Below are 45,372 nucleotides of genomic sequence, written 5' to 3' on the forward strand. Positions count from 1 at the left end.
ACCAAACACAGCGCCAAATCCTGCAGCGATGCCTGCAATCAGCATGATCCGGGTATCCTGTTCGTTTAATTTAAACCAGTTGCCAAACATACCGGCAATACTGCCGCCAATTTGCACGGCTGTACCTTCACGTCCTGCAGATCCCCCGAACAAATGGGTGATCACAGTGGTAACTAAGATAATAGGGGCCATTCTTGTAGGAATACCGCCACCCGGCTGGTGAATTTCTTCGATCACGAGGTTATTTCCTTTCTCAGAATTTTTCCCTACAGACTGGTAGATAAGGTAGATCAATACTCCTGCGGCAGGCAGGAGAAAAAGAAGCCAGCTATGCAGAAAACGAAAGTGTATGGCTGAACTTAGTAACCATAAAAAGAGGGCAACGGCACTGCCTGTGGTAATAGCAATAGGGAATACAAGGGAAGTCCAGCGTAACAGATGTTTAAATATGGAATAATTCGCCAGAGATGCGTATCTTTTTTTCATGATGTTGTTTATGAAAAGGCTGTAGCCATTGGAAAGCTGATTGTTAGTCGATTTGTTTTTCACCTGCAATACATTAGGCACAATTTAATTGTGCGGAGTTAGCAGGCGTCATCAGCAAATGCGGTTTTTAAAAGGAAGACACCATTTCCCTCTCAAAAATAGTTATTTTTTTAAAAAACAAGTAACAGAAACTAATAAAAATTTATTCTTTGGCTAAACCTGTTAAATTATTGAAGCGTATTCAGGAAATCAATTTAGCATATTGGTAAATTACAAAATAATCTCTTGTGAGTGAGAAAAACCGAGTTTTTACACCTTTAAATGCTATATTTGTTTTCACAGTTTCGATTCATGCATCTCAAATCAAGGCTTAAAAGAATTCAGTTAAAACTCATAGGGAGAGCATCTGAATTTTCATTGGAAGCAAGAATCTATCATTCTATATGTATTGTAGCTTTTTTTGCGCTGGCCTATAATGTTCCTTTTAATTATTTTGTAGGATTGCCAAAAGCTGCCCTAATCTGTTTGATCGCACTTTCAGGATTTGCCTGGTTATATTATGTTTCCAGGGTAAAAAAGAAATTCACCTACAGCGTTTTAGGTCTTGGCTTATTTGGGAATGTGTTTTTTACCGCGATTTACTTTATTAATTCAGGAGTTAACGGGCCTACCCTGATCTTATTTGCACTTTTCTTTTATCTGTTATCCGCAACTGCACCTAAGCATCAGCAGTGGATATGGTTACTGGTTAATATTGTCGTTGTGACATCTTTATGTGTGATACAATATATAATTCCTTCGTGGGTACCCAGTAGTTATGAAAATGAACTCAGCCGTTATACCGATACAATTTCGGCTTATATGGTGGTCATCATATCTATATTTTATTCACTGAGATATATCCGTATAAATTACGAAACAGAAAAGAAATCTGCTATTGACAAGGCTCTGGATATAGAATTAAAGAACATTCAGCTGGAGCTGGTTAACGGGGAGAAAAACAAATTATTTTCTATCGTGGCGCATGATCTGAGGAGCCCGCTGGCCTCTATACAAAGTTACCTCGAGCTCTTAACAGCGTTTCCTTTAAAAGAAGAAGAGAAGAAGGAGATAGAGCTTAAACTGCTTTCACTTACAAAAAACACGTCTAACATGATGGCCAATTTGTTATCGTGGTCAAAATCACAGCTGGAAGGTGTTCAGGTTAATACGCAGACCCTAAACCTGATGAAAACCCTAAGGGACATGCTTAAAGTGGAAACCAGTATTGCCCATGAGAAGGAGATCATTTTAACATATCATATAGACGAAAATATTTATGTTCAGGCAGATGCTAATATGCTAATGCTGGTTATCCGTAATTTAATCAACAATGCGATTAAATTTACCCCGGAGGGTGGGAATATTCAGATTATGGTTGTGGTAGATGATGATTGCAGGATTACAGTAACTGACTCTGGTAAGGGAATCGCCGAATCGGATCAAAAACATGTATTTTCTTTAAAAGCTAAATCGACTTTCGGAACGAATAACGAAAAGGGTGTTGGACTGGGACTCATTTTGTGTAAGGAATTTATTGAATTGCAAAAAGGGTCAATAGAATTTAGGAGTACACAGGGCAGAGGAACTAGTTTCACGGTTTCTATACCAGTAACTAAACTCAATATAGATTCTTCCTCCCAGCAGAGCGAATGGAGTGATATCATGGAATAGCTTTTTGATACTAATTCGTAAGGTTTGAGGTAGTTGTCTGAATAGTAAGTATTTGTATTTGTTTCTTTTGTTTAATTCTGAAATATTAATATCTTTGGGTAGTCCTCATGACTACATTAACTCTATACGATTAATGCATGAGCCGGGTAGACTGAACAATGCCCGGCTTTTTTTCCACATTTCATCAGCTATTATTTTTTACTAGTGTATAACCTATAAATTTTAGATCTCTAAGAGTGAAAAATAACTAAATGGCTTTAACGAATTGATTTCGCATATTTTCATTTTGATATCTGTGTATTAAATACACTTACATGATTAAAATAAATTTTAATTGTTAACATTCGGGGCTTTAAACGCAGTATTGTTAAGAAAAAAAACGGTACATCACATGATTAATTAGCTATATTAGACTTATAAAATAATAAGTCGAGTATAATTAAATGATAATTTATAAATCATGGAAAACAAAACGGCAGAAAACACCGAAAGACCTTTAACAACTGATCCTTTTTTGGTTAATACAATTGTAGAAATCTTAACCAGCGAAATTGAAGGGATTAACAAATTTCTAAACCAGGCTACGCTACTGGAAAACGATTAATTAAAATCCTGCGCCAGGCAGGATTTATACCAGCTTAATCAGGGATAGTTTGATAACCTATCCTTGATGCTAATCTTTAAGCTGCGATCAGGGGGGACAGCCCATCACCAAAACATTTGGTTGCGGAAGGCATCTGGTTAGTGCATTTAAGATATTCGTCCGTAAAGTTACAGCAAGGGGAGCCGTTGGCGTTGCCCCGCCGGCAGGAGCAAATATAGCGCATATACAACACCCAACCGGAGGACAGCTCGGCATACCGGCAGCCAGTGAATAACTTGAGGCTAACGTCGGATCACCTGATACATAGTTATACCAGAAATTTGCCATAATCACTGATGGTTTTATAGATCAAAAGCCAATCAAAAAACTTTAATGAATACTCCTTATTTTCAGCTTCGGCTCTTATACAACTACTAATTGTAGCTTATAAGGCTAAGTTAAATTAAAATATTTTGATCTTTCAGGGTAAAATGTCACCAAATATTTCATAACTCAGATCGTAAAAAATGATCTATCAGCCTCGAAAATTTAGATTATTTATAGAAAATATAAAATAATTAATATTTTTTTTCAATCGGCATAGGACATTTGCCCTTTTTTTGCAACTACCTATTTAAGAACCCTAAACTTAATCAGGATGTTAAAATTAATTATTCGTTTAAAAGAGTCTGTTAAAGAACCACCAGACTAGAAATTCAGGTAGGCAGCAGGCCATTTAGTTTTAGGTTGGTTAATACTTTGGACCTGCTGCACCTACCTTAAAAGATTTATTTTTTAGTGAAGCGTGATCTGTTTATCTATTTTTTGCAAAATATCATTCAGATCGAAGGGTTTACTAATAAAATCATTTGCACATTGCTGCATATTAATACTTTCCGGGCGGGCATGTGCAGACATCACTATGATAGGCACATTTTTAATCTCTTTCATCGCCCTGATTTCTTTACATAGTTCCAGTCCGTTCCCATCAGGCAACATCACATCCAGTAAAAACAAATCCGGAATGTTATCATTCATGGCAGCGTGAAAAGTGCTCACATTGGGAAATAATTTTACACCATAACCTTCTTCTTCCAGGATAAATTCTATGATCTGTCTGATGTCCTGATCATCTTCTACTACGTGTATTTGTTTCATTATTTTAAGCGTTTTAACAGCTATACATCTGTCAGCTATAAACTATTAATTTCCTGACCGGAGCATAGGTGTTATTGGTATATAGTTTACAAACCTTATACCAATAATGTTGTTTTCTAAATAAAACTGCAAATTATTGATAATTGGAAGAGATCTTACGCAGAAGATTATTGGTTTGAAAAATGTAAAATTTCTTTATATCCGGTTTATTGTGCGCTATTCTTCTAAGCTTTGTGATCTAACAAAAATTTATGAAATACTTCAAATTATTATTATGTCTGTTCGTATTCCTTTTTACCATTGGAGCGGCTTCGGCACAAACAGATGGTACCATTAAAATCGGTGACAAAGTCCCTTTATTCGTTTTAAAAGATCAGGATGGCAAAACATTCGATATTAAGAATTATATCGGCAAGCAAAAACTGGTGATTTATTTTTATCCAAAAGATGAGAGTTCAGTATGTACAAAAGAGGCATGTGCCTTCCGCGATAGTTTTAGCCAGTATAAAGATGCTAAAGCGATGGTAATCGGTATCAATTCGGGAACTGTAGAAAGTCATAAGAGTTTTCAAAAGAATCATAACCTGCCATTTACTTTACTAAGCGACCCGAACAACGAAGTATTGAAAATGTTCGGTGTTAAAAGTGTAATGACCTTTACCGGAAGAGAAACCTTTGTGATAGACCTGTCTGGAAAAGTAGTTTTTACCTATACGGGATTTTTAAAAGGCGATGCCCATTCAGAAAAAGTATTGGCGTACTTGGCCAAACCCTAATTTTTACTCATGACACGGAAGATGAAACTATGCTTCTGCCTTTTAGTAGCTACATTTAGTCTGCTAAAGGCATCAGCACAAACCGCCCCAGACTTATCTGATTACCCTTTACACGTACAATTTAAGCGGTCATCCAAGCCGGTATTAGTTTATTTAACAGGGGATGGAGGCTGGAACAGCTTTTCTGAAGGACTGGTTAATGAATTGGGGAAAAGTGGATATGCTACTATTGCGCTCGATACCCGTAAATATTTCTGGACAGGGAAAACCCCTGATGAATTTGCCAGAGATATGAAAATGATCTTATCTGCTTATCTTAAAGCCTGGAATAAGGAATCATTCTCCATTATCGGTTATTCCTTTGGGGCAGATGTAGGTGCCTTTTTACCGGCACATTTGCCAGAACAGCTATCAGCAAAAATTAATTCGCTGGTATTGCTTTCGCCAGGCCTTACTACCGCATATGTAGTGAAACTTAAAAATATGCTCAATTTTGGGGCTTCTACAGCAAACGAAAAATATAAAGTATATCCTGAATTGCTTAAATCTGCGGTGCCGGTGTGGTGCATTTTTGGAAAAGACGAAGAAAGTGACTTTTACGGTGTGCTAAAGGAAACCGATAAAATTCATAAATTGAATGTCCCTGGTAACCATCATTACAATGATGATACTCCTGCTGTTGCCAGGGCTGTTTTAAAGGGGCTTTGAGATTAAAAAAAAGAAGCGGGGATACATCCTCCGACGTATCCCCGCTATCTAAATTAACGCTCTCATATATACAGACGCTTAGAATTTCACTTTATTGTATCAACCTTAAATTATTTTAATAATTATCTTGTTACCGATAAGGTAAGTGCTTTTTTTGACGGACATGATGTGATTTGACCTTAAAAACCAGGTCGGCTGACTGTTTTATAGCAAAGATCATTTGATCATCGTTATTTAAATCCCTTCCTCTTTTCTGAGATCTTTTTTTCTTTCTTCCAGCTCCTTTGCAGAATCTATAGAATGCGAATGGTGTATATCGTCATCATCCTGGGTTACATCAGAAAGTTTTTGATAGTATTTATGCAATACATCTAATTCTGACTCTGTCAGATCTTCGATATCAACCATACGGTTACTCGCATGCCTGCTTGCAGCGATCAGCTCATTCAATTTAAGCTGGATAGCTTTACCATCCTTATTCTGCGATTTCTGAATTAAGAAAACCATCAGAAAAGTAATGATCGTAGTACCCGTATTGATCACCAATTGCCAGGTGTCTGAATACTTAAAGATTGGTCCGGTTACCCCCCAAATGATGATTACCGCCAGTGCAATACCAAATGCTGAGGAACTACCTGTCCAGCAGGTGATTTTAGTTGACATTGTCTCAAAAAATGAGTCTTTCTTTTTTTCCATGATAGCTATAAAATAGATTTTGGTCGTTATAACACTGCCGTGGGAATTCTGTTTTGTCTCTTTATCATTATTTATTTGAGATTTAAAGTAAAAGGGTTTATGTTTATACCAATTAATGTCTGATAATGAATAAACAGCAAAGAAATATCTATGTACTGATCATAGTCATAGCGAATATGATATTCGATCAGTTCTCTAAATATGAGGCCAGGCTGAATATTGCATACGATCAAACTATAAATGTGATAGGTAAACATTTTATCCTAACTAAAATAGAGAACTCCGGTGCGTTTTTAAGTACAGGTGATTCGCTTGAAGGTTCAGTGAAATTCATTTTCTTATCCTTACTTCCCTTAATTGCACTTTCTTACGGCATCTATTACCTGCTCAGACATCCTTATCTGCCCCGTTTACTGGCATTTGGAATTAGCTTTGTAATTGGCGGGGGGCTAGGGAATCTATATGACAGGATCGTCTACGGATCGGTAACTGATTTTATGCATGTAGACTTCCTTCTTTTTAAAACAGGTATATTTAATCTGGCCGATGTTTCTATTATGGTCGGCATGGTGATGATCATAATCAATTTATATGTAAAACGTCCTGTTCCTGAATTGTTGGAAGATTAATGTTATGAAAAAACTATTTATACTTGTTTCCCTGATATCTCTTTCAGTATCACTTGCTAAAGCACAAACCTGGTTTGTGCAACTGTCAACTCCTAAAGGCAGCATGATCCTGATGTTATATGATGAAACGCCAAAACACAGGGATAACTTCCTCAAAGGAATTAAAAGTGGTTTATTCAAAGATGCTGAGTTTAACCGCGTAATTAAAGATTTTGTAAGCCAGGGCGGGGAACTGGACGAAACCATATTGGACAGGGAAAAATTACATCCTGGAGTACCGCTGCAACGTGTTGATGCGGAGATTAAACCTAATCTTTTTCATAAAAAGGGAGCTTTGGGCCAGGGTAGAAATGACAATCCCGAAAAAAGCTCTTACCTGGATCAGATTTATCTGGTGCAGGGAAAAGTACGCACCGATGCAGAACTGGATATCATCGCCTCAAAATCCGGGCATCAGTTTACTCCTGCACAAAGAGAAGTGTATAAAACAATAGGAGGTACGCCGAAACTGGATGGCGATTATACTATTTTTGGAGAAGTGGTGCAGGGAATGGATGTGGCAGAAGCTATCAATGCCGTACAAACCAATAAACACGATCTTCCTGTTACGCCGATAAAATTTACCCTGCGCATTCTCGATAAAAAAGAGGCTAAAAAAATACTTAAACGGTAAGTCCTAATAACATTTCAAGCTCTGCCTTTTCTTCTGCTTCCAGGTCTATGATGCTTTCCAGTATGGACATTACCTGTAACCGGTTATTGGAAGAGAGAAGTGAATCCAGCAGTGCAACCAGTGTTTTCTTCTGGTCTATACTTAAATTGCTGAATAACCTGGGTTGAATCTCATACAATACCTTTAATACATTCATCAGGTCTGTTCGGTGTTCCATATCAGCTTCCTGGTATAATGGTAATATATTTTCTTTCTCATAGCGCTCCAGTAGCCTGGAAGAATATTCCTTCAGGAAGATCTTCCTTTTCGCCTTTAAAAGCTCATTGATCTTCTTGCTGAGATATTTATATTCAGGGGAAGATTTAGACCTGCTATACAACTTCACCTGTGTGTCAAACTCAGAGCTGTTAAAATCAAAACCTGTAAAGAACTCGCTTTCTATATATACACTATGAAAATACTCGTCGGCTTTTTTATTAAGCGTGGTGTATTCCTTATACATTTCTTCAGCTCTTTCATTGATAAAGTAAGCCTTTGATAACTCTTTGTTCAAAGAGCTTTTCCATTGTATAAATTTAACCTTAAACAGGGTATTGCTGTCTTCGTATCTAAGCAGAATATGATCTTCCTCATCCTGTATATTATCGGTATAATCTAAAACAGTACCATTAATTTTAATTGCATGTCCGGTTTTTTTATTCAGTTCCAAAAACCAGCAAAACTCGGATTTCAGAAAAGGAATAATTTCCTGTTCGAGATCTTCGCCGGATATCTTCAAATTGGAAAACAGCACCTGTGTACCTGGATGATCACTCAGGGGAATATCCAGCAGGGATGCTTCATAATTATGCAGTGCAGAAACCCCTATACGTATCCTTCCGCTTTTTAACTTGCTGTTTTCCAAAAAAGTTGTACGCCATTCCGCATCGTTGGCAAATTTGAAAAAGGTAAGCCTGCCAACACCATTCTTGCCGTGCATGACAGATTTATTCCTGTTCATGGCCAGCTGAAGGGCTTTTTCCGATTCATAAAAAGGATCAAACTTAATCTTCAGGTTTTTAAAATTAATACCATATCCATTATCAGCTATTTCAAGACTATCTATAAAACCCAGTTCGTTAGCCGAATAACTGATTTCTACAGTAGTTGCATTGGCGTCGAAACCATTCCAGATGTATTCTGCAAGTGCCTGTTTTTCGTTGTAATTGCGCAATACTTTTTGAATACCGCTGGAAGTAATATTTACATTATTGGCCATAAAATGAGAAGGGTTTCCTGTATCAAAATTAAGAAAAAAAGGGGGTAATAAGACAGATGTCCCAATCTTTCTGTCGCACAAACAAATAGCCGCAGGTGTAGTTATAAGCGGAATAATATTTAAAACTCTCTGATTATGGCAGACCTAAATGTACAACCAAAAAGTAAAAGCCAGCTGTGGTTCTGGTTTTTTATACTTCTCCTGGCAGGATTAATAGTTTATTTCCTGCTGCATAAAAATGATCACAGAACAGCAGTGATAGCAGATTCAACGGCATTTAAAGGAGAGCATACGCATCTTCTTGCGGCAACGCAGCCGGACTGGAACAAAGTAGATTTTAACGTTCCATCTACCAGATATGATGAATTGAAAGACTCATTGATTGTGGTAAAGAAAAATGATAAATATTCTATTTATGGCCTTGGCGAAAATATCCTGTTCAACAAAGATCAAAGTACTATTCAGCCTGGTGCCGATGCGCAGCTTTATCAGATCGCATCTTCTCTGCACAAGAGATTTAAAGGGGCTAACATTGCTGTTTTTGGCAGTACCGATGCAACCGGCGATCCCGCTTACAACGCTAAACTGGGTAAGTATCGTGCTATTGCGGTAAAGAACTGGCTGATAGAAAAAGGCGGGTTTAGCGAAACGCATGTATCCGTACACTCCTTAGGTGAAAATAAACCTATCGCTACCAATCTGACTGCGCATGGAAAACAGCAAAACAGAAATGTGCAGATCGTAGTTTTTAACAACCCTAAATAACCTCAAATTTTAAACGCTAATTTTATGACAAACGAAAATCTGAACGACTATCGCCACCTGGAAGAACTGAGTGGCAGTGAATACGAAATAGCCGATGGTGAACCTGATATCAAAGGCTGGGATATCAAAGATAAACTGGGTGCTAAATTGGGTAAAGTGGATGATTTGCTGTTTAATCCTGCTACCCAGAAAGTAAGATATTTAATTGCTGCCCTGGATGGACGGGTGTTTGGTATCGAAAATAGGAAAGTGCTGATCCCTGTAGGCCTGGCCGAGCTTCATGAAAGTGAAGATGATGTTTACCTGCCCGGAATAACTGTAGCACAGCTCGCAGCTGCACCTGATTATTATAAAGGGAAAATAAGTGTAGAACATGAGATTGCCGTTCGCAATGCCTATACCGGTGAATTTATCAACCGTGATATTTATGATGAACAAACCTTTTATGAACACGACCATTACAATGAGCGCAACCTCTTCGGCAGACGCTTTACAGGCGGGGAGAATGGGGAATGATTAAAAAGATCCAGGTGCTGATGAAACACCTGGATCTTTTTTTAAATTATTCTGCTGCCGCTTGTTCGTTAACAAAACTTTCTGCAATCTGTGTTAATGCTTCGTCAGTAGATTTTTCATTATCTAATGTCTGCTGTAACAGATCAACCACATCGGTGTGGCCCATATTTTCAGCAAAAGTTTTTAACGTACCATAGGTTGCAATTTCATAATGCTCAACCTTTTGTGCCGCAAGAATAAGACCTGCATCCCTAACTAAGGTACCTGCTTTAGTATCTGAAATAATGCTGTCCGCTTCTTCCAGTAAACCAGCCATTGCATCACATTTTTTTGCTACCGGTTTTTCATCCAGCAGGGCGAATACTTCTTCTAAAGTTTCGATATGGGTTTGGGTTTCCAGGGTATGCTTGTCAAAAGCTTCTGCCAGTTCAGGACTGGTTGCTGCTTTTTTCATCTTTGGAAGCGCTTTTACCAGGTGTTTTTCAGCCCAGTAAATATCTTTTAATTCATCAACAAAAAATTCATGAAACTCTGAATCTTCCATTTTACCTGTATTTCCTGTCGGTTTGTTTACAGATGATTTAGCAGTTGATTTTGCAGTCGTTTTAGGAGCAGTCTTTACTGCTGGAGTTTTTGATGGAGTTGCCATAGGTCAATGTTTTTAATGATTGTTAAGTAGAATGGCAAAACAACCGTATAATTAAAAAAATGTTTAAAGTTTTTTTAATTCAACTGTTTTGAATAGCTGTTTAGCCATTTCTGCATCATGTCCATAAAGGTCATCCCTGAAATTGAGCAGGCCATCTTTATCTACCCAGGAAGTAAAATAGGTAATAAATACCGGTACTGGCTGTTTCATGCTTACCCATATCTCTGTCTTTGAATTCATAGCCTTATCAATTTTTTCGGTAGTCCATTCCGGGCGGCCTTCCAGTAAATATTCGGCCAGTTTTTTAGGCTGTGCTAATCGTATACAACCATGACTAAAAGCACGTTTTTCTTCGGCAAATAGAGATTTCGCAGGCGTGTCATGCAGGTAAATATTGTAGCTGTTTGGAAAGAGGAACTTTACGCGACCAAGGGAATTGGTGTTGCCCGGTTTTTGGCGGATCAGTGGAAGGCCATCACTAAACCCGTATTGTTCCATATCTTTTTGCGCCAGGTAATTACGGTTGTGCTGCATAGCGGGTAATATTTCTGCACGCACAATGCTTGGCGGAATATTCCAATACGGGCTAAACACTATGTTTTTTAATTCCTTGCTAAAGATCACGGTTTGGTTAGCTGCTTTTCCAACCACAATACCCATATTCAGCACTTCTTTTTTAGATTCGAATACATGGAGTTTATATTCAGGGATGTTCACCAGTATAAACTTACTATCGGGTATTAGTGGAGTCCACCGCATACGTTCCAGGTTGATTAATAACTGCTGGATGCGTGATTCTACAGGTACGTTTAATGCAGCAATCAAGTTGCGGTCGGCAGCCCCGCTGGGAGAAAAACCAAACTGTTTTTGTGCTTTTTTAATCGCTGTGGTTAAAATCGTATCATACACCGGCGTAGTATCTGCAGGGGCCAGATCTCCGAAATCAACCAGCCGCTGTTTTAGCTGGGTAATAACTGCTGATGAATCTCCCGGTCTGGATTGTTTAAGCAGGGCAGGGGCAATCTTTATCCAATTGTCCTTTTTCTGAATTGCATACCAGCGGATCAGTTCTTTATTGAGGGTGGTATAATACCTGTTTACAGGTTCCCAGTTTTCTAGTTCCTTACCTTTTCTGGCAACCAATGAATCGAGTAAAGCTACAGCATCTACTTTTTTTCTTGGAATATACCATTGCAGTGATGCCGGGTCTAGTTTACCGGAATACGCATGGGAAACGAATTGAAAAAAATGTTCAGTCAATGCGAGTTCCAGGTTCGCCAGCCCGGGGCTTGCCGCATGGATAAGAGTATCCTTAGCCATCAACTCCGTTAAACGCTGATGAAGCTGCTGATCCTGTATAGTACTATCGCGCGAAGCGGAAATATAATTTCTGTCCAGGTCATAGAATACTTTTGCCTGTTCTGCAAGCCCTGTCTCCGCCAGCCAGGCAAACTGAAAATTCCTGCTGTTATAAAAATTCCTTAAACGGCTGGCAGCACTATCATCCAACTGTTTGGTGCTGATATATTTTTCCATTTGCAGGCTATCAACATATAAACCGGTAACTGCATTTTTAGGGGTAATGGAAATATCCCTTTTTACTTTTTTCGGAGCAGTACGCTGGCATTGGGACAGTAACAAGATCATCATTAGCGCCGTAATGACTGATTGCAGCACAGGGTATATGTGGTTAGTTTTGAATTTCATTGTGCTTAATATAGTAAATTTCAATAAATACAGCTGTATTCCTGGATAGATATATTCATATACTATTTGGTTAAAATGTACTATATTAATATAATAATTACTTAGTGTTAATTTTAATCACAATTTAATTCCTAAAACAGGCCTTCAGGAAAATGTAATTTTTATATTTGCAGGGATAAAAACTAGCTAACCGATATTAATGCAATCTAAACAGTTGTCCTGGCGATTTGCCTGGGATTATCCGGCCTTCCGCGTAAAGCTCCTTCTGGGGATATTTGTCATGGGGATGATTGTGTTTTATCTGCAGGACTTTTTTCTTTTGATTCAGCCCAGAAGCGGGGTGCTCCTTAACGACTGGGTGCTGAACGAGCTGCCGGCACGGGATGTTTCTTCTTATATATTTTTGATTCTTTATCCGGCCTCCGGGTTTTTTTTCTGGAGAATGAGGAAAAATTCCACCAACTGCATCACGGCGTTATGGGGGTATGTTTTTTTATGCTCGGTAAGGATGATCACTATCGCTATGGTTCCGCTTGATGCCCCAAAACATCTCATCCATTTGTCTGATCCTTTCTCTATCATATTTTATGGGGCTAACCCGATCACTAAAGACCTGTTTTTTTCAGGACATACGGCCACGCTGTTTCTGGTAGGGCTTTGTCTGGAAGATAAACGCGAAAAAGCCATCATATTTGCGGCGACAGCTGTATTAGCTGTTCTATTGCTGATCCAGCATGTACATTATACAGTAGATGTGCTAGCGGCCCCGTTTTTTAGCTACCTGTTCTGGTACATGGGCAAAACGGTTGCAAAAATGTAATTAATCCTTAATTTGGCTACGCCATAATTTTAACGTTATTTAATGGAAGTAAAAGATTTAGAGCCACGGGAGCTTTGGCATAGTTTTGCCAGTTTGAACGCTATTCCGCGTGCTTCGAAAAAAGAAGAACAGGTAATTTCCTTTATCATTGGCTTTGGCCGCAACCTGGGGCTGGAAACTATCAAAGATGCTGTTGGGAATGTGATGATCAGGAAAGCAGCGAGCCCGGGAATGGAAAATCGTAAAACTGTAATTTTACAGTCGCACCTGGATATGGTACATCAGAAAAACAGCGATACCCCATTCAATTTTGATGAACAGGGGATTGACATGTTTGTAGATGGCGACTGGGTAAAGGCAAAAGGAACAACCTTAGGTGCAGATAATGGCATCGGCGTTGCGGCAATCATGGCATTGCTGGCTTCTTCAACCATAGCACATCCTCCTTTGGAAGCGATGTTCACCATTGATGAGGAAACAGGGATGACAGGGGCCAAGCAGCTAGATCCTGCAAATTTTACCGGTTCAATTTTACTAAACCTGGATACTGAAGAAGATGACGAACTTACTATCGGCTGTGCCGGGGGAATAGATACCAATACCACTTACCGTTATCATCAGGAAGTGCCGGATTCAAAAAGTACGGCTTTCGAAATTAAAATCAAAGGTTTACTGGGTGGACATTCAGGAATGGATATCCATAAAGGCAGGGCCAATGCGAATAGGCTGATGAACCGCATTTTCTATACCTTATCGCAAACGGTTAACTTGCAGCTGAATAGTGTAGATGGAGGGAGTTTAAGAAATGCGATTCCAAGAGAATCTGCTGCGGTGGTAGTTATTCCCTATGGACAAAAGGAATTGTTTCTTTTGTTATTAAAGCAATTTATCGAGTTGCTTCAGGATGAATACCGCACGGTAGAACCTGGTCTTACAGTGACGGTAGAAGAGACCTCCTTACCGTCCAGGGTAATGATACAGGCAGATTTTGTAAAAATCATTAATGCTGTATATGCAGTTCCAAATGGGGTGTACAGAATGAGCCCGGATATAAACAACCTGGTAGAGGCATCAACTAACCTGGCCAGGGTCATCATTAAAGATAGCGAGTTCATTAGCCAGTCTTTACAGCGCAGCAGTGTTGAAAGCACCAAAGCAGATGTTTCCAATGCCGTTTGTGCAGCTTTTGAAAATATAGGCTGCAAGGTGGGCCAGTCGGGCGATTATCCGGGCTGGAAGCCAGATCCTGATTCGGCAATTCTAAAGCTGATGGTCAATCTCTACGAGAAGAATTTTGGCAAAACGCCAAAGGTAGAAGCTTGCCACGCCGGTTTGGAATGTGGTATCCTGGGTGCGCATTTTCCCGGAATGGACATGATTTCTTTTGGTCCTACCATCCGGGGGGCACACTCACCTGATGAACGGGTGCAGGTTTCTTCTGTAGTAAAATTCTGGACTTACCTGCTTTCCGTGTTAAAAGAAATTCCCGAAAACAATAAATAAATACTTATTTTAGACGCTCTTTAAAGAATATTTTATGATTATTGCACCAAGAATACGTGGATTTATCTGCCTGACTGCTCATCCAAAAGGATGTGAGCAAAACATTGTCAATCAAATTAACTACGTTAAATCAAAAGGAGCTATAGCTGGCCCTAAACGTGTGCTGGTTATCGGCGCATCTACAGGATTCGGACTTTCTTCAAGAATTACCAGCGCTTTTGGATCAAATGCATCTACTATAGGTGTGTATTTTGAAAAACCACCTGCGCCGGGTAAAACGGCTTCACCAGGATGGTATAATACTGCTGCTTTTGAAACTAAAGCGCATGAAGCAGGTTTGTATGCTAAAAGTATCAACGGAGATGCTTTCTCTGATGAGATCAAACAAAAAACGATAGATTTAATCAAAGCAGATCTGGGTCAGATCGATCTGATCATTTATAGTCTGGCTTCGCCTAAAAGGGTAAACCCTAAAACAGGCGTTGTACACAGCTCTGTTTTAAAGCCTATAGGACAACCTTTTACCAATAAAACTGTTGATTTCCATACCGGTATTGTATCTGATATCTCTATTCAGCCTGCTAACGAAGAAGAAATTGAAAATACAATTGCTGTAATGGGTGGTGAAGACTGGGCTTTCTGGATAGATGACCTTAAAGCTGCGGGTTTGCTGGCTGAAGGAGCTACTACAGTTGCTTATTCTTATATCGGTCCGTCATTAACCGAGGCGGTATACCGCAAAGGAACCATTGGCAGGGCTAAAGATCACCTGGAAGCTACTGCATTCAGCATTTCAGAGAAACTAAAAGACCTTAATGGAAAAGCCTATGTTTCGGTAAACAAAGCACTGGTTACCCAGGCGAGTTCTGCCATTCCGGTTATTCCATTATATATTTCATTACTGTACAAAGTAATGAAAGCAGAAAATATTCATGAAGGATGTATCGAGCAGATGCAGCGTCTGTTTCAGGACAGGCTGTATTCAGGTGCGGAGATTGCTACGGATGAAAAAGGAAGGATCCGTGTAGACGATCTGGAAATGCGTGAAGATGTACAGTCGCAAGTGGCAGCATTATGGCCTGAAGCTACTACAGAAAGCCTTCCTGAAATCGGCGATCTTCCTGGTTATAAAAAAGACTTCCTTAACCTGTTCGGATTCGATGTTGCTGGCGTAGATTACGAGACTGAGACAGACGAAATGGTAGAAATACCAGGTTTAGTATAAAATTAACAAAATAATAAAGGCGGCCATCTTAATCCAGATGGCCGCCTTTTACATTAAAGCTATTTGCTAGAATGACCTTTCAGAGCGCAGGCGCTCTATTTCTTTCATGGCATCTAAAATGCCATCTCTTTGTTTCCTGAGCAGTTCAATATGATCTGCATGATCTATATAGTCTGCTATGTAATGGTTATACTTATCCAGTGCGGCCTGTTCACCGGTTACAATGGCATCCAGTATAGCTGCATCTTCTTTACTGCTTAAAGCTTGCCTAATGTCTAACCAGGTACGGTGTAAAGCACCCAGTACACTGCCGCTCTCATTGGTAGCTTCTGCACCATGTGTAGCGATATGTGCCCTCAGTTCTTCTGCATAACCGGCACGCTGTGCTTCATATTTTAAAAATACGCCTTGTAATTCAAGGGTATCTGTTCCTTTACTCGCAGATTCATATCCTTCTTTACCATCATTCAGAATGGCTAACAGGTCTTTTAAATCGCTAATGATTTCTTTATTACTTTCCATAGGTTAGGAGGTTGGTTTCAAATTATAAAATGATAACGCCTCAGCACTCAAATAGTTTGGTGTAAATTCTCCTGTAAGCAAACATATCATCAAAGGAAGTGTTGTTGATATAAGGATGATTACGTCTGATGTATCATGGGTAAAATAGGTTAGGGGCAGAGGTTAGTCAGGTAGAAAAATAACAATTGATCAGGATGTAATTTCAGGATTACATCCATACGTGTTTCAGAGTTATGCACATCGATTTCCGGATGTGTATAAGTTATTAACAGGAAATCGAGTTTTGTCAATTCTATTTGTTTGCCTGTTAACTACTTACAAATTACCTGAAATTTTATCTTTTTTTGTTGGTAATTTTTTGGATCTTCGCCCTCCCAAAACGGCAGAGAGTTTGGCCGTTATTCAAACGAAAACCTGTAATTTATTTTGAGAAATATGCAAAAAACTTGTACCGAAGTATGGAATAACTGTCTCCAAATTATTAAGGATAATATTCCGGCCCAGAGTTTCAAAACCTGGTTCGAACCTATATCCGCTTTAAAGCTGGAAGACCATGTTTTAACCGTACAAGTTCCAAGTTTATTCTTTTATGAATGGCTGGAAGAGCATTATGTAGGTTTATTGCGTAAAACTGTGAAACAGCAACTAGGTGAAGAAGGCAGATTAGAGTACAATATCGTAGTGGATAAATCATCTAACAGCGGTTCTCCTTATACTACTAATATACCTTCAAATGGTAATGGAGGGGCTTCAAAAATACAGTCTATGCCAGTTCCTGTTTCTATCAATAAGGACATCAAAAACCCATTTGTGATACCGGGTTTAAAAAAACTGAATGTAGACCCTCAGCTGAACTCAAATTATACGTTTGACAGTTATGTTGAAGGCGACTGTAACCGTCTGGCACGCTCGGCAGGTTTTGCTGTAGCAGCAAAACCAGGGGCAACTTCTTTTAACCCGCTCATGATCTACGGTTCGGTAGGTTTAGGTAAAACCCACCTGGTGCAGGCTATTGGAAATGAGATCAGACGCACACATCCTGATAAACTGGTCATCTATGTTTCCTGTGAGAAATTCTGCCAGCAGTTTGTAGAGTCGCTGAAAAATAATACCATTAATGACTTTGTGAACTTTTACCAGGCCATGGATGTGATTATTATGGATGATGTGCATAATTTTGCCGGTAAAGAAAAAACACAGGATATCTTTTTTCATATCTTCAACCATTTACACCAATCGGGCAAGCAAATCATCATCACTTCAGATAAAGCTCCTAAAGACCTTTCAGGTGTGGAAGAACGTTTGCTGAGCCGTTTTAAATGGGGGCTTTCTGCAGATCTGCAGATTCCTGATCTGGAAACCAGGATTGCCATCTTGAGAAAGAAAATGTATGCTGACGGAATTGAACTTCCAACAGAGGTAGTAGAATATGTAGCCCATAATATTGATAATAACGTTCGTGAATTGGAGGGGGCTATGGTTTCCCTGCTGGCACAGTCTACCCTGAATAAGAAAGATATCGACCTTGGATTGGCTAAATCAATGCTCAAAAACTTTATTAAAAATACCACAAAAGAGATTTCAATGGATTATATCCAGAAGCTAGTATGTGAATATTTCGAAGTTCCTATCGAAATGGTTAAATCTCCTACAAGAAAAAGGGAAATCGTACAGGCTCGTCAGATCTCTATGTACCTGTCTAAAAGCTTAACTAAATCGTCGTTAAAAAGTATTGGTGCTTTTTACGGTGGCAGGGATCACTCTACTGTTATCTATGCCTGCCAGACTGTAGAAGACCTGATCGAAACTGATAAAAAGTTTAAAGGTTATGTTACCGATATCCAGAAGAAATTAAAAATAGGCTAATTGGCCACACCACATAACAGAAGGGGATTCGTAATCAACGGGTACCCTTCTTTGTTATTGACAAATTTTAATGGTGTTGAAAGCCAAATTCAGTGATCCGGATAAAGCTTATCTTCAGGGACCTGTCACAAAATCTCATTGCTGACGAACAAATCCTGCGTTTAATGAGTTTCCCCAATATACTGATCACGTCTCACCAGGGGTTTTTTACCAATGTGGCCTTGACACAAATCGCCCATATGAATTGAAAATCTGAGCCATGCCTCAAAAGGCGTAGAAAATATCAATATGTTATAACTAAGAACTGCAGGAAAGGGTAGAACTTCCGGGTTGATCATTAGCCCAGTCTGGCCTTAAGGCAAAAAACTCATCGTGTATATTGGAATATGGGGCTTTCATGGCTTCCTGCAACTTCAGGAAAAGTCCGTTCTGTCCTTTCTCCATTTCCTGTATCGCCTGGTGGAGCAAATAATTTCTCAGGATAAACCTCGGGTTATTGGCCCTCATCTTTGTTTTAGCAGCTTCAGCAGTAATTTGATTGTCTTTCATACGTTCCTGATAAGCCTGTATCGTCACAAACAAAAATTCAAGACTTTCCTTATCAGGCGCACGATAAAATGAAGGGTTAAACCAGTTGGCCAGTTCTTCTTTGTTTTCTATCAGCGGAAGATCGATCAGCAGCTGGTAAAAGATGGTCATATCAGGCTTAATCAGGCTCAGGCTTTTTTCCATATCATCTGCCAGTTTTTTATCTTCTTCCTTCAGTTCGTCAAGTCCTATTTTGTCCGCCATTATGGCGAAGTATTTGGCCTGGTAGATATCTTTAAAATCTTCTAAAGCATTTACCAATTCATCGGTATTTTCAAATAAAGGGGCTATAGCACTGGCAAGGCAGCTCAGGTTCCAATACGCAATAGTATGCTGGCGTCCAAAGGCATATCTGCGGCCAGGAAGATCTGTTGTATTTGGCGTAAAATTGGGGTCGTAATCATCCAGGAAAGAGTAAGGTCCGTAATCTATGGTCAATCCCAGGATAGACATGTTGTCTGTATTCATCACGCCATGAACAAAACCAACCCTCAACCATCCTATAATCATAGTGGCCGTTCTTTCTACCACTTCCTTAAACCAATTGATAATCTTATTTTCACCGCTAAGATGAGGGTAAAACCGGTCTATAGTCCAGTCTGTCAATTTTTTTAATTGTGCGATTTCCTGCCTTGCGGCCAGCATTTCAAAATTTCCAAAACGAAGGAAACTTGGTGCTACGCGCATTACGATGGCGCCCTGCTCATAAGCAGCTCTACCATCATAAAACATATCCCGCATCACCTGGTCGCCGGTGGCCACAAGGCCTAAAGCCCTGGTAGTAGGTATACCAAGGTGATACATCGCCTCACTCATCAGGTATTCCCTAATGGAAGAGCGGAGTACAGCCCGTCCGTCGCCTCTGCGCGAGTAGGGAGTGGGGCCTGCACCTTTTAATTGTAATTCGTAAGTTTTTCCGTTTGCTGCCGGCCATTCTCCAAGGCTGATGGCCCGGCCATCGCCCAGCTGCCCGGCCCAGTTGCCAAACTGATGGCCTGCGTAACAGGCTGCATAAGGATACATTGTTGGCGTAACCAGGTTGCCGCCCAAAATATTGATATCTTGCTGATCTGGTTGCGCGATACCCATTTCTTCGGCCAGCTCATCAGACCATGCCAGTAACTGCGGCCGATGAACAGGGGTAGGGATAGCTTTACTGTACAAAACCCCGGGAGTTTGCCTCGGTTGCAGGTTCCCGGTCTGATCTCCATCAAAGGTGCTAACAAAATCGTTGTTAAAAGTTTTTGTACTTAAATTATCCATAAGGGCTTCCTTGTTCAATACACGAAGGTAAGGCCATTTTTGGAGTTAAAAGTTGTTTTACTGTAAAACTCAAAAGCTGTTAATTGCGGATATTGCTCAGCATCAGCTGCCAGTCTTCAGCACTAATTGTTTGTCCTCTTACCTGTTGATAAACGGAACTCATGGAAGGATCAAAATAGGCGGCCAATGCCAGGGTTTTTAATCCGCTTGCTGGTTTAAAAAGCACACCGGCCTGGTATCCGGCTTCGCCGTTCCTGGCCCGGTCCTGGTCAAATTTCACCGTAGAATGGACAAATTCGCCATGTGTTTTTGCCCCTGTAACGTAAGGAAGAAGCCATTCCGTCGATTTTTTTAGGGAAGCACCGGTGGCAGTTTTGTCAATGTAGTAATCTGTTCCTCCTGCACGTTTAATCACAATGGCAAGCTGTAATAATGGTTCCAGGTCGTACACATGATAATGCAGGGCATCACGCAGTTTAAAATCTATGCTCGATCCGTCCGGCAGCAAGTTAACTTCCAGCTGTTTTTTTAAGGCGTTAACCGCAAATTCCCGGAGAGTAGTGTCTGAGGTGGCAAAACCAATTTCACCAATCACCTTTAGCCGGTGTGAGTTCCAGTTGTTATAACCCGTTTCTTTATCCTGGTTTTTAGGCATATGGGCAATTTCAGCTCTTGCAGTCCGCTTTAGCCAGTCACTGATCAATAGTTTATCCCCGGCTTTAATATTACTTTTAATCAGGTCGTACCCCTCAATCGCCTCGTCAAGATTGGTATCATTGATCGGATTTCCACCCGGCTGGTTCGTGTCTGCCCAGGCAATCAAATAGGTGGTTGCCTTTTGCAGGTATATGGGCTGTCCGTATAATTTATAGATGATGGCCAGTGCATATATTTTTTTAAAATCTTTGATGGCATGCCAGGTGGCTATTTTTAAAGGGTCACCTTTTAATTTTCCTTCAGTTGTAATCGTGGTTATAGGATCTGGTACGGTGTCTACGGCCTGGTCTGCAATTCTTTTCTGCTGTTTAATCAGCAGGTGTATTTCCGGATTGGTTTTATCCAATTCCTTTAGCTGTTTTATCCCTGCAGGGCTAAAGCCAAGAAATTGTGCATTAGCAGATAAGGTGAGCAGCAGAATAGGGAACAGGCAATATATTTTCCTCATTTTAGTATTCAATTTTAAATAAAGATACTTATTGCTTCTGTTTCAACAAGGAAAAAGGAGCGGAACAAATTAAAAGCAAGGATATGGGATTCTGAAATTAAAGCTTACCGGTTTATTGAAAAGACCTTCCATTTTTTTATACTAAAGAAGTTACAATGACATTCATCAGCAACCCCTGCAAAATTTGATAGGTGATGACTAATTTTGTAAGAAATAAGCCTGGGCTAATAATAAATCGGTAGTAAATTTGTTTAGATTTTAATAGATGAACTGAGTTTGCCAACAATTTTAAAAGGTAATACCAAGATTAAAGACAAACGCAGCATTTACATTTTGCCCTTTCAAAACTCATTAAGAGGGATTAAAGGAACAGACTCATTCCCCGCAAGGGTAAATATTAATTGATAGATATAACAAGAAAATAATGACTGAAAATACGCACGGCACAGCTAAAGATATATACATTATTGGAAATGGGGTAATTGCAAAAGCATTAGCTGTAGCTCTTGTTATCGATGGAAGAAAGGTGACTGTCATCAGGGGAAGTGTAGATCAACAACCAGTTTTTACCGAGAATATCCAGCTAGAAATGGAGGATAGTACATTGCAAGCAGATGTAACGATAAGTACTTTAAGCAACCATGAACATCTGGATGGAATTATAGTCCTGACCAATAAATCATTTGGAAATAAAGGATTAGCAGACAAGCTAAAATTAAAATCAGGCAATTCCCCCATAGTTTTTCTTCAAAATGGACTGCACGTTGAAAAGAGCTTTCTTGATGAAAGCTTTCCCGAATTGTATAGGTGCGTTTTAATGGCCACCTGTCAGTCCATTACTAAAAATAGTGTTAGGTTCAGGGCAGTTGGGGCATCGCCCATAGGTATCATCAAAGGTTCAGCAGATGCACTTGATGCTATTGTAGCTGCATTGAATACAGCTGTTTTCTCATTTCGGGCAGAAACAGCTATACAGACAGTTATCTGGAAAAAAGTTATTATCAATTGTGTATTTAATTCTATTTGTCCGCTGCTGGAAATAGATAACGGGGTTTTTCACAGAAATACTGCTGCATTACAGCTTGCCGAAACGGTGATCAAAGAGTGTTTAGCTGTTGCCCACGAGAATGGTATCGACCTGACCATAGCGGATGTGCGTGATAATGTTCTTTTGATCAGTAAAATGTCTGACGGTCAGAAAATATCTACCTACCAGGATTTACTAAATAAGCGGGAAACAGAGATTGACACCCTGAATTTTGCGGTAGCCAAAGCGGCCGGTGCGGCCACTGTACCTGTTACCAGTTTATTGGGTGAACTGATAAAAATTAAGTCCGAATTATCGAAGGTTTAAGGCGTGTACTATTGATACAGCCTGGTGAAGTATTTGGAATAGGGGTATCGAAAATTGTGGTGTTTTTTTATCTGCCCGCTAATCTTCCCATTACCTTAATAACCTGCACAATGGTTAAAGCCGTAGCAGGAATAAAGCTATTCCCAGCACTGGGCGTGTTGCCTGCAAAAAGAAAACAATATCAAATATTGTCCTATTTAAACACGGGAAAATCTCCCTATTTTTTACTTAAAAGGGTATCAATAATTGAGGTTACTTTAGCTTCAAAATCCTTACTATAGCCAACAAATGCATTTACTACTTTTCCATCTTTATCAATAAAATAAAAAGTGGGAAACGTTGTCACATGATATGATTTCACACACTCAGCGGCATTTATGTAACCCGTATATTTAATCTTGTAACGTGTCTCGAAGTCGAGAACAGCCTTCTTACTATCCCTTTCGGTTAGGCTTGCTATAATCAAATCTTTGTTTTTATATTTTTCATAGATAGTATTCAGTGGTATTATTGAAGCCATACAGCCTGAACACCCAATGTAGTAAAAATCTAGCATGACTACTTTACCCTTTAGTTGACTTAATGAGACCTTGTTTCCTTTAGCATCATATAACATCCAGTTAGGCGCGGTCGTATCCCTGTTCAATAGAGCCAGCGGTGCGGTTTGTGTTTTTCGAGGTTTAAAGCCTTTTGGTATAGCGAAATTTGAATCATTGATGTCGGATATGTCAAACTTATAATCAAAATATTTAGTCTCATCATAATATTCGTTCACTAGTCCTTCATATTTATACCTTCCTTTAATGATTACCAAACTGGGTAACCCCGTCTGTTTATCGATATAATACTCTTTTTTCAAGTACAAATGCACATTATTGTCGAGCGTATCATATAGGTTTGCAACAAGATGGGATTTAGCCACTCTATCGATGACCGTGTCTTTAAGCTTTGTTATCTTAAACGGTTTATGATTATAGCGGTCTTTAATAGATTTCAAGCCTCCGATAAGTGATTTATCATATGCCAAAGCTTCTTTCTCCTGGAAAAATGTACTGTCACTGAGTGATAAAATAGTTATACCTTCACCATTGTATAAATTTATATTATGAAATGTCTCTGTTTTATAATTGGATTCTATGCTATAGTGATAACCGAACACCTTGTCCGGAGGTGCCTTTAAAAATAATTCTTTGTTGATTATAACTGTTGTGTCGGCACTCATATCCCTTAGTTTTTCTACAGATTGATAGCTAAAATTATTGTGGCTTTCCATCTTATTAATCAGGTTTTGAATCTGAGAAATCTGTGCATAAGTGGTGTTGCTGTATAAAAATATTGTGAGGCAAATCACTAATCTGATAAAATTTTGGATAGAGCAGATCATTGTTTTTGAGTAGGTAAGTTGATCGTATTTTTTTATCTAAAATACAATAAAAGTTAAGCTATAGGACGGATGCACAGTAATTTAACAGACTTTAACCAAAAGCTATTTCATAAGAAAATTGATGAGGATCTTTGAATAAGCAATTAAGTAATAAACTGGTGCCGCTTAGGGAGAGGAGATATATTTGAAATCTTATAAGAATCCCCAATTACGCGCTGGTTTCAAGGTTATCGAAACGCAAAATTCCTCTTTCATCCAATATTTATAACTTTATGCTCGTCTTCCAACGGATGTGCTTACATTACAACGACTGATACTAATCCTTAGATCCACTGCTGGAAACGACAATGTGTACGTCAGCCCTCAATGGCATGCCAGCCAGAAGGTCAAATACATTTTCATGTGCTTTATCGATTGTCGGGTTGGTGTAATGCCGGGCAAATGACTCATTGTGCCGATAAAATTCAAAAGCCCATAAAGTGTCGGGATCATCGTTAAGTTGGCAAAGTACCCAGTCTAACGGACCGTCCGGGTCGCCGGTATGGTGAAGGCTGGTTGTAAGTTCAAATAATGCCTTACCCTTTCCAGGTTTGGCCTGCATTCTCAATACTACGCCTGGTTGATCTTTAAATAAAGATTTACTGCCAGCCGCAGGTTCGTTGGTATTGTTACCTGAAACGATGACATGTACGTCGGCTCTCAGCGGGGTATCCGCCAGGATGGCAATTACTTTTTCATGGTTTATATCGACTACTGGATTCGTATAATGACGGGTAAATGATTCGTTGTCCCTGTAAAACTCAAATACCCACAAGATTTCCGGATCATCATTAAGCCGGCATAAAATCCAGTTTACCGGGCCATCAGGGTCGCCTGTGTGATGAAGTTTAGTTGTAATTTCAAATAATTCCTTCCCCATTCCTGGATTTGCTTTCATCCTCAGTACAACGCCAGGTTGATTCTTATACATTGGTTTCTCGTTATTTAACATAAAATCGCTTTTTAATATGGATTTAAAAACACTTCGTTGCTCCCCATCAAACAAACTGGGTCGGTTTTCTTAGTCCAAAACTGCAACTAATGGTTCAGTTAAAATAGTCGCGATTGTTATTAAACTAGTCTTAAATGAAAGGTAAGCAACCACTACAGTACAGGTGCAATTTCTTTCACCTCTTTCCATCTGTGTGGTAAATTGCTTAAATTGTAAAATAACGAGGAAATTATGAAAATCTAAATTGGTGCGGTTAAGTGTATTTGAATATGAAAAATAGTTTTGGAAAATTCTCAGGATTTTCCAAATGTGGACTGACTAAGCAAAAGCTTATATACGGTGTTAGCGGCCCGGGCTTTTTTAATCCTTATTTATTTTTAGTGCTCATATTTAGGCGGAATAAAGTCAAATTTGAATTTTCCTCATCAAGGCTATCCGTAATCATAAATTTCAATTCTTTAAGAAGATTGGTTGAACTTTGGTTCTCCTTATGTGTATAAGCATCAATTGTTTTTAGCCCAAGTGTTTGATTTGAATATTCAATTATTTTTTTTGCTGCCTCTCTCATCATCCCTTTTCCTTGATATTCAGTTAAAAGTTCGTATCCAATTTCGCATTTTTTCAGTTCTTCTGAAACATCAAAAAGACAAATTGTACCTATAAGTTTTTCGTTTCCTTTTTGTGCTATTGCCCAGTAAGAAAGGCTATTGTTTTTTATCTTCTCAATAAATTCCAATGCATCGTCCAATGTTTTACTTTGCTGTCTGTCAAGATACTTGTTTATCAGAGTGTCTGAACGAAGAAGAAATATTTCCTGAACATCACTGTCTGATAATTGTCGTAGAGTCAACCTTTCAGTTGTCAATACAGGGAAGGTTTTCGAATTTCTATGTTCCATAATGTGATATCATATTTGTGTCTGATTTCGTTCCCGGCCTAATCTCTAACTTCTATAAATGTATGGTGAAATTATAAATAAAACACTTTCCTTTAATGAGCTAATCCAAGTGAAATTTGGCATGTTCAAATCATTTTTAAATGCTAGAATTAGAAAGGTGTAAGAGCCTGCTAAATAATCTTAGCGTAATATTATATCATTGTTATATAATTAAAAACCTTTAAGTCAGGGCGTATGTTTAATTCATTAATCAGGCAAAAGGAAATTTCGCATTCCCTTATATACATATCAAAGCACATGAAAATCACAGAAAATATGCTTGATCCGCAATTGAGGTCAAAGTATGGATTAATTAAAGCGGTTACATTTTTTGGAACAAAGATATGGTGGGTTCGTCTCGTCAATTTCTTAATGCGGGCATTGAAAGGTAAAGTGATAAAAGAGCTTGATTGCAGTGAAAGATACATTAAAAGCCGGTCTGGCGGCCCGGATATACGGATCAGGATATTTAAGCCGATTAACCATCAGGGAAAATTACCTGGTATGGTGCATTTTTACGGTGGCGGATATAAAATAGGCCTTCCGGAAATTTCACTGGAGACCATTAAGGCGTTTATCGAAGCCAGGCCATGCGTCGTTATAGCGCCGGATTACCGGAGATCGTTAGACAATCCTTTTCCTGCGGGCTTCAATGACTCTTATGATACTTTATTATGGGTAAAGGAAAATGCCGCCTCTCTTGGCGTCTTTGAAGATCAGTTTATATTGGAAGGGGAGAGTGCCGGCGGCGGCATGACCTCGGCGGTAGCGTTAAAAGCAAGAGACACTAAGGATGTAAAAATCGCTTTTCAGATGCCGATATATCCCATGATCGATGACCGGCAAATTACCGAATCGTCAAAAATAATGACGCTTGGTCCATGGGACAGGGAAGCCAACAATAACGGATGGGAGTTATATCTGAGGGATCTTAAAAAGAATAAGCAGGAAATCCCTTCCTACGCGGCGCCGGCCAGGAATGAGGATTATACCGGTTTTCCCCCTACCATTACTTATGTAGGAACTTTAGAACCCTTCCGGGATGAAACCATTGCTTATGTTGATTCTTTAAAAAAGGCAGGCATACCGGTTGAGTTTCAATTGTTCGAAGGATGCTTTCATGGCTTTGATGTAATAGTTCCGGGGGCAGATGTCAGTAAAAAGGCTACTGAATTTAAATTAAACACGTATCGAAGATATTACGACACCTACTTCCCGCAACTTTCGCCCGCCCAAAAAGATTAAATATATCCTAAAGAACAAAGGTATTTCTAACCTTATGCCAGAGCAAGATAATTACACTTTTTGGTTAGCTGGTTTACCATGGTAACGGTCCATCCGGGCCGGTAAATGTATTGGTTGGGCCATCAGTTTCAAGCGCTACTCTGATGGGCTCTCTGGACCCCACTTCAACAGTGTCAGTACCCTGAAAATTGTTTAATGCAGTAGCTGTAAAACCAGGGCTAACAGCGTTTACTTTAATATTCTCTTTCTCCAACTCAATGGCAAAAGCCATCGTAACCGCATTTTGGGCTGTTTTTGAAGCCGAATATATCAGGCCATAACCTTTACGATAAGGATTGTCCGGGTCTGACATCCATGTTAAAGAACCAAGACCGCTCGACACGTTTACTACCCGTGCTGCTGCTGATTTTCGCAGCAAAGGCAACACAGCCTGTGTCACCGCGATAACACTAAAAACATTGGTGTCCCAAACTGCCTTTACTTCTTGTAACGATGCGTTACTGGCAAGACCTGATGCCAGTACTTCTTCCATAGAACGGCCGGGCTTACCGGCATGTGAGACCCCTGCATTATTAACCAGTAAGTCCAGATGACCAAATTCTTTTTTGATCCGCTCTGCCGTGGCTTCAATTAATGATTGATTGTTGACTTCAAGGTGAACGGGATAAACGTTGGTCCCAATTTCAGCAGCGGCATGCTCTCCTTTGGCTAGATCACGCGCTCCTAAATAAACGATGTAGCCGTTTGCCACAAGGGCTTTGGCAATTTGGAAGCCAATACCCTGATTCGCTCCTGTAACTAATGCAACAAGTGGCTTGCTTGCTAACGATTGAACATTGTTTTCCATAAGATCAGAATTAATAATTATTGAATAAAAAATTGGTTTTACTTTTATCAACCACATCAGGGAAATTGCTAACCTAAATGAATGGCCGTTAATTATATTGGCATGGTTTAAATATTCGCTATACAGATATTGGCGAAGAGCATTGTGTACTGTGAATACTACGGGACAATTAGTTAGTTTAATTCCCGTCTAAATTCTGCTGGTGTGAGGTTTGTTTTTATTTTGAATAACCTGGTAAAAGATTGCGGATGTTCAAACCCTAACTGATAGGCTAGTTCATTGATTGAAAAATTGGTAGTGGATAATTTTTCTTTTGCCTTTGCTATCAGTTTGTCATGGATAAGGTGCTGTGTATTTTGACCAATCAGGGAACGCAGCATGTCGCTTAAATACCTCGGAGAAACGTTCAGTTGCTGCGAAAGATATTTCACAGTTGGTAATCCTTGTTTTAAACTTTCATCATCATCAAAATATTTATTTAAAAGCGTTTCCAGCTTTTGAAGCAATTCATTATTTACTGGTTTACGTGTTATAAATTGGCGCTTGTAAAATCTATTGGCGTAGCTCAGTAATAACTCAATTTGGGCCACTAATACTTCCTGGCTAAAATCGTCGATCCTGTTGCTTAATTCTTCCTCTATGATTTTGAAAATCGATAAAATAGTGGCCCGTTCCCTATCTGAAAGGTGTAGCGCTTCATTGACCAAGTAAGAGAAATAACCATATTGGCTTATTTTTGCCGCAAGGGGATAACCTTGAATGAAGTCGGCATGTATCAGTAATGCATATACGGAATGATCTGTAGGGTCGCTACTGCCGCCAACAATCTGATTAGGGGCCGTAAATAACATGCTGCCTTCGTTAAAATCATAATAACCCTGACCATATTTGATCTTGCCGCTCAACTTCGTGATGAACTTAATTTTATAGAAGTCGTGGATAGCGTAATCCGGAACAACAACATCGCTAATTTGGTTGTTGGTATTATTGATCAGGCTGATCAGCGGGTGATCCGGCTTGGGTAATCCTAATGCATGGTGTATATCGGATATGGAATTATATCTGCGAACATCTTTTTGTTTCATTTTACCGAGATATTAATAATCACTAATGCTGGATAATAACAATGATAACCATTATAAAATTACGGTTTTAAAAGGGTTCATTTTTTAGAAATTATATCTGTGAGTACAGCACTGTCATCCCATAGCTCGTCGGCCCGTTTCTTGTTATATGATTCGGGTGAAGAGGCAATTTGTCGCGTACCCTCAAAATATTTACCATTTACAATGGCGAGTTGCGGATCATTGATGAGCCTTGCAAGAGCAGCGCCGGATTCCTCAGGCGAATGGATGTTTTTGACAATCAACAAGCGAAGCAGGGGCAGCATTTTCGGCATAATGTGGTCCCACAGAAATTTCATAAAACCGGTATATTCACGTGCCAGCCCCGTTCCTGGCATCAGCCCGGGATCAAATGCATTCACCGTTATTCCTTTAGGAAGTTTAGCAGCGAGGGCATAGGTAAAATACAGGTTTGCGAGCTTAGATGTAGCATATCTTCGAAAACGATCCGCCTTTTCATCGTCATTAGCAGCCTCAGGCCCCATTACACCTTTTGCAAGCTCAAACGGCGAATTCCATGCCGGTGGTGGACCAGCGCCCGGAACACCTTCCAGTTGCGCCGGGTCATGGACGCCACTGGAAACAACTGCAATGCGTGCCGGGGTAGAAAACAATGGCAATAAAAGTTGAACAAGCAGATAGTGCCCGAGGTGATTTACGCCAAATGTCCCTTCGAAACCGTTTTTCGTTAAAGTTCTTGCACCCTGCGTACCCGCGTTGCATACTAAGCCATGCAGGGGAGGGAGTTCCCCGGCAAGTAGCCTTTCTTTTAATTGCATAGAAAAGCTCCGTATCGAATCGAAAGATGCCAGGTCTAATACCATTGCTTCCACCTTAGCGCCGGCACCTACAACTTTGCGCAGCTCCTTAACTGAAGCGTCGGCACGTTCCTAGTCGCGGCAGGCTATAACAACATGCCATGGAGAAGAAGCAGTCAATAGCGCTTTAGCGCACGCGAAACCTAATCCGGAGTTACCTCCGGTGATTACAGCGGTATGTGGTGATGATATAGTATGTTCAAACCCGTCCTGATGATTCATATAAGTTATTCTTTAATGCATACCAAAGGTCAGGTACCTACATAACTTCTGATTAACCTAAGTGCAGAATTTTCTAACCAAAATGACGTAAGAAAGAACAATCTATGATCCATCGCTCAATTCTTCTCCCAAAACCATTGTACCGGATTAGAATTTTCTGTCGAATTACATTGAGATGGTAATCTATATTTATTAATATGCCTGCTTTGCAATTTTACAACGATGAAAAGTCTCCGGTTTTAAGGCGAATAATTCTGATCATATGCCAGAACTCAGGAAGTAGTTATAATTGGGGTATATGCGGTCTTATTTCCTTGTAAATACGTCCATCATCTCCATCGATACGATAGCTTCTTCTATGGAGCAAGGGTTTGGCCCTTCGTCATTAAAGTACGCCACAATCTTCTCAATCAAAGGTTGCTGGGCGTATTGCGGAGGATTGATGATCATGGTTTGTTCCTCTTTATCGGTTTTCCACTTCACATAGTCACCTGAAAACGGAAGGGTAATTTTACCTTTCGTGCCAACAATTTCGCAGGTATCGGTAATCTGGTTCTCAGCGACAGTAAAACACCATGAACCATTTACCACTACTTTATTTTTAAATAATATTTCTCCGCTAACATGGTCGTCCGCTTTGCTTAAACCGCATTGATTTAACGAAAACCCTTCGTAATGTGCCGGCTCCCCAAAGTAATACAGCATTAAATCTAGCTGATGCGGCGCAACACTATGAAAATAACCGCCGCCAGAAATTTCGGGGATGATATACCAGTCGTTTTCATTGGTATAGTCCTTGTTTTGCCAGGTCCTGATCTGCACAGTCCTGATATCACCAATCAGTTTATGGTCAATAAATTCCTTCACTTTCAAAAACAGGGGCATTACCCTGCGGTAATGGGCAACCGTCAGTTTTTGTGCCGGGTGTTGCTTTAAAACTTTCGCTATTTCACGTGCCTGTTCCGCATTTAGCGCTGCCGGCTTTTCCAAATAAACATTGAAACCTCTATTCAGGGCTTCTATGGCATAATCCATATGAGATGAAGGCGGGGTTGAGATATAGATGGCATTAACATCTTTATTGTTCATCAGTTCCGCTGCGTCAGTATACCATTTATCAATTCCATGTCGGCGGGCATAATCTTCCGCTTTTTCACCATTACGCCGCATAACCGCTACCAGGCTGCTGCCGGCCACATTGTTGAATGCCGGCCCGTTTCTCTTTTCGGTTACCTCACCGGCACCTATCATTCCCCAGTTTATATTTCCCATGGTATTATTTGATTTAAAAACAAAACTTACTTTTTGGATTTCTTTATTGGTTACTCCTGGAAAAAAACAACCAGATGTTCAGCTAATATTTCCGGTGCTTCGCGCGAAGGAAAATGTCCTATACCGGGCAGTACGATCCGGTTAAACGGTCCGTTAAACCTTTCGTGGACAAATTCACTGGCATAGGGTGGATTTACACCGTCGAGTTTGCCCTGTACATATAATGCCGGTAGTTTAAGGCTTTTTGTCGCTTTAATTCTTTCCTCAAGATATTTGCTTCTTTCATCCGGTTCCGCTTCGCCCCACCGGGAACGATATGAATGCAGCGTAACCTCTACGAAATCAGGATTATTCCAGCTTTCTGATACTTTTTCAAAAGTCTGTTCCGTAAACCAGCCTTTCGGCGCCCAGTTTTCCCACATGATGTGTGCGAAACCTATAGGGTCTTTACGAACGGCTGCAGCCCCCCGTTTGGTAGCCATGAACCAATGATACCATTGCAACTGGCCGTGTTTGAAATTAGGAACAGGTATACTCCCCAGCCTTGGGGGTGATGAGAGCAAGGCTATTTTTATAATTTTTTCCGGCCAGCCGATAGCAAGCGCTTCCCCTATGTTGGCACCCCAGTCGTGACCGACTACAGCAAATTGCGCTATGTTAAGGCTATCCATGAACTCAATAATGTCCAAAGCAATCATACCGGCGTTTCCGGTTTTGGCGGTGCTCTTGTCTTTGAAAGTCGTCCTGCCAAATCCCCGCAGCCATGGCGCGAGAACCCGGTAGCCTTTTTCCACAAGTTTTGGCAGTACACCATTCCATGTGGTCGCATCATCGGGCCAGCCATGTAACAATAAAATAACCGGGTTCCCGGCTGCTCCCCTTTCGAGATAGGCCATTTTAAGCAATTCCGTTTCCGCGTACCTAATCATAAGAATTATATGATATCATATTTTTTTGCAAATGCTTCGGCATCCAGCTTTCTGAAATCACTTAAGCCTGCAATAAGTTCTGTTCTGTCCCAGTCCCACCACTTAATTCGCTTTAACGCCGCCTCAACATCTTCCGTTACCCTGCGCCGGATAACGCGTGCCGGATTTCCCGCTACAATAGTATAATCTGCTACGTTTTTTGTAACCACTGATCCGGAACCAATAATAGCACCTGTGCCTACCGAAACACCCGGCATAACAATAGCCGCATGCCCAATCCATACATCGGGGCCAAGTATAACGCGGTTGCTCTTGCGCCAGTTGGACACTGCATCTGCATCATCATCCTCATCATCCATAAAGTGGGATTTGGCACGGTAGGTAAAATGATGCAGCGTTGCCCTCCACATTGGATGATTAGTAGGGTTAATGCGTACATGTGAAGCAATATTTGCAAACTTCCCTATTTCAGCGTTGAAAACATCCGCGTCCCTAATCAGGTAAGCATAGTCCATCAAATCGCTCGATATAACCTCGCAGCGTTGTCCAACAACCGTCCAGGCACCCATACGGCTGTCTTTTACTATTGCAGTTTCGTGAATCCAGGGAGCTTCTGTCATCGGAACAGAACCCCGCCAGGGGTCGGCAAATTCGCCGTGATCTATTGCTATCATTTGGGTATCCGTTAAATTAAGCGGTCAATATATATTTTAATGTCTAGGGTCTGGTTATAGTTTAGTCAGTTATTATGTATTGGCTGTGTTTAAATCTTTCAGCGACAGCGGAAGCATGTTCTTCGTTTTAAAATAGGCAATGGTTACCACCGTCAAAGTAATGCACCCTCCAAAAATTACAGCCGGTACCAGGCCTAAAATACTGGCTGCGGTACCTGATTCGAAATCACCTAACTCATTGGATGAGCCGATAAACATGGAACTTACTGCTGATACCCTTCCCCGCATTTGATCAGGAGTAAGCAATTGCATGATGCTACCACGGATAATCACACTTACACTATCAAATGCACCCTGAACAAACAGGAGAAATAAAGTGAGGTGAAAATTCTGCGAAAGCCCAAAGCAAATTATCGATAGCCCAAAACCGGTAACAGCGATCAATAGATTACGCCACGGCCTGTTCATAGGTGAGTACCTGGACATGACCAGCATGGTTGATATCGAACCTACAGAGAATACGGCACGCATAGTTCCCAATCCTTCGGGTCCTACCTTTAATATCGTATGTGCAAAGGCCGGCAGCAAAGCGATCACTCCGCCAAAAAATACGGAGAACAGATCAAGGCTCATGGCACCCAGCATTATTTTGTTAGAAATTACGAATCTGATGCCCTCACCGAGGCTTAACCAGATGTTTTCACCTGGCTTAAATACTGCCGGGTATTCCTTCAGGAAATAAACCAGTATCAAAGCTATCAGGATGGAAAATAAGATCACATAAAAAGTAGTGGTAATACCCGCAAATCCATAAAGCAGACCACCGGTTGCCGGGCCAAGTATATAGGCCAAACGTTTGGCAGAAGTGCTCCATGTGCTTCCATTGGGGTAAAGTTTTTTGGGTATACTATCGGCATAAACGGAAAAAGTTGCAGGGCCATAAAAAGCCCTTGCTACACCGTTGCAGAATATCATGGCGTCTATACCTGTCACAATCCAGCCGGCATGCAGGTAGGTACCTAAACTTTTAAGCGTAAGAAGGTACATTACAGTAGTAGATAAAAATACGCCGGTATAAATCCATAGTAGCATCTTTCGTTTTTCAGATTTATCGGCAATATACCCGCCATATAAGGCAATGCCGATTGCAGGGACAGCTTCGCATAACCCCAGCATTCCTAATGCCAGTACGCTTTTGGTTAACTGGTATATATAAAAGCCAACAACAACGGTTTGCATTTGGTAAGCAAATGTAAAAAAGAAGTTCATAGCTATGTATGCCCGAAAATCTTTGAAACGTAATGCAGCAAAAGAATCCTGTTTTACGTGTTGGATTAACCTGTTTTCCAACACCGTATTAATATTTTGAAAGTTGCTTGTCGCTGAACAGCCAGGCAGCCAGTTTATAGTTTGCCGTAAAATATGCAGAAATGATGATCTCGCATATTACAGCGCTTGGGATGATTTTAGCTTTCATTAGGCAGTATTTTTAATTAACTGCACAAATTTACTCCGGGTAATCCGGTGCCCAAAGCGAAAAAAAAATACTCAGGAAGCCAAAATTTCGTCCTGCCACGATGTGGAACGGATATGCTTTTTAAGTTTAGTGAACTGAAAGTTTTTCCTGCTGATGAAATACACAGGTATTGGGATATGGAGGTCCCTGCATTTGATTTTTACATATTCCTTGTTCCAATTACTGTTCAGGTAATAAAAATCCGATAGGAACTGCAGCGCACCTTGTGTTTTGCACAGGTGGTCCGTTAGTTCATCGTTCTTCCCCGTTTGCCTGCTATTTTGAAGAGAAATTTCCTGTTCGCCAAGAAATTGCTCTACATAGAATCTTGTCGAAGAACCTTTTTCCCGCAGGCAAACCGGGTAATTAATAGCGCTTAGCGATACATCAGCACCCACAAGGGTATGTTTATGGTAAGCATATAAAGAGATGTTGTCTTTATAAATCAATTCCTTATTTACCCGATCAGGTATTAATCCCGAAACAATGCCGCAATCCAGTTCGCCACTCTCAACTGCTCTTAATATTTCAGATGAGTTATTTGTAATGACTTCATATTCAATTTCCGGAAATAATTTTAAAAACGATTCCAGGATCCTGTTCATAATGATCTTGGTGTGTGAGCCACCTGAACCTATCTTTAATATAGCCGTGCTGTTATGGCTGTTCAAAAGGGATAAATGACTGTTAAATTCGTCACTGGCTTGCAGCAGTTTAACAGCAAGACCGGCCAGTTGTTCTGCCTGTGCGTTTACCCTAATACTATTTCCTTTTGATTCTACCAATTGCAAGTTCCAGTCCTTTTCGAGCCCTTTGATGATTTTACTAACTGCGGAGGGGGTGAGATGCAGGTTTTTTGCCGAAATGCGATAGCTGTTCGTTTTGCAAACTTCTGATAATACTTTGATTTTGAACAAATTCAGAATTTTGTCAGGCATAGTGTATTTATTGGCCTATGATATGATTACTTGAGTATGCTAATATAAGACAATGATGGGCATTTTTACATTATTCCGTTTTGGAGTGTAAAAATATATGGATAGCAGCGCTAATTATTAATATACGTTATGACGTGTTAAACCTGCTGATATTGTTGATCCAATTCTGTACGTACTCTTTTAACAAATGCTACATCTACTCCGACAATTGTAACCCTCCCTAAAAATAAAAAGTTTTTATAAGAAATAATCTAGATTCTGTCACGACCTTAACCATTAGTAGTAATAGCCAGATTGCTGATAATCATGAACAGAATACATCCAGTTATATCACATCTAATTTAAAAAGAGCGGATACGACTTATTTTCAATCGTTAAAGTCATTTAAGGGGATTAATACTAATGTAGCTCTTAGTTTTGATGAGCTAAGGAAGTCATCAAAAAAAAACTTTTATGATGTAGAACTAAGGGCAGGTACAAATAGTGGGAAAAATAATGATTTTTCATCTGACAATAGTGGAGATAGTCTCGCTAACAGAAGTGTTAAAAATAATACTCTGGGATTAGATTACAGACTAAACTTTGATATTGATAAATACTCTTCTCTTCAGGCTTATACTACGAATGATTTGAATTTTTTTTCGAAAGATATGACCGTCAAAGAATAGAATGTTAAAATTAAAAGTTCGAATCATGATCTGGGCTTCAGATATGTTCTGACCCATAAGAGGAGTGAAGTTACAGCCAGTTTATCAGCATTTGCTTATGATTTAACATACAATTCGAATCATCCCTATGATGTAATTGGATTGGTTTCGCGTTTGAATTATGATTATATACTTAAAAGTAAAGATAAAATTAACCTTAGTTTTAATAGTAACTATAACTTGCCGAGCATAATGCAAATTACAGGAATTGCTCCTTTTGGTCAGCAGCAAGTATTGGATATTCAGGCTAATCCAGGTTTAAAGCCAGAGGAGATATTTAGCCTTGATCTTAAGTATATTTTTAAGAAATATTTAAATGTTGATTTGGAAGGATCTTTTGTTGCTGGGTCAGGCATATGCAAATCTTAATGGTACCTGTGCCTCTCCGGTAGCTCTTGCATTTTCATCTCCTAATAGTCCATCAACGAGTGGTTCTTACCATCCAGGTACACAAATGATTGCTACTTTCTCCTTTGTGAATGCTACTGCTCCAGCTGGGACACAGTATCAAATTCAAATAACCTCTCCAACTGGAGTTTCTGTAGTGGGACCTCAAACGTCACCTGTATTAAAATTTGTTCTTCGTTCTGTAGGTGTTTATACAGTTCAAGGTAGGGTTATAAGTTCAACAGGTGTTACAGGTCCATGGTTTGATAATAATAATTTTATCGTATCTAATTAGATTTCACATTTGCATGTCAGATATATTTCTAACTGCAGCATATTGTTTGTGAGAATTATATCAAAACAAAAGGCCGGATCATGATGAATGATCCGGCCTTTTGTTTTAACCTGTTAGCAGTTTGAATTATTTATCCCACCAAACAGGAGTGATATCAGATACGGTACCTGGATAATTCAGGTTTGAAACAGCTTCACTGTTAGGATAAAGGAACCTTACCGGGAAACCATTTCCTTGTTTTGAGGCTTCTGATAGAATGAAGAAAGTAGGATAACCTGTTCTGCGCCATTCTGTCCACGCTTCAAATCCCTGGAAACCATTCATCGAATAATATTTCTGCGTGATGATCGCTTTAATTTTATCTTCTGTTGATCCAGCGGCATTAAAAGCAGGCAATGCATCCGGTGCAGCAGCAATATAAGCCGCAGCATCAGTAGCTTGTAAACCTGTAGCTATAAAGCTAGCAGTAATACCAGCCTGAAATAACGTTGATGCGTCTCCTTTTGTAGCTAATCCCCTAACCACGGCTTCGGCCTGCAGGAAATCACTTTCTGAAGTAGAAATCAATTTTACAGGGGCAGTTGCAGAAGCAGGCAATAATGGACTTGCACCTACCAACGCTGAAGGAATAGATACGATTTTACCAGGGAAGGATAAGTAACTTCCCTGTGGGATTGCTGTAATGGTGTCTTGTCCAGGAATTGGATCATAGAATTTATATAATCGCGGATCGCTGTTGCGTTCGAAAGCACTAACTGCTGTAGAACTTGCTACCAGGTTCTGGGTTTTTCCCAAAGCTACCATTGTGTTATATAATGGATTTTCATTACCACCAACACTATTGTAGATAATAGAAGCGTCGGCGGTAAGAAATGCCGGATTGGTAGCATATAAGGCGGCAATACCAGCAGCAGCTTTATTAGGATCAGCTTTAATGATTCTAAGATAAGCTCTAAGTTTTAAAGTATTTCCAAATTGCTTCCATTTAACCACATCACCCTGAAAAATAATATCCTGGCTACCAGGGTTAGCAGAACTGGTATTATTCAATAATACCATCCCTTTATCGATATAGGTAAAGATACTATCATAAACAGATGCCTGAGCTTCATAATGTGGATTGTTGAACTGACCAGCATTTAAAGCTTCTGCCAAAGGAATATCACCAAATGCATCAGTGGTTAATTGAGCGGCGTAAGCTTTTAAAATATAAGCCATGCCTTGCGTAACCTGAACATTAGATTCTTTACTGGTGATGATCAATTGTGAATTGATCAGCGCATTGTGATAAAGGACTGACCACGCACCATCAAAGTCTGTATTGTGTTGGATGTACTGGTCGATGGCTTTATACTGGCCGGCACTGGTACTTTGCGTCCAGTATTGACTCAACATTCCTCCATAAATTTGGAAATAATTTCCCGTAATCTGTCCAACAGCAGCTTCAACAGTGGGTAACAATAGGCTGGATTGAGCCGAGTCCGGGTTGTTAGGGTTTTGATTAACATCCAGGAATTTTTTACAACCTGATAATGCGGCTGTGCCGACAAATAGCATCAGTAATAACTTCTTAGGATTAAATATTTTTTTTGTTATCATGATCGATAGCTTTTATTAAAATGAAACTTTTAAATTGATACCATAGTTACGTACAGATGGCTGTGCTGTAAAGTCGAATCCCTGGACATTTCCAGCTCCGGCAGAATTGATTTCCGGATCTGCATATTTGTTTGAACTTGGTGTCCAAAGTATAAGGTTATTACCATAGATACCGATTGATGCTGCACCAAATGGAGAACGCATCAATTGTTTTTTAGTGAAGGTATAGGAGATATTAGCCGATTGTAATCTGATGTAAGAAGCATCCACGATATCCATTCCCGGATTTACACCGCCAGTATAATAATCTTGTTTATTATATCCAATTGATGTGTTTGGTGTACTTACTCCATTTGTTACCGTAACAGAGTTCGGGAAAATAGCGCCGATTCTGTCTCCGCCAGTTTCCAGTGAAGTACCATTGAAACCTGTGATGTCTTTTGTTCTGGAGAAGAATTTACCACCTTGTTTGGTATCAAAAAGGGCAGTAAGGGTAAAGTGTTGATAACGGGCACTTGTTCCGAAAGATGCCTGGTATTTTGGATTATAACTTCCCAGGTATTCAGGTGTGCCAGTAGCTTCCGGAAGACCAGTTGTTTTATTTACAATAGTTCTTCCTTGTGCGTCTGTTGCATTGGTCACTGCATAAAACTCACCATAAGGTTTACCTACAGCAGCAACAATTGACATACCACCAAAGCCGCCAACACTGATCTGATCTAAGCCAGGCTGCAGTGATACTACCTTGCTATTGTTTTTGGTAAAAGTTCCAAAAAAGTCTAAGGTTACATCAGTCGTTTTGATAGCAGTGCCTTTTAAACTGATTTCAACTCCTGAGTTTTGAACTTCACCGGCATTTAATACGGCATAATTATATCCAGTAGAATTTGGGATCGGAACGCTTAAGATCTGGTTTTTGGAATCGTTTTTATAATAACTGAAATCAAAAGATAATCTGTTTTTAAGAAATCCTAATTCTGTACCCACTTCAAATGAAGTTGTTTTTTCTGGTTTAAGTTCCGGGTTTCCAATAGTGCTACTGGCCATTAGTCCCGGTGCATTTCCAAATGGGAAGGTAGTATTGCCGAAGCCTCCGTTAATCACGGTTTTAGAATAAGTTGTGCTTAATTGATAAGGATCAGTATCATTACCTACCATGGCATAACTTGATCTGATCTTACCATAACTTAAAAAGTCCCATGTGGAGTTGTTTTTTAATAACTCAGAGAATACAAATGAACCGCTCACACTTGGATAGAAAAATGATTGATTATCCACTGGTAAAGTAGAAGACCAATCATTTCTAGCCGTACCTTCCAGGAATAAGAAGTTCTTATATGATAAATTTAAATCAGCATAAAGACCAAACAATCTTCTGTTAGCGATATTGTCTTCTAATACGTTAACCGGCCCATTGCTGTTTGATAAATTATACCATCCTGGTACCACCAATCCCCCCGAGGTATTAGTTGACGTTTCTGTAGCTGAAGTATTACGTATGCGGACATTATTACCTACCATTAATGATGCGTCAAAATCCTGACCGAACTTATGGTGTGCAGTAGCCATAAAATCGTGAACAAATTCGGTTACATTACTTTGATTAATCTGGTAAGAGCCAACACCTGTTTGTATATTGGCATCTGAATACAAATCAGCACCTCCTGTATCATCTGCGGGAGTAAATGAATACTTAGGAGCGATCAGTCTGGTACGATCTGTATATGTGTCGATACCAACACGTTCTACTAAATTTAACCATTCTACAGGTTTGTAAGTTAAATTGAAGTTTCCTGTTAAACGGCTAATATTATCTAAATTTTTATAATTCTGTAGAATCCAATAGGGGTTCATGGTATAAGCGCCATAGTATCCATAGGTATTAGGGCTGTTTGCAGGTCCAATAGCATTATATGGATTGCTAAGGTTTTTCATTGAAGGCAAATCAATATCTCTTGGTGTTTGCAATACGTTGTTTAATATCGAAGAACCGTCCTGTCCACCTGCAGGAGTGTTACTGCTGATGTTGGAATAATTAAAGGAAACGCTTGCGGTAAACTTTTTACTTAATTCGGTTGAACCGTTAAACCTCACACCGTATTTATTGAAAACATCGCTGCTACCTGGAAATACCCCATTCGAATTTAAACCATTTAGCCCTAAGAAAAAGGTTGATTTGTCATTACCGCCAGAAAAGCTCAGGTTATTGTCGGTAGCGAAACCAGTATCAAAAAAATCTTTGATGTTATTTGGTATCGCAGAATATGGTTTTTCCTGTTGTACACCGTTTATCGATTGGCCCCATGGTTGTACGGCTCCATTCAAAGGAGCACCCCAGCTGCCATTTTCCCTTGGGTCATTGATGTAAGTTGCACTTTTTCCATCAGCTGAAATGGTACCATAATATCCCTGGCCATACTCATTTTGAAGCGTAGGCAATTTCACAACATTAGACCAGGTGTTTGATGTATTGAAGGTAATTGAAGTTTTGTCGGCATTCTTGCTACCAGTCTTAGTGGTAATGATTAGGGCACCGTTAGATGCACGTGAACCATAAAGTGCTGCCGCTGCGGGACCTTTTAATACGGTAATTGAAGCAATATCATTAGGATCAATATCATTTCCTCTGTTACCCATGTCAACACTTGATAAAGAACCTCCGGCAATATTGCTCGAGTTATCAATAGGCACACCGTCTACTACCATTAATGCCTGATTTGATCCAGCGATAGACGACCCGCCACGAAGTACAATATTGGATGAACTTCCTGGTGTATTAGAGGAACTGCTAATATTTACCCCGGCAACTCTGCCCGCAAGCGAATTAATTGCACTTGGGTTACCACCTTCTGTTAACTCAGCACTCTGTACTGTAGGTGCAGAATAACCCAATGTTCTTTTTTCCCTTTTAATTGCATTAGCAGTTACAACGATCTCTCCAAGAGATTGTGCATCTGCAGAAACTAAAGCAAAATTGATAACGGTTTCTTTACCTACAAACACTTCTCCGGTAGTGTAACCAATAGAACTGAATTGTAATGTAGCGCCAGTGGCTACCTGAATGGCATATTTTCCATCTGAATTGGTGGATACTCCACTATTAGTACCTTTAATTTTTACAGATACTCCGGGAATAGGCTGGCCGTCTTCCTTCCCTCTTACGGTTCCGGAAACCGATCGCGTTTGTGCCATGGCGGTGGTTACCGCTATGCACACTAAAAAGAATAAACTTAGTATAAGTTTTTTCATGGGTTAATAAAGTTATGTTAGTTAATAATCGGGGTTAAATATATGTATAAGCACGCTTTCTATTTTATTGAAACCGAAATGTTACTCTATTTTAATGAAATTATAATTTAGTATCATTTCTGTTACTGTAAAATAATTTACTGTGTATCAATTGTGTTATAGTCGGAAAATGTCAAAAAAAAACCTCCGGCGAACATACAGTTCCCGGAGGTTTTAGCAAGAATTTGACAATTCTTAAACTTTATCTAATTAATGCCCTGCATCTACTACAGCGATGGTTACCATGTTAACGATCTCTCTAACAGAGCTGTCCATTTGCAAAACGTGCACTGGTTTATTCAATCCAAGTAGGATCGGCCCAACAGCTTCCACATTTCCAAGTTCCTGCAATAGTTTATAAGAAATGTTTCCAGACTCCAGATTTGGGAAGATTAACGTATTAGCAGGGCTTCCTTTTAAGCTTGAAAATGGATAATTTCCTTGTAGCAGGTCGGCATTCATGGCGAAATTCGCCTGCATCTCTCCATCCACGATCATATCAGGGTATTTCTCCTTCAGCATAGATGTAGCCAGTCTCATTTTATCCGGGATCGGTCCGGTGTTAGAACCAAAGTTAGAATAAGACAATAACGCTATTCTTGGTGTAATATTAAATCCTTTCACCTTCTCATTGATCAGGCTTGTGATATCTACCATATCCTGTGAAGATGGATCAGGATTAACGGTTGTATCTCCAAGAAAAACAGGTCCTTTTTTTGTTAGCATCATATACATACCGGCAATCCTCTTTACACCAGGTTTGGTACCGATAACCTGAAGGGCAGGTTTTAAAGTAGACTTATAATTTTTTGTTAAACCGGAGATCAGGGCATCTGCATAGCCAAATTCCACCATGCTTGCGCCATAATAGTTACGGTCGCGCACCAGCATCCTGGCATCATATAATGTAATACCGCGTCGCTGGCGTCTCTGGAAAAGATGTTCTGCGAACTTCTCATCATATTCTGTTCCCTGACGTGGGTCAATGATTTTAACATCTCCCAATTCAATTCCATGCTCCAGCATGATCTTTTGTATCTTCTCTACGTTACCCAGCAGGATAGGGGTAGCGATTCTTTCGTCCCTAACGATCTGCGCCGCTTTCAGGATCTTATAATTATCGGCCTCTGCAAATACCACGCATTTAGGCGCTGCTTTTGCTCTGCTGGCTAACTTTCTTAAAATCTTATCATCTGCGCCCAGCCTTGTTTGCAATTCTTCCTGGTAAGCTGTCCAGTCGGTAATATTTTTACGTGCCACGCCAGAAGCTATGGCTGCTTTAGCTACCGCTGTAGAAACAATACTGATCAGCCTTGAATCAATCGGTTTAGGTATAATATAGTCTTTTCCGAATTTAAGGTTCTTTGCATTATAGGCCAGGTTTACAATTTCGGGAACAGGTAATTTGGTGAGTTCAGCAATTGCTTTTACCGCAGCGATCTTCATTTCCTCATTAATTGAAGTGGCACGTACATCCAGCGCCCCGCGGAAAATATAAGGGAAGCCTAATACATTGTTCACCTGATTAGGAAAGTCAGAACGACCGGTTGCCATAATAATATCTTTACGGCTATTGATGGCCAGATCGTAAGCAATTTCAGGATCGGGGTTAGCCAGTGCAAATACAATTGGGTTCTTAGCCATCGACTGTACCATTTCTACGCTGACAATATTAGCAGCAGAAAGTCCGAGGAAAACATCGGCGCCTTTCATGGCTTCCGCAGTGGTTTTAATATCTTTTCTTGAAGTAGCAAAATCCATACGGATAGGATCAAGGTCGGTGCGGTCAGTATTGACAATACCATCCTTATCAAACACCAGCATGTTCTCTTTTTTAACGCCTAACTTTAAATATAATTTAATACAGGAAACGGCAGCTGCACCAGCTCCGCTAACCACTAGTTTTATCTTTTCCAGTTTTTTGCCCTGCAGTTCGCAGGCATTGATCAGTGCTGCACTGGTAATGATCGCCGTTCCATGCTGGTCATCGTGCATCACCGGGATATTCATTTCCTCTTTTAATCGGCGTTCTATCTCAAAACACATAGGGGCAGCAATATCTTCCAGGTTTACCCCCCCAAAAGTAGGCTCAAGTGCTTTCACTACATTCACAAACTCGTCAGCTGTAGTAGCATTAATTTCCAGGTCGAAAACGTCGATATCGGCAAAAATTTTAAACAAGAGGCCTTTACCTTCCATTACTGGTTTGCTTGCGGCAGGGCCGATATTTCCCAATCCCAATACCGCGGTACCGTTACTGATCACGGCTACTAAATTTCCTTTAGCGGTATACTTATAAACATCTTCCGGATTTCTGTATATTTCCATACAAGGTTCTGCAACGCCTGGTGAATAGGCTAGTGCTAAATCCCTTTGTGAATTTGTTGGTTTGGAAGGCACCACTTCAATCTTACCTGGCCGCCCATCTGAGTGATAATCTAATGCGTCCTGTTTGCGGTTTGTTGTGTTGTTCATATGATATAAGGTATACTTTATCTGTTGTAAAAATCGTGTTAAAGACGCGGATTCGGTTAAATGGTTCGAAAGTAGGTATATGTTTAAAATAATACTAGAAAATAATGGTAATTTAATGCAATCTATGATCCGCATCACCATTTTATTGATTGCTGATATAACAGAAAAACCTCTGAAAAACTGTTATTTCAGAGGTTTGGGACTACAAATATAGGAGCATTAGAAGATGCCTGTTTTGTATTTTTCCAACTTAGTTGTTTCTGGCAAACTCAATTTAAAATGATCGGCCACTAACTGTGTCGGATTAGAATTAAACCAGTCATTCAAAGTGATCTCCTGATAAACAGGACTATTAAAAAGCACTACTATTTTCAGGGTTTCCTTACCGGTGTTTTCAATATAATGTCCGTATCCTTGTTTGATAAAGGCAACCATTCCTTTTTTATAAGGCATTGTCTTTACCCGTCCATGGGAACCAAAAATACTCACGTTACCTTCTCCGCTGAGTACATACTGCCATTCGTCGGCATTCGGATGCCAATGTATTTCGCGCATTGCGCCAGGTTCTATATCCATCCGCAAACCGGTTAAAGTAGTCTGAATAGGAAATTCGAGCGAAGAAACAACCTGAGTAAAACCACCTTTATAAACTTGTTTTACCCCATCTTGTTCCAGACGGAATTTATGAAGGGAAGTGCTATAAGGAATTGAAGGGGTCATATTGGCTGGTTTAGGCTCCGTAGCAATTTTCCCCACGCCAATATATAACTCCTTTTTAGGGAAAGAAGCAAAAGTTGAAGCAGATAAACCAGAATTGCGCGCTAATATTTCAGGAGATATATGGCTGATCCAGTCTGTTAAACTAAAAGTCCCAAATTCTGAGAAATGGCCATTATCAAATCCAAGAAGGAAGAGGCAGGACTCTGTGCCCAGGCATTGCAGACAATGGCCATGTCCTTTTGGAAAATACCATACATCGCCGGGTTCAAAATCATCTGTCGAGGTTGTGCCATCCGGAGAAACAATCGTAGTGCGTACCTTGCCTTCAATAATAAAGGCCCATTCTGCGGCGATGGAGTGCCAGTGCATTTCTCTGAAAGC

General features: G+C 39.9%; 39 protein-coding genes, 1 pseudogene and 1 riboswitch. Of the genes and pseudogenes, 15 read left to right on the top strand and 25 right to left on the bottom strand.

Going from position 1 to position 45,372, the window contains the following annotated elements; translation table 11 throughout:
- A partial coding sequence (locus GSQ84_RS22750; protein ID WP_174238688.1) for a chloride channel protein occupies positions 1–486 on the bottom strand: 486 nt, incomplete at its 3' end.
- A gap of 95 nt (positions 487–581) precedes the next feature.
- Positions 582–644, bottom strand: a riboswitch (Fluoride riboswitch).
- A gap of 259 nt (positions 645–903) precedes the next feature.
- Between GSQ84_RS22750 and GSQ84_RS22755 the strand changes: the two genes are divergently transcribed.
- Positions 904–2,199 (top strand): sensor histidine kinase KdpD, encoded by a 1,296-nt coding sequence (locus GSQ84_RS22755; RefSeq protein ID WP_254070954.1) that lies wholly within the window; start codon positions 904–906, stop codon positions 2,197–2,199.
- Positions 2,200–2,659: 460 nt separating this feature from the next.
- Positions 2,660–2,803, top strand: coding sequence for a hypothetical protein (locus tag GSQ84_RS22760; protein WP_158799685.1), 144 nt, complete (start codon positions 2,660–2,662; stop codon positions 2,801–2,803).
- A gap of 774 nt (positions 2,804–3,577) precedes the next feature.
- Here the strand turns inward: GSQ84_RS22760 and GSQ84_RS22765 are convergent.
- Positions 3,578–3,940 (bottom strand): response regulator transcription factor, encoded by a 363-nt coding sequence (locus tag GSQ84_RS22765; protein ID WP_158799686.1) that lies wholly within the window; start codon positions 3,938–3,940, stop codon positions 3,578–3,580.
- A 251-nt stretch (positions 3,941–4,191) separates the two neighbouring features.
- On the opposite strand from GSQ84_RS22765, the gene GSQ84_RS22770 reads away from it, so the two are divergent.
- Positions 4,192–4,716 carry a peroxiredoxin gene (locus GSQ84_RS22770; RefSeq protein WP_158799687.1) on the top strand — a complete coding sequence of 175 codons (525 nt, stop codon included), beginning with the start codon at positions 4,192–4,194 and terminating at the stop codon, positions 4,714–4,716.
- 9 nt (positions 4,717–4,725) lie between these two features.
- Positions 4,726–5,424, top strand: a complete 699-nt coding sequence (locus GSQ84_RS22775; protein ID WP_158799688.1) for an alpha/beta fold hydrolase — start codon at positions 4,726–4,728, stop codon at positions 5,422–5,424.
- Between the two features lie 234 nt (positions 5,425–5,658).
- Here GSQ84_RS22775 and GSQ84_RS22780 read toward each other — a convergent pair whose 3' ends face one another.
- Complete coding sequence (locus GSQ84_RS22780; protein WP_371416425.1) at positions 5,659–6,087, bottom strand: low affinity iron permease family protein; 429 nt, start codon at positions 6,085–6,087, stop codon at positions 5,659–5,661.
- A gap of 158 nt (positions 6,088–6,245) precedes the next feature.
- On the opposite strand from GSQ84_RS22780, the gene lspA reads away from it, so the two are divergent.
- Both lspA and GSQ84_RS22790 read left to right on the top strand, forming a co-directional pair.
- The gene (gene lspA, locus GSQ84_RS22785; protein WP_158799690.1) at positions 6,246–6,749 is read left to right on the top strand and encodes a signal peptidase II; all 504 of its coding nucleotides are present in this window, start codon (positions 6,246–6,248) and stop codon (positions 6,747–6,749) included.
- A 4-nt stretch (positions 6,750–6,753) separates the two neighbouring features.
- A complete protein-coding gene (locus tag GSQ84_RS22790; protein ID WP_158799691.1) occupies positions 6,754–7,422 on the top strand; it encodes a peptidylprolyl isomerase in 669 nt (222 codons plus the stop codon).
- On the opposite strand, the gene GSQ84_RS22795 is transcribed toward GSQ84_RS22790, so the two are convergent.
- Positions 7,412–8,680 (bottom strand): ATP-binding protein, encoded by a 1,269-nt coding sequence (locus tag GSQ84_RS22795; protein ID WP_158799692.1) that lies wholly within the window; start codon positions 8,678–8,680, stop codon positions 7,412–7,414. The two genes, GSQ84_RS22790 and GSQ84_RS22795, sit on opposite strands and share 11 nt — an antisense overlap.
- 135 nt (positions 8,681–8,815) lie before the next feature.
- On the opposite strand from GSQ84_RS22795, the gene GSQ84_RS22800 reads away from it, so the two are divergent.
- Complete coding sequence (locus GSQ84_RS22800; RefSeq protein ID WP_158799693.1) at positions 8,816–9,445, top strand: OmpA family protein; 630 nt, start codon at positions 8,816–8,818, stop codon at positions 9,443–9,445.
- Between the two features lie 24 nt (positions 9,446–9,469).
- Complete coding sequence (locus GSQ84_RS22805) at positions 9,470–9,961, top strand: PRC-barrel domain-containing protein (protein WP_158799694.1); 492 nt, start codon at positions 9,470–9,472, stop codon at positions 9,959–9,961.
- Between the two features lie 46 nt (positions 9,962–10,007).
- Here GSQ84_RS22805 and GSQ84_RS22810 read toward each other — a convergent pair whose 3' ends face one another.
- Complete coding sequence (locus GSQ84_RS22810; RefSeq protein WP_158799695.1) at positions 10,008–10,610, bottom strand: ferritin-like domain-containing protein; 603 nt, start codon at positions 10,608–10,610, stop codon at positions 10,008–10,010.
- Positions 10,611–10,673: 63 nt separating this feature from the next.
- Positions 10,674–12,317 carry a murein L,D-transpeptidase gene (locus GSQ84_RS22815; RefSeq protein WP_158799696.1) on the bottom strand — a complete coding sequence of 548 codons (1,644 nt, stop codon included), beginning with the start codon at positions 12,315–12,317 and terminating at the stop codon, positions 10,674–10,676.
- Positions 12,318–12,516: 199 nt separating this feature from the next.
- Between GSQ84_RS22815 and GSQ84_RS22820 the strand changes: the two genes are divergently transcribed.
- The 3 genes from GSQ84_RS22820 to fabV are packed head-to-tail and all read left to right on the top strand — an operon-like array spanning position 12,517 to position 15,865.
- Positions 12,517–13,137 carry a phosphatase PAP2-related protein gene (locus GSQ84_RS22820; RefSeq protein ID WP_158799697.1) on the top strand — a complete coding sequence of 207 codons (621 nt, stop codon included), beginning with the start codon at positions 12,517–12,519 and terminating at the stop codon, positions 13,135–13,137.
- A gap of 42 nt (positions 13,138–13,179) precedes the next feature.
- A complete protein-coding gene (locus tag GSQ84_RS22825; protein WP_158799698.1) occupies positions 13,180–14,640 on the top strand; it encodes an aminoacyl-histidine dipeptidase in 1,461 nt (486 codons plus the stop codon).
- 34 nt (positions 14,641–14,674) lie between these two features.
- Positions 14,675–15,865, top strand: a complete 1,191-nt coding sequence (gene fabV, locus GSQ84_RS22830) for an enoyl-ACP reductase FabV (protein WP_158799699.1) — start codon at positions 14,675–14,677, stop codon at positions 15,863–15,865.
- A gap of 66 nt (positions 15,866–15,931) precedes the next feature.
- Here the strand turns inward: fabV and GSQ84_RS22835 are convergent, their stop codons facing one another.
- Positions 15,932–16,387: a PA2169 family four-helix-bundle protein gene (locus GSQ84_RS22835; protein WP_158799700.1), complete on the bottom strand. Its 456-nt coding sequence runs from the start codon at positions 16,385–16,387 to the stop codon at positions 15,932–15,934.
- Between the two features lie 435 nt (positions 16,388–16,822).
- Between GSQ84_RS22835 and dnaA the strand changes: the two genes are divergently transcribed.
- Positions 16,823–18,253, top strand: a complete 1,431-nt coding sequence (gene dnaA / locus GSQ84_RS22840; RefSeq protein WP_158799701.1) for a chromosomal replication initiator protein DnaA — start codon at positions 16,823–16,825, stop codon at positions 18,251–18,253.
- Positions 18,254–18,550: 297 nt separating this feature from the next.
- Here dnaA and GSQ84_RS22845 read toward each other — a convergent pair whose 3' ends face one another.
- Together GSQ84_RS22845 and GSQ84_RS22850 are read right to left on the bottom strand one after the other, a co-directional pair.
- Positions 18,551–20,104: a YdiU family protein gene (locus tag GSQ84_RS22845; protein ID WP_158799702.1), complete on the bottom strand. Its 1,554-nt coding sequence runs from the start codon at positions 20,102–20,104 to the stop codon at positions 18,551–18,553.
- Positions 20,105–20,183: 79 nt separating this feature from the next.
- Positions 20,184–21,269 (bottom strand): alginate lyase family protein, encoded by a 1,086-nt coding sequence (locus tag GSQ84_RS22850; RefSeq protein ID WP_158799703.1) that lies wholly within the window; start codon positions 21,267–21,269, stop codon positions 20,184–20,186.
- A gap of 424 nt (positions 21,270–21,693) precedes the next feature.
- Here GSQ84_RS22850 and GSQ84_RS22855 point away from each other — a divergent pair, with 424 nt between their 5' ends.
- Complete coding sequence (locus GSQ84_RS22855) at positions 21,694–22,623, top strand: ketopantoate reductase family protein (protein ID WP_158799704.1); 930 nt, start codon at positions 21,694–21,696, stop codon at positions 22,621–22,623.
- A gap of 217 nt (positions 22,624–22,840) precedes the next feature.
- On the opposite strand, the gene GSQ84_RS22860 is transcribed toward GSQ84_RS22855, so the two are convergent.
- The 3 genes from GSQ84_RS22860 to GSQ84_RS22870 all read right to left on the bottom strand — a co-directional run bounded on the left by GSQ84_RS22860 (position 22,841) and on the right by GSQ84_RS22870 (position 25,896).
- On the bottom strand, positions 22,841–23,896 hold the full coding sequence (locus tag GSQ84_RS22860) for a peroxiredoxin (RefSeq protein WP_158799705.1): 1,056 nt from the start codon (positions 23,894–23,896) through the stop codon (positions 22,841–22,843).
- A gap of 427 nt (positions 23,897–24,323) precedes the next feature.
- Complete coding sequence (locus GSQ84_RS22865; protein WP_158799718.1) at positions 24,324–24,977, bottom strand: putative quinol monooxygenase; 654 nt, start codon at positions 24,975–24,977, stop codon at positions 24,324–24,326.
- A gap of 388 nt (positions 24,978–25,365) precedes the next feature.
- Positions 25,366–25,896 (bottom strand): GNAT family N-acetyltransferase, encoded by a 531-nt coding sequence (locus GSQ84_RS22870; RefSeq protein ID WP_158799706.1) that lies wholly within the window; start codon positions 25,894–25,896, stop codon positions 25,366–25,368.
- Positions 25,897–26,193: 297 nt separating this feature from the next.
- Here GSQ84_RS22870 and GSQ84_RS22875 point away from each other — a divergent pair, with 297 nt between their 5' ends.
- Positions 26,194–27,180 carry an alpha/beta hydrolase gene (locus GSQ84_RS22875; protein ID WP_216849015.1) on the top strand — a complete coding sequence of 329 codons (987 nt, stop codon included), beginning with the start codon at positions 26,194–26,196 and terminating at the stop codon, positions 27,178–27,180.
- A 73-nt stretch (positions 27,181–27,253) separates the two neighbouring features.
- Here GSQ84_RS22875 and GSQ84_RS22880 read toward each other — a convergent pair whose 3' ends face one another.
- The 9 genes and pseudogenes from GSQ84_RS22880 to GSQ84_RS22915 all read right to left on the bottom strand — a co-directional run bounded on the left by GSQ84_RS22880 (position 27,254) and on the right by GSQ84_RS22915 (position 35,520).
- Positions 27,254–28,084, bottom strand: a complete 831-nt coding sequence (locus tag GSQ84_RS22880) for an SDR family NAD(P)-dependent oxidoreductase (RefSeq protein ID WP_371416426.1) — start codon at positions 28,082–28,084, stop codon at positions 27,254–27,256.
- A gap of 116 nt (positions 28,085–28,200) precedes the next feature.
- Positions 28,201–29,112 carry an AraC family transcriptional regulator gene (locus tag GSQ84_RS22885; RefSeq protein WP_158799708.1) on the bottom strand — a complete coding sequence of 304 codons (912 nt, stop codon included), beginning with the start codon at positions 29,110–29,112 and terminating at the stop codon, positions 28,201–28,203.
- Between the two features lie 77 nt (positions 29,113–29,189).
- Positions 29,190–30,023, bottom strand: a pseudogene (locus GSQ84_RS22890) (SDR family NAD(P)-dependent oxidoreductase); the annotation flags it as partial.
- A gap of 18 nt (positions 30,024–30,041) precedes the next feature.
- Positions 30,042–30,191, bottom strand: coding sequence for a hypothetical protein (locus GSQ84_RS27945; protein WP_216849017.1), 150 nt, complete (start codon positions 30,189–30,191; stop codon positions 30,042–30,044).
- A 306-nt stretch (positions 30,192–30,497) separates the two neighbouring features.
- Positions 30,498–31,463 (bottom strand): Gfo/Idh/MocA family protein, encoded by a 966-nt coding sequence (locus GSQ84_RS22895; RefSeq protein ID WP_158799709.1) that lies wholly within the window; start codon positions 31,461–31,463, stop codon positions 30,498–30,500.
- 50 nt (positions 31,464–31,513) lie between these two features.
- The gene (locus GSQ84_RS22900; RefSeq protein WP_158799710.1) at positions 31,514–32,392 is read right to left on the bottom strand and encodes an alpha/beta fold hydrolase; all 879 of its coding nucleotides are present in this window, start codon (positions 32,390–32,392) and stop codon (positions 31,514–31,516) included.
- A gap of 5 nt (positions 32,393–32,397) precedes the next feature.
- Positions 32,398–33,066 (bottom strand): hypothetical protein, encoded by a 669-nt coding sequence (locus GSQ84_RS22905; protein WP_216849018.1) that lies wholly within the window; start codon positions 33,064–33,066, stop codon positions 32,398–32,400.
- 72 nt (positions 33,067–33,138) lie between these two features.
- Entirely contained in the window at positions 33,139–34,419 is a 1,281-nt protein-coding gene (locus GSQ84_RS22910; protein ID WP_371416427.1) for an MFS transporter, read from the bottom strand.
- A 195-nt stretch (positions 34,420–34,614) separates the two neighbouring features.
- Entirely contained in the window at positions 34,615–35,520 is a 906-nt protein-coding gene (locus GSQ84_RS22915; RefSeq protein ID WP_158799712.1) for a LysR family transcriptional regulator, read from the bottom strand.
- An 899-nt stretch (positions 35,521–36,419) separates the two neighbouring features.
- On the opposite strand from GSQ84_RS22915, the gene GSQ84_RS28490 reads away from it, so the two are divergent.
- Positions 36,420–36,596 carry a hypothetical protein gene (locus tag GSQ84_RS28490; RefSeq protein ID WP_158799713.1) on the top strand — a complete coding sequence of 59 codons (177 nt, stop codon included), beginning with the start codon at positions 36,420–36,422 and terminating at the stop codon, positions 36,594–36,596.
- Positions 36,597–37,035: 439 nt separating this feature from the next.
- Here GSQ84_RS28490 and GSQ84_RS22925 read toward each other — a convergent pair whose 3' ends face one another.
- The 4 genes from GSQ84_RS22925 to GSQ84_RS22940 form a co-directional block, all read right to left on the bottom strand.
- Entirely contained in the window at positions 37,036–38,508 is a 1,473-nt protein-coding gene (locus GSQ84_RS22925; RefSeq protein ID WP_158799714.1) for a SusD/RagB family nutrient-binding outer membrane lipoprotein, read from the bottom strand.
- A gap of 15 nt (positions 38,509–38,523) precedes the next feature.
- Positions 38,524–41,757: a SusC/RagA family TonB-linked outer membrane protein gene (locus tag GSQ84_RS22930; protein WP_158799715.1), complete on the bottom strand. Its 3,234-nt coding sequence runs from the start codon at positions 41,755–41,757 to the stop codon at positions 38,524–38,526.
- Between the two features lie 249 nt (positions 41,758–42,006).
- Entirely contained in the window at positions 42,007–44,271 is a 2,265-nt protein-coding gene (locus GSQ84_RS22935; RefSeq protein WP_158799716.1) for an NADP-dependent malic enzyme, read from the bottom strand.
- A 219-nt stretch (positions 44,272–44,490) separates the two neighbouring features.
- A partial coding sequence (locus GSQ84_RS22940) for a cupin domain-containing protein (protein WP_158799717.1) occupies positions 44,491–45,372 on the bottom strand: 882 nt, incomplete at its 5' end.

The organism is Pedobacter sp. L105, from assembly GCF_009765875.1.
In the GTDB taxonomy this organism is placed as follows: domain Bacteria; phylum Bacteroidota; class Bacteroidia; order Sphingobacteriales; family Sphingobacteriaceae; genus Pedobacter.

Excerpts from the sequence above, each read along its gene's own strand:
- GSQ84_RS22760 (WP_158799685.1), top strand. The coding sequence starts at position 2,660 with ATGGAAAACAAAACGGCAGAAAACACCGAAAGACCTTTAACAACTGAT.
- GSQ84_RS22765 (WP_158799686.1), bottom strand. The coding sequence starts at position 3,940 with ATGAAACAAATACACGTAGTAGAAGATGATCAGGACATCAGACAGATC.
- GSQ84_RS22770 (WP_158799687.1), top strand. The coding sequence starts at position 4,192 with ATGAAATACTTCAAATTATTATTATGTCTGTTCGTATTCCTTTTTACC.
- GSQ84_RS22775 (WP_158799688.1), top strand. The coding sequence starts at position 4,726 with ATGACACGGAAGATGAAACTATGCTTCTGCCTTTTAGTAGCTACATTT.
- GSQ84_RS22780 (WP_371416425.1), bottom strand. The coding sequence starts at position 6,087 with ATGTCAACTAAAATCACCTGCTGGACAGGTAGTTCCTCAGCATTTGGT.
- lspA (WP_158799690.1), top strand. The coding sequence starts at position 6,246 with ATGAATAAACAGCAAAGAAATATCTATGTACTGATCATAGTCATAGCG.
- GSQ84_RS22790 (WP_158799691.1), top strand. The coding sequence starts at position 6,754 with ATGAAAAAACTATTTATACTTGTTTCCCTGATATCTCTTTCAGTATCA.
- GSQ84_RS22795 (WP_158799692.1), bottom strand. The coding sequence starts at position 8,680 with ATGGCCAATAATGTAAATATTACTTCCAGCGGTATTCAAAAAGTATTG.
- GSQ84_RS22800 (WP_158799693.1), top strand. The coding sequence starts at position 8,816 with ATGGCAGACCTAAATGTACAACCAAAAAGTAAAAGCCAGCTGTGGTTC.
- GSQ84_RS22805 (WP_158799694.1), top strand. The coding sequence starts at position 9,470 with ATGACAAACGAAAATCTGAACGACTATCGCCACCTGGAAGAACTGAGT.
- GSQ84_RS22810 (WP_158799695.1), bottom strand. The coding sequence starts at position 10,610 with ATGGCAACTCCATCAAAAACTCCAGCAGTAAAGACTGCTCCTAAAACG.
- GSQ84_RS22815 (WP_158799696.1), bottom strand. The coding sequence starts at position 12,317 with ATGAAATTCAAAACTAACCACATATACCCTGTGCTGCAATCAGTCATT.
- GSQ84_RS22820 (WP_158799697.1), top strand. The coding sequence starts at position 12,517 with ATGCAATCTAAACAGTTGTCCTGGCGATTTGCCTGGGATTATCCGGCC.
- GSQ84_RS22825 (WP_158799698.1), top strand. The coding sequence starts at position 13,180 with ATGGAAGTAAAAGATTTAGAGCCACGGGAGCTTTGGCATAGTTTTGCC.
- fabV (WP_158799699.1), top strand. The coding sequence starts at position 14,675 with ATGATTATTGCACCAAGAATACGTGGATTTATCTGCCTGACTGCTCAT.
- GSQ84_RS22835 (WP_158799700.1), bottom strand. The coding sequence starts at position 16,387 with ATGGAAAGTAATAAAGAAATCATTAGCGATTTAAAAGACCTGTTAGCC.
- dnaA (WP_158799701.1), top strand. The coding sequence starts at position 16,823 with ATGCAAAAAACTTGTACCGAAGTATGGAATAACTGTCTCCAAATTATT.
- GSQ84_RS22845 (WP_158799702.1), bottom strand. The coding sequence starts at position 20,104 with ATGGATAATTTAAGTACAAAAACTTTTAACAACGATTTTGTTAGCACC.
- GSQ84_RS22850 (WP_158799703.1), bottom strand. The coding sequence starts at position 21,269 with ATGAGGAAAATATATTGCCTGTTCCCTATTCTGCTGCTCACCTTATCT.
- GSQ84_RS22855 (WP_158799704.1), top strand. The coding sequence starts at position 21,694 with ATGACTGAAAATACGCACGGCACAGCTAAAGATATATACATTATTGGA.
- GSQ84_RS22860 (WP_158799705.1), bottom strand. The coding sequence starts at position 23,896 with ATGGAAAGCCACAATAATTTTAGCTATCAATCTGTAGAAAAACTAAGG.
- GSQ84_RS22865 (WP_158799718.1), bottom strand. The coding sequence starts at position 24,977 with ATGTATAAGAATCAACCTGGCGTTGTACTGAGGATGAAAGCAAATCCA.
- GSQ84_RS22870 (WP_158799706.1), bottom strand. The coding sequence starts at position 25,896 with ATGGAACATAGAAATTCGAAAACCTTCCCTGTATTGACAACTGAAAGG.
- GSQ84_RS22875 (WP_216849015.1), top strand. The coding sequence starts at position 26,194 with ATGAAAATCACAGAAAATATGCTTGATCCGCAATTGAGGTCAAAGTAT.
- GSQ84_RS22880 (WP_371416426.1), bottom strand. The coding sequence starts at position 28,084 with ATGTGGTTGATAAAAGTAAAACCAATTTTTTATTCAATAATTATTAAT.
- GSQ84_RS22885 (WP_158799708.1), bottom strand. The coding sequence starts at position 29,112 with ATGAAACAAAAAGATGTTCGCAGATATAATTCCATATCCGATATACAC.
- GSQ84_RS27945 (WP_216849017.1), bottom strand. The coding sequence starts at position 30,191 with ATGAATCATCAGGACGGGTTTGAACATACTATATCATCACCACATACC.
- GSQ84_RS22895 (WP_158799709.1), bottom strand. The coding sequence starts at position 31,463 with ATGGGAAATATAAACTGGGGAATGATAGGTGCCGGTGAGGTAACCGAA.
- GSQ84_RS22900 (WP_158799710.1), bottom strand. The coding sequence starts at position 32,392 with ATGATTAGGTACGCGGAAACGGAATTGCTTAAAATGGCCTATCTCGAA.
- GSQ84_RS22905 (WP_216849018.1), bottom strand. The coding sequence starts at position 33,066 with ATGATAGCAATAGATCACGGCGAATTTGCCGACCCCTGGCGGGGTTCT.
- GSQ84_RS22915 (WP_158799712.1), bottom strand. The coding sequence starts at position 35,520 with ATGCCTGACAAAATTCTGAATTTGTTCAAAATCAAAGTATTATCAGAA.
- GSQ84_RS28490 (WP_158799713.1), top strand. The coding sequence starts at position 36,420 with ATGCAAATTACAGGAATTGCTCCTTTTGGTCAGCAGCAAGTATTGGAT.
- GSQ84_RS22925 (WP_158799714.1), bottom strand. The coding sequence starts at position 38,508 with ATGATAACAAAAAAAATATTTAATCCTAAGAAGTTATTACTGATGCTA.
- GSQ84_RS22930 (WP_158799715.1), bottom strand. The coding sequence starts at position 41,757 with ATGAAAAAACTTATACTAAGTTTATTCTTTTTAGTGTGCATAGCGGTA.
- GSQ84_RS22935 (WP_158799716.1), bottom strand. The coding sequence starts at position 44,271 with ATGAACAACACAACAAACCGCAAACAGGACGCATTAGATTATCACTCA.